Source organism: Ruegeria sp. HKCCD6157 (assembly GCF_013110685.1).
Taxonomy (GTDB): domain Bacteria; phylum Pseudomonadota; class Alphaproteobacteria; order Rhodobacterales; family Rhodobacteraceae; genus Ruegeria.
In genome coordinates this window covers 115,343-173,013 of the sequence record NZ_WVRB01000001.1, presented here as the reverse complement: position 1 = coordinate 173,013, position 57,671 = coordinate 115,343, and the positions used below count along the sequence as shown (strand labels likewise).

The window sequence follows — 57,671 nt, the reverse complement described above, 5'->3', positions numbered from 1 at the left end:
GATCTATTGCCTCGGCTGCCAGATGTGCTTCGATGGCAACGATATCTGCGGTGCCTTCCATCAGAGAGTGAAAGCAATCATCCGGTGACGTTGGGCGCAGAAGTTTGATGACCGGTTCGTACAGGCTTACCGCGTCCATGTGAGACAGGGACCAACCCTCCGGCCGGCAGATCGTTGCACCGGCAAAGTCGGCATAGGTTAATGTCTCTTCATAGCCGGAACCTTCCCGGGCGAAGAACGTATCCACAACCTCGTAGAACGGGTTTGAGAAATTGTAGGTCTCGCACCGGTTGCGATCATCTTCCGACAGCGCAACGGCCTCTTCGCAATTGGGGCGCGACCAGGGGAAGGTGGCGTCAAATGCAAGCGTCGGCATCAACAGGTCCAGATGGGATGACCAGTCATTGACGAACTGAATCTTGTAGGCCTGTTCGGGAGCGGCACGAAACATCGCTGTCTCAACCAGATGGGTATAGAGCCCCCGATTGGGCAGAGATTCATCGGTGAACGGAGCGTAGTTCCCACCGGTGATCAACAGCAATTGACGATCCCGAATCTCGGGCCGTTCACCCGTTCCGGCATTGCGGATCAAAGCAGCAGCTTCGGCGCGGGCGGCTTCGATTTCTTCCTTGGCAGCAGCCCGTGCTGCAACGACCGCGTCTTCACTCGCTTTCTTTGCCTCGGCTTCCGCCGCGGCAACACGTGCTTCTGCTTCGGCCACAGCTTTTTCAGCGCGTTCTTCTGCGGCTTTTACCAGCTCAGCCGCCATTTCCGCAGCCAGCCGCTCTGCCTCGGTATCAGCCAGCACCGGAGCGCGCCCAACATCTTCCAGACATGGCAGTTCCAGAACGTCGCCAACACGGATGATATTGGGGTTGGAACCGATAATATCCCGGTTCGCGTCGAAAATGATGCGAAAGTCTTCCGTCGCATACACTTCGATTGCCAATTCCCGTAAGCTATCGCCGCGTTGAATTTCATAACTTGAACACGCCTCTTGCGCGGATGCTGCACCCGTGGCGGCAGCAAGGGCAAGGCTTGATATGAGTAAGTGCTTTTTCATGGGTCCTGTTGCTTTGCCTGTTTAGGTTCTTGTAAGTTTCGCCACTGCGATAGAAAGATTGTCCTGATCCGGGTCACCCTTGGCCTGCACAGCCGTCAGCAATGCTTCGGCAATGTCTTGTGCCAGCCCCTGTTGATGATCCCGCAGAATGGCCTGAATTTCGGCGTCGCTGATGTACTGCAACCCATCACTTCCAAGGATCAGGACATCGGCGGGCGACACGATCAATGGATCTTCCGGGCAGTCCACTTTGGGAATGGCCCCGCCCGTAACCACGGACGTCAATTGATTGCAGTCTATTTCCCGGGCTTCTGCTTCAGTGATCTCTCCCGAAGCCACTTTCGACGCAATCACGGGTGCCATCGAGTGGTCTTCGTTGACCTGCGTCAACGCTCCATCTCGAAACAGGTAAAGAGGGCTGTCGCCGATCGAAATCCAGAACACACGCCGCCCCAGAAGAAGGACACCCAACATGGTCGATCCCATGTTGAACCCCTGGCCCCGGGCCTCGGTGTAATTGGCGATCGCGGCATTGGCTTGCATGGCGGCCAAAGGAAGCGCATCTATCGCGGATCCTTCGTTGAGGGTTTCTGCCTCAAGTTCTGCGTCCAGCGCGTCGCGCCATGCGGCCACTACCATTTCCGAAGCTATTTCACCCGCCTCATGGCCACCCATACCGTCCGCGATCACAACATAGCCCGCGTCCGACGCGTCAAACATGCGGGCCGCAATCGCGTCTTCCTGCGTTTCCCGCTGACCCTGGTTCAGGATCAGCGCAACATCATATGCCGGAGTTGCCAGCATCAATCAGGAATCCCGCCAATCAAAGCCGTCGTCACAGAAGGCCATGAACCGGATCGAGGTTTCGCTGATGCGGATCAGGTCTCCGCTGGACAGGGCCACGGTACTGAGAACAGGTTTGCCATTTAGACGTACAAGATTGGCCTTGCCGCCATGGCCCAAGTAACACTTCCGGTCTTCGGGGTCATAGGCGATGACTGCATGGTTCGAGCGCGAAATGCCGGTATCGCCAAAATCCAACTGAATGGCCTGGTCATCGTTGCGTCCGATTTGCATCAGGCCTTCGGTGAGCGTAATGCTTGAACCTCGTCCCGGGCCGGCTGTTACTACCAGCCAGCCCACCGGGAATGTCTCTTGCGCCGCTTCTGCTTTCGCTACGGGTTCGGAGGATTCGATCAAGTCCTGAACATGCGTATCGGCGCGCTCAAATCCCAGAAATGTCGTCTTGACCCGTGAACGGCGATCCTCGACCGGGGCGGGGGCTGGTGCAACCTGCTCAATCACCGGCTCAGGGGTCTCTTCGACCTGCTTCGTTTCTAGGGCCGGAGCTTCGGCAACCTCAACCTCGCCGACTTCTGGCTCGGTAGGTTCGGACACGACCTCGGCCGTTGCTTCCTCTGGCGAAGTCTCGGCGGGTGTTTCCGTCACATGCAGGGTGACAACCTGCTCGACCTCAACCAGTTCTTCGACATGCTCTTCCACCAGAACGTTTTTCGGAGCGTCGTCCTCTTCCAAGTTGTCTTCTTCCGAACTGTCTTCGGCGAAGATCGACTCCTCGGGTTCGGTCACTGCCTCCGGCTCGGCCTCGTCGAACTCGGGCATCTTTTCTTCGGGGATCAGTTCATCCGTTTCCTCATAGGATTCGGATGTCATGTTTCCACCGGCTAGGGCGGCGCGCAAAGCGTTGAAATCCGCAATGGGTTCCTGCTTTTCTTCTTCGCTTACGGCGCCGTCTACTGCGGCCGGTTTCTCGGCAACGTCTTCTTCTTTGGATTTGCCGGCACCTTCGAGAAGCCGGCTCAGAGGGCTTTTGTATTTGAACATGGTGTCGACACCTTCAAGTTAGTGACGCAGATAAGCCGCGTCGTAAGCTGCTACTGTTCCCTGCACGTCAGCGCAGAGCCACTCAATGGATACCCATGGGAACTGGTACATTCTGCGGCGGGCCGGTTCCCGCCAGGGTGGCAAAACTTGATACCACCCTCAGCAAACACACACTGGCAGATCACTTTTGAACCGGTCAGATTACTCCTGTGCAAGCTGCATGATTGCGGCCGTCTCGGCCCCATTGCGCAACACTGTCAGATTTGCCTCGGGCTGCTCGCTTGAAACGAGTGCGGCCAGCATCTCATCAAGGCTTTCCGAGCCGTCAAATGTGATGCCGGAATGGCTTTCATTCAGCAGGACATCGTCTTTTTGCAGGCTTCCTGCCGCGTCAGCCGGAACTGCGTTCACCGTGGTTTGCCATCCGCTATTGCCTTCGGCGCTAACGGTAAAGGTGTAACCATTTTCCAATCCAACGGATCGTATGGCGGGAAGGGCCAACAGACCATTTTGCGCCCGGGTCTGACCCAGCGGGCGATAGCGGGCAGCAACCCTTGTGTACCCATCGGCGTCAACCTTCAGGTTATCCAGAACCTGCGCCGCAAAAGGAACATCCTGACGGACTGGGCTGCCATTCAGGGTATAGATGACAGCGCCACGCTGTACCCAATCGCCGATCACGCTCATGTCCTGATTGGCGTCCACCCCCGTAACTGCAATGGTGGCTCCGGTCGAGCCGCGGCGGCGGGATGTCTGGAAGGGGATATCGACATCCCAATGCGCAAACGCCACCTGCTGTTCCGCCGGAACTCCGGCGTTGGCAATTGCATCAGTCGCAGGTGTCTCGATCTCAGACACTGCTGTAATATCAGTCGCTTCTTCCGACTGTGCCGGAACTTCGGAACGTTCAGTGTCTGCGGAGGCTGTTTCTGTGGCAGCTGGCTCCGCAGGTACTGGTTGTGCCTGCTCGACAGGCTCTTCCGGCTTGGGTTCGGGTGCGATGGCCACTTCGGGTTCGGGATCGGTGGCCTCTGTGACAGAAGGATCTGTAACGGGCGCCTCTGTCTCGGCGGATTGTAAGTCTGCCGCGGGCTGCGCGACCGGTGTTTCTGCCTGGTCTTCCGTCTTGTCGCCGGACATCGCAAAGAAACCACCCGCGGCCAACGCAACTGCAACAACAGCCGCGCCTGCAATCAGCTTGCCGCTGCCGCCGGACCCGCTCTGAACCACTGTATCGACAGCGACCGGGGTTTCCTCTTTCTTTGAGATTTTGGTAAGATCGACATCTTTTTTATCTTCGTTGCCAAGAACGATGTCCGAGTTTCCGGCCAGCAGGGCCGTAACTACGGCTTCGGCGTTCTCGCTTTCGGCCTTGATCCGGGCCTTTTCTTCCTCTTTGTCTTTGCGATCCATGCCCACAATCACGGACACGGGCCGATAGGCGAATGTGTCGAACATGACACCGGGGCCGCGGAACATGCGCAACCAATCCAATGCAGATTGAAGACGATCCGTGGCGTGAACTTCCATCGCCTTGTCAATCGCCTCAAGGAACCCGTCTGGGTATCCTTCGAAACGACCGGTCAATGGCGTGTAGGGGTCATCCTGCCCGTTGTTGAACGCGTTCAGGCGGCTCTGGCCGTCGATGGGGCGTTCACCGCTGATCGCGTGATAAAGCGTGGCAGCCAGAACATAAAGGTCGCTGCTGGGCCCTTGATCCGCGCCCCGGACATAGAATTCGTGCGGAGAGTATCCATCCTTGATCACGCGCAGGGTCAGCAATGCTGCCGATTTGTTCGCCGCTTGCTCACGTGCGGCGCCAAAATCGATCAGGACGGGGTCTCCGTTTTCATCAATCAGAATGTTGTCCGGCGAAATGTCCCGATGCAACATGCCGCTCTGGTGAATGAAAGACACCGCGGACAGCATTTTTTCGGTGACCTGAACGATGAAATCAGGGCCGCCGTCATTTTCCGGGTTTTCCACGTAATCCAGCAGGTCGCACCCACGGATGAGGTCCATTGCGATATATGCGGTGTCATTGTCTTCGAACACCTGATGCACATCTACGATATTGGGATGTACCAGACGCGCATGATTGCGCGCCTCCTGAATAAAGAGGTCAATGATCGAGCGCAGGTCGTCCTTGAAGGATGGGTCGTTTGGTTCGACCAGATCACCGTTGCGGCGGCACAGCGCTCCGGGGAAACACTCTTTGATCACGACGTCGCGCTCCAGGCTGTCGCGCGCCAGGTAAGTGATCCCAAATCCGCCGTTGCTGAGATAGCGGAGGATTTCATACTGCCCGCGCAACAGCTTTGCGCCTGGCTGCAATCCTTCAATTTTCGGTTCGTCGTGCGTCGCGCCGACAGCCTGGTTGTGGCTCATTTCAATCCGCCCGTTCTATTCATTTTGCGGCTTAGAAAAACCGGGCCGACAGCCCACGAACTCACAACCAAAAACAACCGCAGGACACTTAAGAACGGTTAGACGTTTCAAATTTGACTTTATTGGGGCCGCCTGATGGCTTCACTATGGATCGTTTTTCGCATGATGGCATATGTTGTGCCTAGTGGTGCCTATAAGGCAATATATAGACAATGAATATGGGCTGATTGAAAACTTAAACCCGAAATCAAGCGTGTTGGTCCACGAATTCGAAACAATAAAGGGCCGATTCCTCGGCCCTTCGAATCGCTGCAATGCAGCTCAATCTTGACGGGAAAGCGTCAGGTTCCGGTTTTCGGTTGCGCCGCTGCGACCGTGCTTCCAGCCCAGGCAAGGTTGTCGCCCAGCTGCGCCAGAATGCTGATTGCGTCCTTCAATGGTGCGTCCCCGCTTTCGAATTGCAGCAACAAAAGCAAATCTGTCGCCTTTTCAAATTCTGCGGGAATCCAATCAGCTTCGGGGTCGATTTCGCCACCTTGTTCCAGCCGCTCCGCAAAATCTTCGACGATCTCCTGACAGCTGTTCAGAAACGCGGCCGGTTCGATGTCAGAGGTTTCACGTAGATCTTCATAGATGCTTGCTATTGCGGCCAGCCAGTCCTCGAGAATGGGGTTGTTCAACGGGGGCAGGGCAGACCCAAGCGTTGAATGCATTGATGCGGTATCATTCGAAACAGGCTCTGGCTCTGCGCCTTTCAGCGCTTCAAGATAGGGCAGGAAGTCCTGCTGCAGATCTTTCCGCGCAGCCTCGAGATCGCCGCGGCGCCGGTCGGATGCCGCTTCCAGCACGTGTTCCGCAAGGTTCTGTCCGCCGCAGGTTTCCCAAAGCGCAAAGTCGGGCTCGGGCTCTTGCGCCATGGCACGCACGGCGACCGGCGTACCAATTGGGACAACGGCGCGGAACATTCCTTCTTTTTCTTTATTCAGGCGCGCAAGGACGCGGTCCAGGGCGCCCTGCACAGGTGGCAGATCAGCATGTGTTACGGCAAGCAGGCTGTTGGCCCGAAGTTCCGGGGGCACCTGAGACCACAAGTGACGCTCGGTCTCGCGCCAGGCATTGGTTCCATTTGTGCACCAGATGGCACAATCGACGAATTTCAGCAGATCCAAAGTCGGCTTGTAGGTATCATCCAGAGCACCCGAGCCCGGAAGATCAAACAGTGATATTTCCTTGAGGGCCGGAGTATTGATGCCGACCGATATGAAATCGGGCTCTTCCTCGGCCGCTTTTTCCAGCACTATGCCGGAATAGGTCTTTGGTTCTCTGTTCCACCAACCGACAGTCGTTTCAGGCGCATCCGCGTAGGCGACGATCACCAGCGGCAATTTCAGATGCTGCGGGCCGGTTGGCAGAATGTCCGCGCCAGCCAGCATGTTCGCCAGACTTGACTTGCCTGCGCCGAATTCCCCGGCGAAACCGATATTGACCGCGTTTGACAGACGTTCAGCGTGGGACAGAGCCCGCGCACGCAATTCCTCCAACGCCTCGTCAGGCGTCAGGTTTTCAGTTGCGGTCAGGAAGCGCTCCAGTTGGCGTACTTCCTTTTCAGTTCCGGGAAATTCAATCATTCCGCAGCCTCTGCTTGTCTTTCATCCGCATCGGGTGTTCCAAAAACCGTCTCCAACTCGGCTGAAATGCGACGCGCTTTGTCGAATGCACCTTGCGCTTCCGCTTGGGCGTTCAGTTCTCCTGAGTTGGACCGGTGTTCAAGATGACCGGCCAGAAGGGCCATATAGTGGTCCAGAACCGTATTCAGCCGTTCCAACAGATCGTCGCGGGTCGTGTCGATCAGGTCATCCCCGATCAGCTCGAATTCCTGCACGATCAGCCGTTCTGCACGCGCCACAACGCTGTTGCGCGAGATCAGACGCGACAGCCAGTTTACACGCAATTCAACGGTAATGCCACGGGTCAGGGCGGTGGTGTCAGGCCGGAACCAACGTACAGCACTGGTGTTCATGCGATTGTCGACCGGTTCTTGCCATCCCGGCAATGCCCGCAAGGCGGCATTGCAATGCATGTCGATCGCGTAAAGCTCGCTGAGCATGCGCTGCCGAACAACTTGCGATGCCCCCTGTACCAGTTCACGCATACGTTCGCGCAATGGTGTAAAATTGAGCTCGGTCTCTCCGCCCTTTGCCAGCAGAGGTGACTGGCCGTCCGCCCCGCGCACAACGATAGCCACCGATTCCGAGACGGTGTCATCCATGACCCCGCGCAGATTCGACAGGACATCATCCATGTCACGCGTGATCTCCTGCGTTTTTTCAGCAATCAGCTTGCGTAGGTCGCCAAGTGTCTTGTCGCTTTCATCGGAATTTCGAACATCCGAGCCGTCTTCATCTTGCAGCGCCCGCAAACGAACCTGAGAGCGCTCAAGCTCCCCGCGTGCGAAGCTGTCGAGATGTTGCCAGGCCATCCGCAACTGTTCGTTGATCGGTCCGTCCGTCAAAGCCTGAGTGACATGGCGGCGCAGATCGGGCAGGCCCGACGCGATCATTGCGGCAAAGCGCAGAACCGCTTCGCGGCTGATCGGTCCTGGGCCTTGTTTGATCTCGGCCACACCGTTGAGATATTGCTGCATCTGTTCCGGGTGGGCGCGCAGCCATGCCAGAACGTGGTCGTGGTTCACTCCGGTTTCATCACCGGTCAGAGCATAATGCGCCCATTGCGCGCTGCCCATCAGGACATCGATGTTCGAGTTGCCGAGCGCCTTTTCCAACCCGTCCAATACATCCAGACGAACCTTGGCCGCGTCTTCGGCGCCGCCGCCCAATTCGTCCACACGGTTGATGAAGACGACGATCTGCCCAAGTTCCAGCGCTTGCATCAACCGGAACAATTTCAGATCCGCGCGCGACAATGCCTGATGCGCGGACAGAACCACCACAAAGAAATCGGATTCCTTCAGATACTGTCGTGAAATTTCTTCGCGGATCAGCAGGGGGTCATTCACGCCGGGCGTGTCGGTGACCGTCAGCGGAAACGGAAAATGGCCCAGGTCAAAATAGACCTCGGCCTTGCGGGTGATGTCGCTGTAAAGCCCGCGATCACTGCCCGGATCCAAAGCCCCGTCTTCGGACGGATCATCCCCAGCACAGACATATCTGGCGAGGTCATCTGACGTCAGTTCGTCCAGATCGTGCTGTTGCCCCAGCAGTTGTTCATAGCTGTCACCCAGACGTCGACGCGCCCGGACCTTCATGGCCTCGACCTGTTCTTCGATCATCTCGCGCTTATAGCTGTCCTCGTCATCGGGAAACATGTTGCGCAGTTCTTCACCTTCGGCGATCAGCGATTGCCATTGGTAATTGTCGAAGAAATGGAATTCGGCACCTTGGGTCCTGCCGGACGGGTGCCCGAAATGCATATCGGTGATAACAGTTGTCCAGGGGTTTACATCCGAAGGCAGATACTCGGCCTGACCGGTGAAGCCGTTGATCAGACGCGATTTTCCAGCCTTGATTTGCCCGACAAACGCAATTGACGGTTTCAGATTGCTAAGATCACCAATGATGCGCGAAATGAACTGGCGCGTTTCATCATTGGTTGCCCCGTTCATTTCTTCTGCTATGCGAATAAGTTCGCGGCGATGTGTTTCACTCATTACTCATTACCCTGGTTACAATAAAAAACAGATTGAAGTAGTCGAAAATTTGAATTCAACGGAGGCAATCATTTTTCGACCTCCTGCAAAGAGGTCCACAGGTTGACGACCGCCCCCAGTTTGCGGGCTTCGTGGATGGCGACCGCGATCTGACCACCGTCACTCAAAACGGCCAGACCGGCCCCTTTCCCGCCCGATGGCCGCATGACAATCAGTTGCGGGTCTTCACTCTCTTGCTGAGAGTCGCCATCCCAGCCGGCAAGATCAGCCACAAAACGGGCCAGCGTGTCCTGGTCGGGATGCATCGGCTCAGATGGCTTGCAAACGCCTTCCAAAAGAGGTGCGGCTTCGTCCGAACTGTCCACGAACACACGACCCGAGGCGAAGCGGCTCGACGCTTCAAAAAAACGTTGGGCAAGTGTTTCCGCTGCATCGGGTGTTGCCTCGGCGGGCAGAGAGTCATCAACAGGTTTCTCAGCACTCGGGACGACGGAAACAATTGGCTCGGACGGAAGCTCGATGGCGGCGCAGGCTTTCTCGATTTCGCTGAAGGTGATACCTACCTCATCCACTTCAAGCGCTGTGTCCGGTCTGCCCGACGTCAACTCAAGCGGAGCAGGCGATGCGGAGATCTCCGACACCAATCCAGCCAGCTTCTTAATCAATTCGGCGCGTGATTCCGTTTCAAAGTCCGGAATCTCACCTGCCGGTACCTTGAAGACATCGGTGATCCGGGAGCTGTTCACCTCGACTGCCAGACAATCCCCGTTTGTGGCAGTAAATTCCAATCGGCGCGGCAATACAGTGCCGCGGATTGCCCGCAATACCGCAAAACGGCGCGCGGCCGCTGTTTCTCCTGCGATCCTCACGGTCGGAGACAGCCGTGCGACCGAGGTCCGCCTGATATCTTCAAGCAGGTCGAGAATGTCCGTATCCATCATGCCGTGACCCCCTCTGGTCCCGTTCAAACCGCAGCCGCAACCGGCCCCAGACTGAGATGTGATTTGGTAAGCGCCAGTCCGACATTCGCACTGTTGCGGCAGATATAGCAGACCACATGATCAGGATATTCCTTGGTCCGCAGAAAGATGTTTAGCCTGTCCTTGGAAAAAACGGCGACCTCCCCAAAGCCAGCGCTTTCTTCGTCTGCACTGCCAGCCTGACGCAAGAGCGCTTCAAAGGCTGCAACTCCGCGCCCCTGAAACAGATTGGCCACAGCCACCGCCAAAACATCCAACGAATCCGCGCAGTCGGGATCTGAAACAGAGCTGCCCAAAAGCATCCCTGTCTCCATGTCGATATACCCGGCTGCTATACAGTCGGGTATCGTTTCCATGGCGGAGTTCAGTGCGGTTTGAATAGACATCTAATCCATTGTTTTCATTTATGAGTTTCTCACTAGCTCGATTCGGATACCCTTACAACACATGCCATTCAGCGCCGCTATTTTCTTTGGCTTTCGGAATGGATCGAAGTGCCTCTCTGGTCTGCTTTTCGTTGTGCTCAATGGCGATCTGATCAAACTCGGCCAGAAAAGCCTTGAATACGTTCTTCAGCCCTTCTGCATCCTGCGGCAGGTCTTCATTTCTCGAAACCTCCTGCCACATATCCGACGCGCTGAGAGGCGATCCGACCGCAACTTCGGGCAGGCCACTCAGCGTGGCAACGTTTCTTTCAACTGCGTCAACCTGTTCGGTGGTGGCCGCTTCGATCAAACCGCTGGTTTCGGGTTCCGGCTCATACTCATCCGCAGTGTTGCCGTTTTGCGCGGCCATCAATGCCGTAATCGAGGAAACAGAAACTTCTATGCCGCGATCTTCAGCCAAATCGGCCTGCTCGGATTCCTCTTCTTCGCCATCCGGCACGATCGGGGTCTCTTGCATCGAAGTGTTCAGCGAGGCAAGCACGTCATCGGAATTGTCAACAGCCGCAAGAGGCGCGGGACTGATTTCAGCATCATCCAGAGCGCCCGTGTCGTCATCCAATGCGTCCTCCAGATCGGCGTCAACGGACAGCTCGAATTCGTCTTCGTCATCCTCAAGGCCCGCGACATTCGTCAATTCCAGCGGGTCGTTCGAGGTGTCTTTGAAAAAGGAACGCAGATCATCGCTTGTGTCGGGTTCTACGGGCAGCGGAACCGGCTCTGCCGTCATTTCTGCGCGCAGCCGTTCAGCCTCTTCCGCATCGATCCGAACCCGCTCGGCCTCATCCAGGCGCCGCTCGACCCGGGCAGGTCGCACCGGGAAGCTGGTTACAACTGTTTCGCCTACAGCGTTCGATTGCCCGGCGGCCTCCAACGGGTTCACCAACCTCAAGGGTGTGGCTTCGTCTTTGGCTGTCGGCTCGCTAGATGAACGGGCAGGGCGCAAAGGTTTGACTTTGGGTGCGTCGGCTTGGCTCTTGTCGATCTGGTATCGAGCCAACTGATCGGCGCGGTTGTCCATAATCTGTTCCGTGATCTCCAGGAAACTGTCGATCATCTTGCCTCCGCCGCTGCGCGACCACATCTCGGCATCACCTGTCTTGTCCCGGGCAGTGATTGCGTCGCGGGCCGAGAACAGAATGGACCGATTGAACAGGTGACCAGCTTCGCGGTTAACGCGACGCAGTACTTTTTGACGGTCTTTGAGGCTCAGGGCATCTGCCCGCGTCACCAAAAGCAAAGAGTTGTGTTGCAACCTCTCGGGTAGGGAAACCCATGTCGCGCGTTCGGTTTCGCGCCAGGCTTGTGTCGCGTGGGTACACCACAAAACGCCGTTTGCCTGACCCACCGCGCGTTGCCACACATCCGTCGAGATCTTGGGGTCCGAAATGCCGGGTGTGTCGATCAGGTCGACAGCCTCCAGAATATCGGCCTCAAGGAAGATGCGGATGAACTGTGCGTCATTGACGCCAACGGTTTCAAGCTGATCCAGCTCGATCAGTTCAGTGCTTCCGTCATGGCGTTTGATATAGGGCGCTTGATTGCCCCAGCTAAACCAGACCGGTGGCAACTGGGTTGCCGTCACCTGCGTCGGCAAGGTCTGCGTTCGCAGCAAAAAGTTCATCAACGTGGATTTACCGGCGCTGAACTCGCCCATCAGGGCGAAAACCGGTTTGCGACGGGACCACTGCTCGATGCGTTCCCATGCCTTCGGAGAAACAAAGCGTGTTTGTGTATCTTTTGCCATTTTTCTACTTATGCCGCTTCGTTGCTTAGATCTTTCAGTATGTCACCCAGAATCTCGTCCTTGGATTTCTGTGGCTGCAAGCCCGCCATCGCCGCCGCAGTCTGACCCGGGTTCTTGTCGGCAGAAGACGAGATGCTCAGCAGTGTTTCCTTCTGCTCACGCAGGAAATCCGTCAGGATCGCGCGGACGTTTTCCAGAACCGCCGCGATCTGGTTTTCCTCGATATCCTTGGTGATCGAATTTGCCTCGGACGCGATCAACCGCGTGTAATCCGCCGCATATGCCTCAAACCCCTTTCGGCGTTGCCACCAACGTCGCCACCAGGTGCTTTGCAAGTCCAGTGCGATCGTCCGGCCGATGCCGAGAGGCGGCGGAACACGGGGGACAATGGGCGCTTCGATGCTGAATTCGCCCAGATGGTTGCCGAGTATCTTGTGATAAAGCGCTTCGACGTCCGCAGCAGCGGTTGCGTACAACGCCCCGGCATCCTTTCGCATGGCGCGGGCGAAACTGAAATAGGCAGCCTTTTGCAGCGTCCGCAAGCCCGCGGGATCGTATTGCCACGTGCCTTGTTCGCCATTTTTTTCAAGATGCGCGATCAGAGAGTCCGTTGCGCGTTTGACGAAATTGTCCTCTGCTGACTTCAGACGCTCCAACACTTTGTCGCGCAGCGCATTTGTCAATTCGGCGGCTTTCTTTTCGTATTCGGCTGACACCGTGTTTATCGCCTCTTCGGGCGATACGCCGTCAAGATCCCGTGCAACGCCTTCGCCTTCGGACAGATTCTTGGCAACCGCAGTCGCGCGGATCTGACTGGCAATGTTACGCGCCCGATGGCGGACGCGGTCCATCAGGCGCGCTCCGGCACCGTCTGCAATGCGCTCATTCATGGCCAGCAGCAGATCGGGCAGACCGGACAGCGCCCAGATTTTGTCGAGCGAGGCCGCCTGATCACCGAAACCGGCGGCCAGGTAGAACGTATTCAAGGCCTGGCGCGACTCTTCTGTCAGAATATCCGGGTTCCCGGTCAACGCCGCTTCGGCCCACAGTGCGCTGCCAAAAACGACGCTGGTATTTGTGTCGATATTGTTCTGTTTCAGCGTGTCCTGAATGCGGTCACGGATCTCTGGAACCTGGTTCACAGGATCGGACAGCTCGTCGATCCGGTTGACGAACAGGATGATCTGCCGGTTCTCGAACTGCGCGATAATGCGCATCAGGGCCATGTCCATTGTCGTCAGGGCCTGGCTTGCCGCCAACACCACAACGCAGACTTCGGATCCGCGCAGGCTGCGCAGAGTGATTTGTTCACGCACCATGAACGTATCGTTCACACCCGGCGTGTCGCACAGTTTCAGCGCGATGGGGTATTGCGGAATGTCCATATACAGCTCGGCTGATTTGGTAACATCAGCAAACCGGCCCGTTTTGGGATCAATATCGGGATCGTCTTCATCGCCCAGGCAGACATAACGCTGAATCAGTTCCTCATCGAAATGATCATACTGATGGCTTTGACCTAGGATCAGGTCGAAATGTTTGCCAAGACGTTCCTCTGACTTGGCCTTCATCTCACCGATCTGGCGGCGGATGTCTTCCATCTCGTCATCAGCGCCGGCGCGATTGGCCAATTCGCCAAGACGACCGCCACCGACCATCAGGTTGTCCCATTCTTCCTGCTCGAAAAACGTGAACTTGGCCTTTGTATCACCGGGTGGGCGCGTGTTGATGTTCAAGGTCGTAACCACCGACGTCCACGGGTTGACGTCTGACGGAAGCAGGCCGGGGTGCCCGGCAAGAATATTGACGATCGAGGATTTTCCGGCCTTGACCTGGCCCACCATCGTGACACTGGCGGTAAAGTTCTCCATCCGGGTCTTGAGGGTCGCCAGCCGTGCCGAGGAGCGCGCATCAGCCACCTCAGTCAGTTGATCAATCTGAGCCGTCAGTGAAGCCATGGTTGCCGTCATCGGTGCCAGTGCTTCGTTGCCCACAGACAAAAGGTGATCGTTGCGCGCCATACTTAACCTCCGGTTCCCGTTGCAGCAATTTGCGGTTCGTGCGCAACACGCCCCGCCGGAACGCTTGTCAGAGTGTCGATCCGCGCGATCAGGTCCAATGCATTGCCTAGTATTTCGGCCTCGGCCCGAGGTGAAATGGTCTCGTACGATTTGGAATCGGCCAGAACTTCGATCGAGCTGAAGCGGTCGCCGTTCTCGAGGCAAGCAACGCGGCGCCCGGTTGGGAAACCTTCGGATTTTGCAGCTGGCAGCGGCATGCGTGCGTTCGCAAGCAGGTAATGTTCACCGGAATGCGTTCGAAGGGAAATACCAAAGCCAGTAGTCGGGTGGTCGCGATTCAGAGTCTTGAGCTCACCAAGGAAACTCTCACGAGCGAAGAAGACGGCTTCTTGCTCGGCGGCAGCGGAGGGATTCAAATCGGTCACAGCAGAAAGCCTTGTATTGGAGTTGAGCAAAAAACTCGTACCGGTGCCAAAGTGGCAAAAAGACTCATTAACTCCTGATAAACAACAAGTACCTTCAAGGCGGTGTTATTTTGGCGCGAATAAGATTTTTTAGCGGTTGAATTGTGGCGGCAATGTGGTCGATCTCTCATAAGAATGCCTCAACCGATGCGAGTATTTCGATGCGGCAGATCAGACCGAGAAACGTCCGGCAAGCTTGGATGCATGCATAATAGGCGCAGCCAAATGAGGCAAAGGTGACGCCTTTTCAGGTGCATTCGAATGATTTGGAGGTCGAAAACCTTTTGGCTTCATACTTCTGAATAAAAACAATTATTTATGTTCTTCTGCTTTACTGAAAACACCGGATTTGCAGGATGAAGCTATGTGCCTTGGCAGATCCAGCAACGCAGTCTGCGACCGTTTTCGGGATCAGACTGCACCAACTCTGGTCCGTTGTGCCTTGATTCTCCACCAAGTCTGGCGCCACAAGTTCCGACCTGTAGTTCTGGCGTCTATTCAACGTTAGCGCGTTTTTGAACGGCTTGATTGTGCCGGGAATCAGCCTGTGAATCAAAAGCCGAAAAGCAGCATCATATAGCTGCTTGAAAACCGGTTGGAGGCGGGAGTCAGATGCCTCTGGTTTCGCAGCCGTTGCGTTGCTTGCGGTATCAACCAGGCCGAAAACAGGTTGCAGTTTTCAACTAGGCAGCCCGGCAAGTCACAAACTTTGTATTCCTCGAATTTTCCCTCTCGCACTCCGATGCAAGCTTTGTTATTGACCGCTTCATTCCAGCGTAAACGCGCTTGGTTGCGGGTGTGGCGAAATTGGTAGACGCACCAGATTTAGGTTCTGGCGCCGCAAGGCGTGGGGGTTCAAGTCCCTCCACCCGCACCAAATGAATTTACCATAATCATCATTATGCGTACCATGAATGCGCCCGTCTTCAGAGATTGTGGGCACCTTCAAGCCCTTCGTTTTCCAAACATATCAGTGGACCCAATTGACTGGGGTACTGCATTGCCCAATGGAGCATACCTGCTTTGGCAGATCTCGGGTTCGTCAGATTGCAATGTTCCGCAGCCGCGATTGGCTTGTTTGGGGTTTGATTGAGTGGTCGGGATTATTGATGTTCTCGCCCCCGTGCCCCTGCCCTTCGCTGGTCACCGTCCCACATGTCAGTGACGTCAGAAAGCAAAGCTTCATACGCTTTGCGCGACCTTGTTCATGGCGAGTTAGCACCACGGTCAACCATTCAGGCAACCGGCCGCAATAATGCGGCCGGCCTTTTGATCTTGCTGATGTCTGCGCAGAATCTCAAATTGGCGCCGATCGAACCGGTGCGGGACATTCAGTCGGTCTCACCAAAACCTTTCGGTACCGGCAGATCAGGCAGAGTTGCCGCACGTTTTTGCAAGGCCCGCCCGATGACCATACGGCTGATTTCCGTCGTCCCGTCCACGATCCGCAGCATTTGCGCAAGGCGGGACAAGCGATCCAGGCCGTAGGGTTGCAACAGCCCCGCACCTCCCAGAACCTGCGTACAGGTGTTTGCAGCTTTCACGGCGGCATCGGGCACGAACCTTTTTGCATGGGCCGCCATCAAGGGACCTTCGGGCGTGCCAAGGGCTTCTGCCGCCTTTCGGTAGAGAAGCTTTGAGGCTTCAAGGTCGGTTGCAACCTCGCCCAGCATCCACTGAATCCCGTCCAGATCAAGGTTCCTGCCGCCAAACATCTTGCGGTTCTTGGAATAGGACAACGCCGTATCCAGCGCGGATTGCATCAATCCACAACATCCTGAGGCAATCGAAACACGGGCAATGTCGATGGCCATGAGCGCGCCCTGAAGACCCTGACCAATGGGCAGGATGATGTTGGTTTCATCGACCACGACCTTGTCCATGTACATTTCGGCCAAGGGCAGGAAGTTGTAGGATGGGGTATCATAAAGCGGCCCAAAGCTGAGGCCCGGTGCGTCGGCGGGAATGGCGATCATCGCCATGTCCTTGTGGCCGGGTGCGTCGCTGGTCTTGACCACAGTGAAATAGATATCCGCCTCGGACGCCAGGCTGACCCATGCCTTCGCGCCGCTGATCGTCCATGTGCCGTCGCCATTGACCACGGCGCGCGAATACATGTTTGTTGCGTCCGATCCGGATTGTGGTTCGGTCAGTGCAAAGTTCGCCAGCTTGCGTCCAGATGTCAGGTCCCGCGCCCACTTTTCCTTGAAGGCATCCGTGCCATAGCCGCAGCCCGCAAAGGTACAGATGTTGTGCATCGACAGCGCAAAGGCATATGCGCCATCGCCCCGTCCCAGTTGTTCATAAACCTGTATGCCTTCTGCCAGCGGCAAGGCCTGCCCGCCAAACTCTTCGGGGGCGTAGAGCCCCGTCAGACCAGCGGCCCCGGCCTTGTCCGAAGCATCGCGCGGCCACTTCTTCGCGGCGTTCCAGGCATCCACATTGGGCAGGATCACCTGCTCGGCGTGGTCGCGTGCGGCTTGGAGTATGGTGTCGAGTTTGTCTGACATTGGTGGATCCTTTCACGACGGTCATTCTCAGATGGCGCCACAACCGGGAAGCCATGGATGAGCGGGATGATGAGTTTTTGAGGGCAAAACTTCCGATAAGAACGTTTTTCTACAGAAAGGTATAGCGAGCCTGCCCGCTGGGGACCATCTCGTGCAATGACAGACCATTGTCCAAAAGTGACAAATCGGGCACCCTACATTTGCACCCTGCGGTATGAGCTGGGGGTGCTTCCGGTCCAGCGCTGAAAGGCCCGGTGGAAATTGGCCGCCGACGAAAATCCGACTTCATGTGCGATGGCTTCAACGCTTTTGCGCCCCGCCTGAAGATCACGGATAGCGATGTCGCGCCGCAGGGCATCCTTGATGGCCTGAAACGATGTACCATCCGCATGCAGCCTGCGGATCAGGGTGCGCGGGGTCATGTGCATCGCGGATGCCGTCTGGGACAGGGTTGCCGCGTCCCATCCCGATTGGACCAGATAGGTGCGCACCCGCAGCGATTGGGTGTGCTCTCGCGAACTGGTGAAAATCCAGTCTCGGGGCGCGTTTTGCAAAAACCTGTCAAGATCATTCGTGCTGCGCGCCTGCGCTGGACCCAGCGCATTCGGATCGAACGAAATCGCGGTGGCACCTTGGCCGAACCGCAGCGGTGCCGGAAAGATGACCGCGTAATCCTGATCAAAGTCGGGGCGCTCAAACACGAAATCGACAGCCTTGACCGGAGCTTCGTGCCCCGCCAGCCAAGACATGAGCCCGTGGGCAAGTTTGAGTATCAGCATGTGCCCGAACCGCTGAACCTGGGCCACGCCCCGTGGCTTCAGCGTAAGCACCAGCATGTTGTCGGCGTCATCCAGATCAAACTGGTAGTCATCCAGCAACAAGTTCCAGAAGGTCGAAAAGCGGTAAAGTGCCGATGAAAGAGACGTGGCTTCCCGGACTGTCGTCAAAAGATGTTGCAGGGCTCTCGGCCGGATCGGGCGGCTCCAAAGCCCCATCATCTCATCACCGGTCTCTACTGCGGCAAGTTGATAGAGACATACGATTTGATCCAGCGTGACGCGGCCATGAGTGTGACGCGTATCCGCGACCATACCCGACCGGCCGAGAAGCGACGCCATCTGAGCCTCGGGGCATAGCGTACGCAATGCCGCCAGCCAGTCATCGATAAACTGGCTGGAAACCGTGGACAGGATCGTTGGTGCGACATTGGTCATGACGTGCAAGGAGGTATCACCAATTCCGGTCGAGATGAAACACGGCGCATTCAGATGGCGGATCGTCAATGTCTTCACCAAACAACGTTCTGGTTGAGCTTTTTTCAGTGGGCTGGCGCCCTTGTTCGCCGCACCGGTCATCGCATATCGCTGTGCGGTGGCGGGCAGAGCTTTTGTTTGCATCGGCAAGCAATCTTGCGGCTGAAATGGGCGCTCTTTTGGCTCGGGCCGCCATTGCCCCAAATCCCGGGCTGTAGACGGCCAAAATTTAATCAATAGGGCTTTGATAATGAGCAGTTGAGAGGCTGGCACAGGCACCAATTCCAGAACACCGTAAAAATAAATAGCAATTTTTTTGAATACTTTTACCATGTGGTCAAATTAGGGGGCGGATGAATGTTTGACATCATCATCAGAAAGGCCAGTTTGCAGGATGGCCGCGAACCGTTGGATATTGCGATCAAGGGCGACCGTGTTGCGGAGATTGCCGCTGACATCATGGGTGAGGCGCGCGAAGAAATCGATGCAACGGGCCGCCTGGTTTCACCTCCGTTCGTCGACCCGCACTTCCATATGGACGCCACCCTGAGCCTCGGGTCGCCACGTATGAATGTTTCGGGCACGCTTTTGGAGGGCATCGCGCTTTGGGGAGAACTGAAGCCCCTTCTGACGCCCGAAGCGGTGATTGAGCGGGCCATGCGATATTGCGATCTGGCCGTTTCGCAGGGATTGCTGGCCATCCGTTCGCATGTGGATGTTTCGTCAACTCCGTTGGTGGGCGTCGAAGCTTTGCTGGAAGTGCGCAAGCTGGTTGCCCCCTATATTGACCTGCAATTGGTGGCATTCCCGCAAGATGGACTGTACCGCGCAGAAAATGCAGAGAAAAATCTGATCCAGGCGCTCGATATGGGGGTCGATGTGGTGGGCGGCATCCCGCATTTTGAACGCACGATGTCGGAAGGCGCCCGATCGGTCACCAGGCTGGCCGAGATTGCCGCGGATCGCGGCCTGATGCTGGACCTGCACTGTGATGAAAGCGACGATCCGATGTCGCGCCATGTGGAAACCCTCGCCTATGAGACCACGCGCCTCGGGCTCGGGGGTCGTGTGACTGCAAGCCACGTCACCGCGATGCATTCATACGATAATTACTATGCCTCGAAGCTTGTTCCGCTGATCGCGGAAAGCGGCATGAACGTCGTACCGAACCCGCTTATCAATATCACGCTGCAAGGCCGCTCGGACACTTATCCGCGTCGCCGTGGCCTGACCCGTGTACCAGAATTGCGTGCAGCAGGTGTGAACGTTTCCTTCGGGCAGGATTGCACCATGGATCCATGGTATTCTCTTGGGTCCGCCGACATGCTGGAAGTGGCCCATATGGGCGTACATGCGGTGCCGATGACATCCCGCGAAGCGATGGAATGGGCTTTCACATCCGTTACCCAGAACGGTGCCAAGACCATGGGTCTGCCCGACCCGACAATTCGCAAAGGCGGCCCAGCCAACATGGTTGTGCTGCAAGCGCGTGACCCGATTGAAGCGGTCCGCATGAAAGCCACACGTCTTGCCGTCATCAAACACGGCAAGGTGCTGGCGCGCACCGAACCAAGACTGGCCGCGCTTTCCCTGCCCGGCCGCCCCTCGACCCTGGATCCCGCGGATTACGCGCCCAGGCCCAATATTCAGGAAGACCAAGAACAAAAATAATTGCCACCAACAGAAGAGGATACTCCGATGAAACTCACCACTACACGTCGTCAACTGATGGTCGGCGCCGCGGCCACGCTGGCCCTGCCGGCTTTTATCCGCCGCGCCAATGCACAATCTGCGATCCGCGTCGCTGGCGTGCATATGTCTCCGGTCGAAAATGCGTGGAACAGCCGGATCCACGTGGCGATGCAGGAAGCCGCCGAGGCTGGTCTGATCGAATATGAGTTTTCAGAGGGTGTCGCTCCGACCGACTATCCCCGTGCGATGCGCGAATATGCCGAAGGCGACGCTCAAATCATTTGGGGCGAGTCCTACGCGGTGGAACGCGAGGCACGCGAAGTGGCTGGTGACTACCCCGATACCGCGTTTCTGATGGGGTCTTCCGGCGGACCGGAGGGCGACAATTTTGGTGTCTTCGGCACCCGCAACCACGAGGCGGCCTATCTCGCCGGAATGCTTGCCGGCCAAATGTCGGAAAGCAATGTTTTTGGTTCCGTCGGCGGTTATCCGATCCCCGAGGTGAACCTGCTGATCAATGCTTTCCGGATGGGCGTCAGTGAAGTGAACCCTGACGCCACTTTCCTTAACGGTTTCATCGGAGCATGGTTTGATCCGGCTCGCGCGCAGGAAGCCGCGATTGCCCAGATCGACGCGGGCGCGGACATCCTGTTTGGTGAACGCATTGGCACAGCAGATGCCGCTCAGGCGCGCGGCGTGAAGGCCATCGGTTCACTGATAGATTATACGCCGCGCTATCCCGGCACGGTCTTTGCCAACGCAATATGGAACTATGGGCCAACCATTGAAGCCATCGTGGCGGATGTTCAGGCCGGCAATCCCACCGGGCGCAACTATACCGAATATTCCTTCATGGCCCATGGCGGCAATGAGCTGATCTATGTCGCCGACGAAGTGCCTGCCGACGCCATCCCTGCGATGGAGGCCAAACAGGCCGCGATCCAATCCGGCGAATGGGACGTTCCGATCGACGAAAGCGAGCCCTCCTGATCCCGGCGGCTTTGACGTGACCGATGCCACGGCTCTTGCTGCTGCCGTTTCTGCGGGGCAGATCACTGCCAACGATGCGATGGAAGCAAGCCTTTCCGCCTGCCACGCGCAGGCGGATCTGGGCGCCGTGGTGTTTCTGGACGAAGACATGGCCCGCGCCGGCGCGAGGGCGGCAGATGCAGCGCCATCTGATCGACGCGGGCCCTTTCACGGGGTTCCGTTCCTGGTCAAAGACCTGGGCGGTTCCGCCAAGGGACTACCCGCTGCTGCCGGGTCTGCGGCAATCCGCGCGCAAGGGCGAAAATCCGAAACTGACAGCTGCCTGTTGCAGGATTTGCGCCAGACCGGCCTGATCCCTTTTGGCGTGTCGGCAACACCGCCATTCGGCCTTTCCCTGACATGCGAACCAGATGGCATGGCTGCGGCCCGCAATCCGTGGAATCCCGCGTTGACGCCCGGTGGCTCATCTGGCGGCGCCGCGGCCGCGGTTGCAGGCGGCATCGTCGCCATTGCTCATGCCACGGATGCGGCCGGATCTATAAGAGTACCTGCCGCGTGCTGCGGCTTGACCGGGCTCAAGCCGTCACGTGGTGCGGTGCCCGGAGGCCCTGATTTTACCAATCACCTGATGGGGATAGTGTCAGAACTGGTTCTGGCACGGTCCGTTCGCGATGTGGAAACCGCCTTTCAAGCCGTAGCCCAGCCCATGGCCCCGGTATATCCGGCGGACCGCCCCCGCATTACATTGGCACTGCCCGAGCGTTGCGGAACTGACCAGTGCAAAGCCGCCAAGGATGCGGCTGACACTCTGCGCGATGCAGGCTGCGAGGTGTATGACATTTGTACCCCGGACGAGATGGGGGCCGAGGCTCATGCAATTGCACGCACGATACTGGCTGTTTCGCTGGCCGAGTGGCTCATTGCACTCAGGATATCTGATGACCAGGTTCCACCGCTTGCCGCCGCCATGGCTGCAGAGGGCCGTGCCACATCTGTCACCGCGCTTTTTGCGACCTCAAGACAGCTTGCTCGTCTGACATATCGGGCTCGCAAGATTTTCAGTTCTGTCGATGCTGTCCTGATGCCGGTCCTATCGTCTGCACCGCCCGTTATTGGCAGTTTGGATCTGTCTGGCGGCTCCGCAGATGAACACATGGCGCGGCTGGAGGCCTTTGCCCCGAACGCAGCGCTTGCCAATGTTGCAGGCTTGCCGGCTTTGGCATTGCCTTTTGGCATGGCAAATGGCCTGCCAATCGGTGTGCAACTGATGGGAACACCCGGCTCGGATGTCGGGCTGCTGAAACTTGGCGCTCTGATCGAGGCGCGTGCGCCCGAACTTACCTTTCCGTCTCCAATCGCAGGCCTGCCCACATGAACAAGGTTCTGGAACTTCACGGCATAACAAAGCGTTTTGGAACGCTTACCGCCAATGATGATGTGACACTGTCATTGGCCCAGGGTGAAATCCTAGCATTGTTGGGTGAAAATGGCGCAGGTAAAACGACGCTGATGAACATCCTGTTCGGCCATTATGCAGCCGACGAAGGCTCTGCCAGGGTGTTTGGCAAAGCGTTGCCTCCGGGTCTGCCCCGCGCAGCGATCGAGGTGGGTGTGGGCATGGTACACCAGCACTTTACGCTTGCGGGCAACCTCACGGTTCTTGAAAACGTCATGCTGGGTTCAGAACCCCTGACACGCGCACGGTCCGCGCGTGGCGAGGCGCGCGCAAAGTTGTTGCAGATCGCGGATCGGTTTGGTCTGCCCGTGAACCCCGACGACAGGATCAAGTCCCTTTCCGTGGGTGAACGTCAACGCGTCGAAATTCTGAAAGCGCTGTACCGAGACGCGCGCATACTGATCCTGGATGAACCCACCGCCGTTCTGGCCCGGCCCGAGGCAATGCGCCTGTTCGAGACGCTGCGCGACATGACGAAAGAAGGTCTGTCGCTTATCTTCATCAGTCACAAACTGCATGAGGTCATGGCGGCCTCTGACCGTGTGGCCGTTCTTCGTGGCGGTAGGTTGGTCGCGGAACGCAGGACCTCTGAAACCACCCCCGGAGAGTTGGCGGAACTGATGGTTGGCCGCAAGGTGGAACGACCCGTTCGTCAAGACCACGAGATTGGCGCGCCGGTTCTGGTGGCAAACGAGGTGCGCGTGGAAGAAGACGGTGAATTGCGGCTGGATGACGTGTCATTCACCGTCCATGCAGGCGAGATCCTTGGTATCGTCGGCGTATCAGGCAATGGTCAGGCCTCGCTTGGCGGGCTGTTGTCTGGATTGATCCACCCCAGCGCCGGGCAGTTGACACTGCTGAACCAGGATATCGGCCATCTGGGCCCGCGAGGCATGATCCAGGCTGGCGCTGGCAGGGTACCGGAAGACCGCCATGCAGAAGGTGTCGTGGGTGAATTGAGCCTGTGGGAAAATGCAGTTCTTGAACGTCTGCGCACACCGGAGTTTTCGCGCCGAGGCTTTGTCCGACAACGCGCCGCCCGAGAATACACCGCAGGGCTTATCGAACGGTTTGATATCCGAGGGGCCAGTCCCGACACGCGCACACGGCTGCTGTCTGGCGGCAACATGCAAAAATTGATCCTGGGGCGGGTCCTGACCAACGGACCGCGTTTCGTGCTCGCCAACCAGCCGACGCGGGGCCTTGATGAAGGGGCAATTGCCGCAGTTCATGCCGAGCTTCTGGCCGCACGGGCCGAGGGTGCTGCGATCCTGCTTATTTCAGAAGAACTTGAAGAAGCCGTAGCTCTTTCAGACCGAATACAGGCGATCGTTAAGGGTCGATTGTCGAAACCGATATCCGCTGATGAGGCTGACCCGCAACGCCTTGGCCTGATGATGGCAGGTGTCTGGAAGGAAGATGATGATGCGGCTTGAACGACGCACATATGTACCGCTGTACCTTGTGGTCATTGCGCCGCTGGCCGCGATCTTTACCGCGTTGTTATTGGCTGCGGGTTTAATCGCAGCGGCAGGTGTGAACCCATTGACTGCCTATGGTGAAATGCTGACCGGCGCCCTTGGGTCACGCCTTTCGATCACCGAGATGCTGACCCGCGCCACGCCGCTGATATTTACCGGGCTTGCCGCGGCCGTCGCCTTTCGGGCCCGTCTTTGGAACATCGGCGGCGAGGGGCAGTTCTTTGTCGGCGCACTGATTACCGCCTGGATCGGGCATTCTCTCGGGGTTCCCGGGTGGATCGGTATACCGATTTTGATGCTGGCGGGCATGGCGGCGGGTGCGGCCCTGTTGGCGGGCCCCGCTTATTTGCGCCTGCGTTTCGGGGTGGATGAGGTGGTGACGACCCTGCTGCTCAACTTCATTGTGATCCTTTTCGTCGGCCTCATGATCGAGGGTCCGATGCGCGATCCGATGGCCTTTGGCTGGCCTTCCTCAGTGCCCGTGGGCGGAGAGTACCGCCTGCCGGATCTTATTCCCCGCACGCGCCTTCATATCGGGTTGCTTTTTGCCATCGCGGCAGCAGGTGTTGTTTGGCTGATCCTGGCCCGCACGGTTTTTGGGGCTGAAACACGCGCCGCAGGCTTGAACGCCGGTGCCGCCGCCTTTGCCGGAATTTCCCTTCCCAAAACGATCATGGGTGTGGCCCTGCTTTCAGGCGCTTTGGCAGGTCTGGCAGGTTCCATCGAAGTCATGGGCGTCACAGCCGGGGTCACCACGACCATGAGCCCCGGATTCGGCTATGCCGGCATCGTCGTCGCAATGCTGGCCGCATTGCATCCGGCGGGTGTGGTCGCCGCCGCGGTTTTCGTCGCCACCGTCTTTGTCGGGGCCGACGCCATGAGCCGCGCAACCGGCGTTCCCAGCTTCATTGCCGACGTGATCGTGGCGCTCTGCCTGCTCACCATGATCGTGGCCCTTCTTTTCACAACGTACCGGGTGCGCCGATGAGTGATGCAATTGATCTGCTGCTGAACACCAGCCTCTGGGCGTCCGTGCTGCGTATCGCAACGCCGCTTATTTTCGGAGTCCTCGGCGCGTTGCTGTGTGAACGTTCGGGGGTTCTCAATCTGGGGATCGAGGGGATCATGACCATGGGCGCGATGAGCGGTTGGCTTGCCGTCTACATGGGCGCGCCTTTGCTGGTTGGCCTGATGATCGCGGCACTTTGCGGCGCGATGTTGGGATTGCTGCACGCCATACTAACGGTCCCGCTTGGATTGTCGCAACATGTCTCGGGGCTTGGCATCACGCTGTTTGCATCCGCGCTGGCCTACTACCTTTACCGGTTGCTTGTCGAAGTGGGCGATCTGCCCCCGACGATAGAACCTTTCCAGCCACTCGATGTTCCGGGTGTTTCCGATATTCCCATTCTGGGTCCGATCCTGTTTTCCCAGGCTCTGCCGACCTACCTCGCGCTGTTTGCGGTGGCTGTGATGGCCTACGTTCTTGCCCGGACACCGCTGGGGCTGGCCATTCGCATGACTGGTGAAAACCCGCACGCGGTTGAGGCACAGGGGCTGAACCCCATTCGCATTCGCATTGGTGCAGTGGTTGTCGGATCAGCGTTGATGGCAGTGGGTGGCGCGTTCCTGACGACAACGGCGTTCAACAGTTTTTTCCCGGGCATGGTTCAAGGACGCGGCTGGATCTGCATCGCGCTGGTTGTGTTCGCAAGTTGGCGACCGGGCAAGGCGTTGATCGGTGCCGTGCTGTTTGCATTTTTCGATGCATACCAGCTGCGGCTGCAAACGTCGATCGAAGGCGTGCCATATCAACTCTTCCTGATGGCGCCCTATGTGCTTTCCATCGTCGCGCTCGTTCTCGTCGCCCGCAGGGCCGAGGTGCCTGCCGCGCTGATGGCACCCCATCGGCGCGGTGAACGTTAGGATCAGGGTTCACAACCAGTGGATGACTGGTCGTTGCAAGCGAGAAAGGGGCAGGACTTACATGACACATCGCTCATGCCGGTTTGCGGAGTTGGTGCCCGTCCCTTTCATGTTGGGGGGACTTTGAGCCAACACCTTGGGCAAGAAGCCATTGATCCCAATGCAGTACGCCAATAACCGCTGGCAATGACGTAAATGAAAGGCGGCCTCTGACGATGAGAAGCCGCCCTTTGTCTTTCGTTCTGACGCAGTTGCCTAGTTGCCTGCCGACTGCAATCTCCGACGGTCAGCGGCGGTTGCATTTCTCTCAACGACAGTCCGGTTGTATGGGTCTTTCAACTCATACCGGCCAAATTCGATCTCTTCTTTCCAGCCATTGGCATAGTTTACTTCGATGTTGTTGCCCTGGCGTTCGATTTTTGTGGGTCGACTTCCAGCAGTGCCGCCTTGCCCTGAAGAGCGCACGTTGTCGATGGAGATACCATTAGCCAATGACCGGAGCCTTGAGACATCGGCGCCTGTCGCCAGCCGTTCTTCCACAGTGCGGTTCTGAGCATTCTTTCTTTCATACCGACCGTTTTCGATTTCTTCCTTGGTTCCATCGGCATAGCGCACTTCGATGCCGTTGGCGTTCGTCTCAACCTTCGTTATGCCGGCAGAGCGTGATGATCCGCCGCCTGACCGGGATTGATCCTTTTTGCCGCTGCCTCGATTTGAACGCTTCGAGTCATCATCATCATCGTCGTCATCGTCGTCGCGACCACCTTTGCCGGATCCGGAATTGTCGTCCCGATCATCGTCACGGTCATCATCCCTGTCGTCGTCCCTATCATCGTCCCTGTCGTCGTCGCGATCACCACCGCGACCACTGTTGCCCGACCCCGAGTTGTCGTCCCGTTCGCCGCCACGATCATCCCCCCGGTCATCATCGCCACCATCTCCATCTTTTCCGCTGCCACTTTTGGCAAAGGCATAGGCTGGTTCAAGGGTCAAGCGACCTTCCGTGTCAAACTTCGGCACGTAAGGCGTCGCGGCAATCAACGAAGCCAGTGCTGCTGTGCTGAGAAGCTGGCCCAGTTTTCCTTGAAGTTTCATTTTTTCGCCTCCAGTTCTGTTCGACCCAATTCATGGTGTCGGTGACAGATTATCCGGGGCTTTGCGTCCCGACATCGGGCTTAAGTCTGATGAATTGCAGGCCGAACGTCCCATCCATGACCACGACTTGCGCCGCATTCAGTTGCACCGAGTGGCTTAAGAAACCTGGCTGGGTTTTGCTCCGTTGCCCTTCAATTCGTCATCGGGTTCGAGATGAATGAAAAAGACAGAACCCGGATAAAGACGTTCCAATGCGTGTTCGATTTCATTGCAGATGTCATGGGCCGCGCTGACCGACATTGCGCCGTCCACAACGAGGTGAAACTCGACGAAGATGACATTCGCGGATCTACGCCCCTTGAGGTCGTGATATTCCAGCGCAGCACCTAGGTTGCTTTCAATGGTGCTGGAAACAACCTGCAAGTCATGGTCAGAAAGGCTTACATCCATCAGCCCGTCAACGGACGCACGAATGACTTTCCAACCTTCCCACAGGATGTTCAGCGCGACCAGTATCGCAAGGATCGGGTCAAGGATCAGCCAGCCGGTGACAAGTGCAAGTATAAGCCCCGCGATGACACCCGCTGACGTCATGACGTCTGTAAAAATGTGCCGCGAGCTTGCCTCCAATGCAGGTGAACCCTCACGCCTGCCGATTTTGAGTAACAAGTAGGCCCATGCGCCATTCACGCCCGTTGCAATGACATTGACGGCGATTCCAAGAAAAGGCGCATCCTCAAGATGTGGGGTGGGAAGTGCCAGCACGGCCTCTCTGATGATCAAGAACGCCGCCAACACAATCAATGCGCCTTCGACGACAGCGGAAAGATACTCGGCTTTCTTGTGACCAAAGGGGTGGTTTTCATCAGGGGGCTTGTTTGCGACCCGAACCGCAAAATAAGCCAGCAGGGCCGCTGCGACGTTGACGGTGGATTCCATCGCGTCCGACAACAACGCCACCGAACCTGTCAGCCACCAGGCCAGCAGCTTCAGGGCCAGTACCGCCAGGGATATCGGAATGGACCAAAGAGCGATTTTTTGTGTCATTTGGCCACGACCCTCAATCAATCATGAACGGAAACGCGGGCGCGTGCTGCGTTCCGGTGCCCAGAACGTAAAACAGGAGTTTGGCGAAAAGGGAATAGGCCTTGCGGCTTCGTGCTGACGGCTGGCAAGGACATCTGGCATCGGCCGCATGGCGCCAAAGAGGGTTACTCTAACGGCGAGCCTGTCGGTGACGCGGGCACGGCCTTGAGATAGGCCGCAATCGCCAGACGGTCGTCATCCGTAAGGCGGGATGTGTTTTCGATGACTTCCACCATCTCACCACCCGCGCTGTCATAGTCCGGCGTGAAGCCGGATTTCAGATATTCGGCAATATCAGCCTCGGACCAATCCAGTTGGGCAGAAGTCAGCCCGGGGATGCGTCCCTTTCCGCTGGGGTTTGGTGCACCTGTCAGCCAGAGATCGCGTTTCAGGCCCCCTAGCGCGTTGCGCGGCGTGTGACATTCTGCGCAATGTCCCAACGCCTCTACCAGGTATCGGCCTTGAATTTGCTGGTCAGTCAGATCGCCTTGCACAACCCAGCCCGGTTTCAGATACAACAGCTTCCACCCGCCCAGCCCGCGTCGAATATTGAAGGGAAAGCCAACCTCGTGCGCTGCGCTTTGGGTTGGAACCGCCGGCAGAGTGCCGAGGAAGGCATGCAGCGAAACAACGTCCTCGGCTGACATGTTGGCGTAGGATGTATAGGGAAATGCGGGGAAATAATGCTGTCCTTCGGGCCCGGTCCCGTGAAGCAGAGCATTGGCCAGATCCAATGCGGACCACGATCCGATGCCGGCAACCGGATCACTGGATATGTTCGGGGCTATGAAGGTGCCGAAATCCGACGCAAACCGACGTCCGCCAGCGAGTACCAGCTTTTCCCCGCCCGTTGCGTTCGGTGCAGAATGGCAGGACGCGCATCCAGCCGCGTAAAACACTGCCTCACCTCGACTGAGATCAGGGACAATCCCGTTCAGTTGTGTCTGGTCAACTGTTTTCGGACGGGTCAGCACCAAACCGACCAGCCCGACCAGTACAGCGATACCTGCGGCGAAAATGAACAAACGCCGCATGGCCCGCGCTCCTTTAGTCTTTCGGCGCCCTGTAAGCTTTGTGACAGGCCGAGCACGATCCGCCCAGATCACCCATCGCCGCCTTCAGGGCATCGACATCCTGGCCTGCCGCCGCTTGCATCGCAACCGCGGCTTCAGCCATGGCCTGACCTTTTGCGCTTACATCTGGGAAGTTCTCCCAGATGGCTGGCAAGGCTCGGGTGGACGGGTCGGACGCATTGTCGGATCCGGCAGGCCACATCGCAGATTGATCGATCTGCGTCAGAACAACCAGGTTATTTGCGGCCCGTGTTGCTGCCTCGGCATCATATTCAACCTCTCCCTTGGCCATGCCGCCCAATGTGCCAAGATTGAAGGCATAGAGCTGCATGATTGAGGTCCGAGCCTTCACCGCAGGATTTTCGCTTTCATGGGCGATGGCTGATCCAATGATGGCTATCGACAACAAACCTGCCGCAACGGCCGGGATTTTCTTGATCATTGTGCGTCTCCCTGTTCAATGCGTCGAATACTAGCCTGAACAATTTTTCTTGTAATTGTTTGTTATTCGTCGTTCCTTGTTAATTTATGCACAACCAAAACTGGGATGATCTTCGATACGCGCTGGCCGTAAGGAAACACGGATCACTGAATGCGGCTGCCGGGGCGCTGGGTGTCACTCATGCGACGGTGCTGCGCAGAGTCGCCGCGCTTGAAGACCGTTTTGGATGCGTGATCTTTCAAAAACACCCGTCAGGGTACACCGCCCTGCCCGAGGCCAGAGCCATTCTTTCGGCGATGGAAAGCGTTGAAGAGGCCGTACTTTCCGTAGAGCGGGCAATTGTTGGTGCCAACCGGTCCCCTGCGGGTCAGGTCCGCATTGCGTCCACGGACAGCCTTTGTCAGCTTGTTTTGCCTCAAATTCTGACTGAGATATCGCGGCTCTACCCCGACTTGGAACTGACTTTGTTAAGCGGCAACAGCCATCATGATCTGTCGAGGCTGACCGCGGACATCGCCGTGCGACCCTCGATCAAACTTGAAGAAGGGCTTGTCAGCGAACGTGCAGGAACCCTGTCATTCGGCGTTTTTGACGACGGTTCCCCAAACCGAAAATGGATGAGGCTTGATGGGGCGTTGAGTCGCTCGCTTCCCGCCAAATGGCTGGCCGAACATGTCAGCGCCGATGAAATGGCCAACGGGGCAGACAGCTTTTTGGTGCTTCAGCAGATGGCGGCCTCCGGGGCGGGCAAAGCGTTTCTGCCCTCGTTTATTGGGAATGCGGATCCTCGGCTTCATCGGTCGTCAGAAATTGATCCCGGAATAGATGTTCCGCTCTGGGTGGCGACTCTGGACGAGATAGCGCGCACTCCCAGATTTGCCATTGTGCAAAGAGCTTTGGTTGAACGCCTGTCCATTGCTCTGCCGGGGTGACAAAAAAATACTCGCCCGTAGGTGTGGCTCCTCCGAGGACGGCTTTGGGCCGATGCGCTGGTCGTCTGGACGGAGTTTTGAGCGAACTCCGTGTACCTCCTGCAAGGCCACGCGTGCCTTCTGTCCGCCGCCTGCGCGATTGCGCGATCAAGGGGTCGACATGATCCAAATTCTGAAACCGAACGCTGATGAGTTCAGACCAAGGTCGGTGGTGCGGTCAGGGATTGTCGTTCATAGTTGAACACGAAATGAGACCCGAGATTTCCGATCTGTCAGTTCGCAATTGGTCATTGTCGCGAGTTTTCCTTGCGGCCTGCATTGTCGTGATGGGAACGGCCACCGCGATAGTTGGCGTATGGGTGTCAAATCGGATCGAGAATGCAGTTGTCCAAAATTCAGCCAATTCCGCGGCGCTGTATATGGAGAGCATCGTATCCCCTCTCAGTCAGGAACTTGCATACGGGGATCGTCTTTCCGATCAAGCAAGGCGGGCACTGGACGAAATTTTCATGACCCAGCCACTGCGGGACCGCATTGTGTCCTTCAAGTTTTGGAAGCAAGGCGGCGTGATCGCGCACGCGTCGGATCCGACCATCATTGGACGCCGTTTCGATCCGACTGACGATCTGAGCCGAGCCTGGAGTGGAGAGATTTCGGGTTCTTTCGAAGATCTCGACCATGCTGAAAGCGCCGCAGAAGCAGCACTTGGGATCCCGCTACTTGAAGTGTACAGCCCGATCCGAGAACTCTGGTCAGGAGATATCATTGCAGTTGCAGAGTTTTACGAGAAAGCTGAACAGCTGGAAGTTGATATGGCCAAAGCCCGCCGGACAAGCTGGCTGGTCGTCGGATCAGCGTTTACGGCAAGTACAATCGTGCTGTTTTCCATCGTGGCAATCGGTGACAACACCATTCGACGTCAGGGGCGCCTGTTGGAGCGGCGTCTGAAAGAGAGTGAGCAGATGGCAGAGCAGAACGCCAGGCTGCGGTCGCGCGTGGTCGAAGCGTCGGAACGATATGCCACGCAAACGGATCGCTTTCTGAAGAAGCTTGGTTCCGAGCTTCACGACGGTCCCGCTCAATATCTGTCCCTCGCGGCCCTCAGGTTGGAGGCGGCATTCTCGGACAGGCCTGAAAAGCCTGCGGAGGCCGAGGAGATTCAACAGTCTTTGCAGAAGTCCTTGGCCGAAATTCGAGCGTTGTCGCGGGGGTTGTCCGCTCCGGACATCGACAATCTGGCGCTGATTGATGTGGTGAAAAGAGCGATAGAAGATCACTCGGAACACAGCCCGTTGCGGCCGGATATTTCACTTCAGGGAAGCCAGACGATCGAGTTGTCCGTGTCCGACAAGCTGTGTGTTTTCCGGTTCCTTCAGGAAACGCTTTCCAATGCCGCCAGGTATGCTCCGAATTCTCGATGCACCGTCATTTGCGAGGCGCATAACGATCGGGTCGTCATTCATGTCAACGATGACGGGCCCGGATTTGACCCCTCGGACGGAAAAGTACTGCGTGACGATGGAGGCCAGGGGCTCTTGGGCTTGCGAGATCGGGTTGAGAGTATCGGCGGCAGGTTCGAAGTTTGGTCAAGCCCTGGCAAAGGCACCTCTGTCACAATGACACTATTTCCCAGAAAGATGAGTACGTCATGACAACATCTGTCGTAATCGCGGATGATCACCCGATTTTCAGGGACGGTTTGCACCGGACATTGGACGAAGCCGATGGGTTCGAAGTTCTCGCTGCCGGCTCGAGCGCGGATGAGGCAATTTCACTTGTCGGCATTCATCAACCTGACATCGCCATCCTTGATCTTTCGATGCCCGGGGGCGGCATTAATGCGACGCGAAAAATCGCGGCCATGGCAAACCCGCCATTCATCGCGATACTGACGGTCTCGGAAAACAACAGTGACGTTGCGGATGCTTTGGAAGCAGGGGCAATCGGCTACATCGTCAAAGGTGTGACGGCTAGCGAACTGACGGCTTCACTGCGCAGCATCGCCGCAGGTGAAGGGTTCGTGTCACCCGGGTTGGCCTCGCGCGTGCTGCTTCAGATCAACAGAGAGGCAGAAGCTTCCAAAGACGGTGATGTTCTGGATGATCTCACGCATCGCGAGGAAGAAATACTTCGACGTGTGGCGAAGGGGATGAGCAATCGGGAGATCGCAGATCAACTGGATCTTCAGGAAAAAACCGTAAAGCACTATATGACGGCAATCCTGTCCAAGCTCCACGCCCGAAACCGGGTCGAAGCCGCGCTGATCGCGCACGATGCTTGGGGCCAGACCGACTAAGCCATGGGTCAAACGTGATTGCATGCTCAATGCTGGCCCTATCGCTTCGAAAAGCGCGTGCACCCGGGATCTGAGATTTCAGTTTCGTGCCGGCAAATCTAGTTGGTGGCAAGCTTTGTTGCACATGTTCGCCCTTGCGCTGTACCACCTCAAAGCGCATGCCCAAAGTGATCTGTCGGTCAGGGCCCTGGCGACACTGGCCGCGACCGGATGGCGTGGTTCGGCGGATCTTTTGGCCTAACTCATAGGCCTGTGTTGGAATCCATCCAAATAGGGGTCGGATTTGAGACGCTTGGCCGCAAAATCGACAAAAGCGCGCACTTTTGCAGACACGGTGCGGCCCTCTTGATGCACAAGATGGATGGGGATCTCGGGTGGTTCATACGAATTCAGAACGGTCCTGAGCCGCCCGTCCGCAACGTAGGGTGCAACCTGATAGGATAAAAGCCGCCCGATGCCATGCCCTTGCAGGGCCAGCTCGATCACCGCGTCATTGGTGTTCATGCTGATGCGCGGGTTCACGCGCTTTGTCACGACCGTTTCGCTTTTTTGAAAATGCCATTGGGCCGAGGCGTGCAGGGCGGTCGAGTTTATGATCGCGTGATTGGCCAGGTCGTCGGGTGTGTCTGGTTCGCCGCGCGCATCAAGATATGCCGGAGCGGCAAACACGACCTGCCTCACCGCACCGCATCTCAAGGCCATCAGGCTTGAGTCTGCAAGATTTCCAATCCTGATGCCGACGTCGAGGCCCTCATCCACCAGATTGACCACGCGGTCCACATAGAGAGTGCGCGCAGAGATCTTTGGATACAGTTCCAGAAAGTCACCCAGAATCGGAGTGACGAACATACGGCCGAACAACACCGATGCGGTCACGCTGAGTTCCCCGGTCGGTTCTGCATAGGATCCGACGGCGGCACGCTCTGCCTCCTCGAGATCCATCAGAATGCGTCTGGCATCGTCAAAGAACCTTCGCCCGCTGTCCGTCAGCATGACTGATCGCGTGGTGCGCACAAAAAGACGGAGCCCCAGGCTGTCCTCCAACATGGAGACCAGTCGGGTTACCGTTGGTGGCGACATATTGAGGTGGCGCGCCGCGGCGGCGAAGCCTTTCAGCTCGGCCACCTTCACAAAAACGCTCAGTGCGTGAAATCTATCCAAACAACTATTCCATATTTTGGAATAATATATTGCCGAATAGGGATATTCTGCAACACCCAAGCTTTGACTAGCTTCACCTCAACCCCAGGGCTCTGCCCGGCTGAGATGGAGAATTCAATGTCACGTCCTTTTGCAGAAATCAGTTTTACGCCTTCGGTACGTGCAACACAGGCCAGGAACGGATCGGCTGAAGGCTATGCAAAGTTTCTGGCCGGCGCCGTTCAGGAAGACCTCATCAGCCCGGTCGAAGCCAGCTTCATCGCACAAAGGGACGGCTTCTATCAGGCGACCGTCTCTGAAACCGGCTGGCCTTATGTTCAATTCCGCGGCGGACCGGCAGGCTTTCTGAAAGTGCTGGATGAACGGACGCTTGCCTACGCGGATTTTCGCGGCAACCGGCAATATCTGAGTGCAGGTAACCTGCTGAACAACGACCGCATTTCTTTGATCCTGATGGACTATCCCAACCGGAGACGCCTCAAGATCTGGGGCCGAGCGAAACTTGTTGATGGCGCGGATGATCCGGCCCTGATGCAACGTTTGCATGACCCGAATTACAGGGGCCGCTCGGAGCGGGCCATTGTGATCAAGCTTGAAGCGATGGACTGGAACTGCCCGCAGCACATCCCCCAACGCCTGACCCTGGAAGAGTTTGAAGAGCACATGGCGCCGCTTCGCGATGAACTGGCGGAACTGAAAGCTCAAAACGCAGAGCACAACGAAAAGCCCGGCCATAAACGCTGACCGATGCTGAACCCTGCGCGTTCAGACGCGCGCCCAAAACGCCAAGAAAGGAAATACCCATGTCGCGCAATCTGAAATCCATCCTGAGCGCCAGTCTTCTCGCGCTTACTATCGCGGTGCCATTAACTCCGGCCCCCGCAATCGCCAATGAGACTGGCATTGAAGCCACCCAAGCGGTCAACTTCCGCGCCGAAAAAATCGGCGAGGTCAATATCGCCTATCGCGAGGCCGGAGACCCGAACAGGCCAACCGTTCTGTTGCTTCATGGCTTTCCGACCTCGTCACATATGTTCCGCAACCTTATCCCCGAGCTGGCCAAGCACTTTCACGTTATTGCGCCCGATTTCCCCGGATTTGGGGCGTCGGACATGCCGCAAGCTGAAGATTTCGAGTATTCCTTTGCGAATATCGCCGAAATCATGACCTCCCTGCTGGATCGGAAGGGTGTCGATCAATACGCGGTCTATCTGATGGACTATGGTGCCCCGGTTGGATTCCGGATGTTTGCCGAACAGCCCGAACGGGTCACCGGCTTAGTCATTCAGAACGGCAATGCGTATGAGGAAGGGCTGCGCGAATTCTGGAACCCGATCAAAGCCTATTGGGCCGATCCCTCGAAAGAGAATGGCGACCAGCTTCGTGGGTTTCTTACTCTGGATGCGACCAAGTGGCAGTTCACCCATGGTGTGCAAAGGCCGGAACTGATCAGCCCGGACAACTATTGGCACGTCCAATACCTGCTTGACCGCAAAGGCAATCAGGAGGTGCAACTTGAACTTTTCCTGGACTACGGCACCAACGTTGCCGAGTACCCGAAATGGCAGGCGTTGTTTCGTGAGCATCAACCACCTGCGCTGCTGATGTGGGGTAAGAATGATCACATCTTTCCGGCCGAAGGCGCCCTGCCCTATCAACGCGATCTGAATGATCTTGAGTTTCATCTGCTTGATACCGGACACTTCGCGCTGGAAGAATATGGGCCTGAAATTGCGGACCGCATGACTGCATTCCTGAATCGCATCACCGCCGCCGGCAACTGATGCGCAACTGGCCGCGCCTCGATCAAGGGCGCGGCCTCATGTTTGGAGACGATCAATGAATACGCAAGCGAACACTGCCAAGGAAGTCACGGTTGAAATCGTGCACGGGTTTGTCGACGGTGGCACCGGAGGAAATCCCGCAGGCGTCGTTCTGGACGCTGATGATCTGAGCGCGCAAGATATGCAAACCGTGGCGGCAAGAGTTGGATTGTCCGAGACGGCGTTTGTCTCGCGGTCCGAGACGGAAGGCTTCAAGCTGGATTTCTTCACACCGAACCGGCGCATCGCTCATTGCGGTCATGCAACAATCGCCGCCTTCTCTCACCTTGATGCGCTTGGCCGGATCCCCAAGCCCGACACGTCAAAGGAAACTATTGATGGCCCCAGGCGCATACTCATTAAAGACGGCGCCGCCTATATGGAACAATTGGCCCCACGCTACTCGGGTGCACAGGAATGGATCGAAAAGGGCGTCAAACTCGACGATGTGCTGAGCTCTCTCGAGGTCGACAAAACTGACCTGGATCAGAGGTTTGCTCCGGTTTTGGTCAATACCGGCAACAGCTTCATCGTCGTTGGTCTTTCGGATGCGGCGGGCCTTGCCAAAATCAGACCAGATTTGGCCAAAATCAAGCAAATCAGCGAGCAACTGGATCTGATTGGTTATTACGTATTCACGAAAGACCCTTCAATCACCAGCCGGGACGCCACAACCCGTATGTTCGCACCCAGATACGCGATAGATGAAGAAGCCGCCACGGGGATGGCGGCCGGGCCACTTGCATGCGTGTTGCATGAATTCGGCGGCACGTCTCAGCGGTCATTTGAAATCGAACAAGGGGTGTTTATGAACCCGGCAAGCCCAAGCTTGATTAAGGTCGATCTGGACATCGAGAATGGCGCAATCACGGGCCTCATGGCGGGTGGTTTCGGAAAAGCCATGACCTCGGCCCGGATTGCTTTGTGACGCAAAAAGGCCAGGTGTGTCCGCAGCATCAGCTTCGGATGCGCCCAGGTCCTTGAGCGTGAATACGTTTCGTCCAAGGGTCCAGCGACGGGACCTTAGTCAGCGCAGTGCGAGGCCCGGTCGCCCGCGGCCCAAATCGAAACCGGCCATTGAGGACAATGTAGAAGCTTGCGATTCTCAATCCATGTTGTCCGGATCAATGTGGCGATCCGGCATGGGGCTGGCTTGATGCTCCTTTTCGACGAGAGAATACAGCTCGATGGATCCGGCAAGCCCTCGAACTTCGTGAAACCCGCAAGCAGAGAACAGTTCAGGCGAAGCCGCGGCAACGGCTGACGTCGCCAGAACTCTTTGGCCCAGGGATTTCGTCAACCCCTCAATACGGCTTGCGAGGTTGACTGCCCTACCCAGAACAGTGAAATCCAGCCTGCCAGGGCTGCCGATATTGCCATAGCTGACCTGCCCGACATTGATCCCGATGCCTATGTCCAACGGCGGCTTCCGAGCCTCTTCGCGGTGATGGTTGAGTGCGGCCAAACCGGTCAATACGCTTTGAGCGGCCCGCGCTGCCCTTTTGCATTGGGCGTTCAAATCCTCCTGTGTCGCAACAGTGAATATCGACAGAATGCCGTCTCCCATAAACTTGAGAATGTCGCCGCCATTCTCTTCGACAGACTGCACGACTAGATCAAAATATCCACTCAGCATGTCGAAAACGTCCTCTTCGGATGCCCTGTCCGAAAGAGCGGTGAAACCGCGCAGGTCAGAGAACATGACAACTGCGTCAAGGGTCGTGCGTTCCCCTCGCTTGATCCTCCCGTTCCACACAGCATCAGAGGGCCCATCGCCAAGATAGGTTCTCAGAAGACCTTTGGACGACTTGCGCATCGTGACCGGTTCCAGAGCTGAGGACAAAGCGGGCAATGCATCCTCAATCATTTTCAGATGCCGGGGTGAGAACCCTTCTGGCGACCGGGTGACAAAAGTGCAGCCGTGCAGCGATCCGTCTCCGTAATATAGCAGCGTAGCATAGTAATCGGTGCCACCCAGCTCGGCGAAATCAAGATATGATGAGTGCTCGGTCTTGGGATCCAATTGCCGCAGACTTTTGTGAAGTGGCTTCCGGTGTTCAAGAATGTATTCGAATGAGCTGCCGACATACCCATCCGTCAGCATGGTCTCATGTGTTACGTCATAGCTTTCGGTGCCATCCGGTGTCCAAACGATCCCCCATGCGATGAGCAGCGGATTGGCGAAACGCTGACCGATATTGACCCGCCAGAGCGGCACACCCGCCTCGATCAGAGACGAACAGAAATATGACACCACTTTTTCCGGGTCATCCGAACGACGCCCCTCGGCAATCATCCAATTGGTCAGTTGGGCAATAGCATCCATAGTTTAAAACCAATCGCTTAGATAAGATCGTCAAGAATTTGGGTTCAGCGTTCGATCATATTATTCTAGACTTTTTCTTACCCCGTCCAAGCCTGCTGTTCGGTCCACAGTTATCGGCCGTAAGCGCCGGCCAAGCCACACCCAGACCTTCCTGGATACGTTTTGCCAGCCTTGTCATCAATTTGAATGAATCTTGCAAAAAGGCCGGCGTCACTCTCGAAATCCCTTTGGACGCCTTGTCGCGCGCTGGTTGCACGAGGCAGCTCTGGCTATTGATTTATTAGCGCGCGCAAAGAATATGTAAATCTATGATAAGTTCACGACGAACAAAACCAGCAGGCAGACTGGCATGACCAAGATAAAGAATATGGAAGAGTTTGCAGCGCTCAGCGGCATCTCGCGCCCGACGGTATCCAAGTACTTTCACGATCCCGACAGCGTTCGCCCCACGACGCGGGCCCGAATCGAAGAGGCGCTGGAACGGTTCGACTATCGCCCCAACATTTACGCGGTGAACCAGAACCGGAAGCTTACCAAGAATATCGGTATCGTCGTACCGTATCTGGCCGATCCGTTCTTTGCTGAAATCGCACGCTATCTGGAACAAAGCTGTATCGCGGCCGGATACCGTCCGTTCCTGTTCAGCTCTCATGGTGAACAAAAGCTGGAAAACGAAATTCTGGACGGTTTGCAATCCATGAAGCCGGCAGGTGTACTTTTGGCGCCTCTCGGACGCGTTTCGGACAGATCAGCAATAGAGAAATTCTGCGCCAATGTTCCGACGATCTTGTTTGACAGTAATCTCGATGGTTTGGGGGCTGCATTCGTTGGTTCTGATAACTTCAGCTTTGTTTCACAAACCGTCGAATACATGACCCGCACTGGTGAACCGCCTTCGTTCTTTGAAATGCGCACACCTGCGAACCCAAACGCCAACAAGCGAAGGAAAGCCTATATCAAAGTGATGGAACGTCTCGGACTCGAGCCGCATATTATCAAAGTTGAAGGCACAGGCTGGGCGTTTGAAGAAATCGGCCAAAGAGGGGCGCTGAAAGTTCTGGAAGAACGCGGTTTGCGAACCGACTCGGTACTATGCAGCAATGATCGACTGGCCATTGGCTTTCTTGCAGCTTGCTACAAACAGGGGATTCGCGTCGGTCGTGATGACAGTTGCGCGCTGCGCGTGGCCTCAAATGATGATCATCCCTTCGCGCAGTTTACTTGCCCATCCCTTACAACGGCGGCTCATGACTATGACAATGTTGCCGGTCGCAGCGTCGAAACCCTGTTTCAACTCATTGAAAGTGGAGGGAAATTCAAGGCGCGATCTGAGACGTTGTTTCCCGCAAGATTGGTTTTGAGGGATTCCGCGTAACCCACAATTTTTAACGCGCGTAAAGTTTTTATTGACGCCGCGACAATTTACACACTACTTTCTGTGTACGGCATCCAAGCTCAGGGAGGACAAGGATGTATTTGAAGAACGCACTTCGTGCGGCTACGGCATTAACCTTTGTCGCAACGGCCGCGGCCCATGCAGAAACGATCACGATCGCAACCGTCAATAATGGCGACATGATCCGGATGCAGGGCTATACCGACAACTTTACCGAGGCGACTGGTATCGACGTGGAATGGGTGACGCTGGAGGAGAACGTCTTGCGTCAGCGTGTTACCACCGACATCACCACCAAGGGCGGTCAGTTCGATATCATGACCATCGGCATGTACGAAACGCCGATCTGGGGCGCGAATGGCTGGTTGGTTCCTTTGGATGGACTGTCAGAGGAATATGATGTCGGCGATCTGCTTCCTGCGATGGCGGGTGGCCTGAGCCATGAGGGCACGCTGTATGCGGCACCGTTCTATGGCGAAAGCTCGATGATCATGTATCGCACCGATCTGATGGAAAAGGCCGGGATGGAGATGCCTGAGGCGCCGACATGGCAGTTTATCCGCGAGGCGGCGGCTGCGATGACGGACCGTGACAACGACATCAACGGCATCTGCCTGCGTGGCAAGGCGGGTTGGGGTGAAGGCGGTGCCTTTATCACTGTGACCGCGAATTCCTTTGGTGCGCGATGGTTTGATGAAGACTGGAAACCTCAGTTTGATCAGCCCGAATGGAAAGAGGCGCTGACCTTTTTTGTCGACATGATGAATGAATCCGGCCCTGCCGGTTACGCGACCAACGGCTTCAACGAAAACCTGTCGCTGTTCCAGCAGGGCAAGTGCGGAATGTGGATCGACGCCACTGTTGCGGCGTCCTTCGTGACAAATCCGGATGATTCAACTGTCGCGGACAAGGTCGGGTTTGCTCTGGCACCAAATTCGGAAGGCGTCGACAAGCGCGCCAACTGGCTGTGGGCCTGGGCACTGGCCATTCCGGCGGGAACCCAGAAAGAGGATGCAGCCAAGCAGTTCATCGAATGGGCTACTTCGAAGGACTACATCGAACTGGTGGCGGAAAACGAAGGTTGGGCCAATGTCCCTCCGGGCGCGCGTACCTCGCTTTATGAGAACGCGAACTACAAGGACATTCCGTTCGCCAAGATGACGCTCGAGTCGATCCTGTTGGCCGACCCGCAGAACTGCTGTGCCAAGCCAACACCCTATACTGGCATCCAGTTCGTTGCGATCCCGGAATTCGCGGGCATTGCCACACAGGTCAGTCAGGAATTCTCGGCGGTTTATGCCGGACAGCAGACTGTAGATGAAGCGCTTGAAAAGGCGCAGGCCTTTACGGCTGAAGAAATGGAAGCCGCAGGGTACTGAGGCATCCCTCCCAGTAGGGGACAGGTGATCTGTCCCCTGCTCTCTCCACTTCCACAACTCGCGTTTTTCTCGCAGGCTGAGTTACGCCTGAACAGAGAGGGTTTGCGTAATGGCTACTCAACACTCCCGATCCGTTGCTCGCCTGATGATGGCACCCGCAGTGGTCCTGCTGCTTGGCTGGATGCTCGTGCCATTGACGATGACGCTGTACTTTTCCTTCAAAAAATATCTGCCTCTGCGCGGGGGTGATCTGGGCTGGGTCGGGTTCGACAACTACGTCCGCTTTGTCTCGTCCAGTACATTCTGGCCCGCGGTGCAGGCAACACTGGTCATTGTTGGCGGTGTTCTTATCATAACCGTCATTCTCGGAATTCTGCTTGCCATGCTGCTGGATCAGCCGATGTGGGGGCAAGGCATTGTCCGAATCCTTGTCATCGCGCCGTTCTTCGTCATGCCCACTGTGTCTGCGCTGGTGTGGAAGAACATGTTTATGGACCCGGTCAATGGATTGCTGGCCCATCTGTGGCGTTTTTTCGGGGCCGAGCCGATCTCGTGGTTGTCCGAGGCGTCGATGACCTCGATCATCATGATCGTTTCGTGGCAATGGCTGCCCTTTGCAACGCTGATCCTGTTGACCGCCATTCAGTCGCTGGACAGCGAGCAACTGGAAGCAGCCGAGATGGATGGTGCACCGCCGTTGAAGCGCTTTTACCACATCATTCTGCCGCATCTGGGCCGTGCGATCACCATTGTGATCCTGATCCAAACAATCTTTCTTTTGTCGATTTTCGCCGAGATCTTCGTGACCACCGGCGGCGCTTTCGGCACCCGTACACTCACCTACCTGATCTTCCAGCGCGTGTTGGAAAGCCAGAATGTCGGCCTTGGATCAGCCGGAGGTGTCTACGCAATCATCCTTGCCAATATCGTTGCGATCTTCCTGATGCGCATCGTCGGCAAGAACCTGGACGCGTGAGGAGGAAAACCCATGGCCCGCGCTGTCACATCCCGACGCAAATCGCTGAACACCGCCCTTGCCTGGGCTGTTGGACTGCTGATTTTCTTCCCGATCCTTTGGACGATCCTGACCAGCTTCAAAACCGAAGCGCAGGCCATTGCCAGCCCGCCCCTGTTTTTGAACTTTGACTGGACGCTGGAAAACTACGCCATCGTGCAGGAACGCTCGGACTATATGCGTTTCCTGTGGAATTCGGTGATCATCGCCGGTGGATCGACCATGCTGGGCGTGATCATCGCCGTGCCCGCCGCCTGGGCGATGGCGTTTGTTCCGTCCAAACGAACCAAGGACATCCTGTTGTGGATGCTGTCCACCAAGATGCTGCCAGCCGTAGGTGTGTTGTACCCGATCTACTTGCTGTTCATCCAACTGGGCCTTCTGGATACGCGCGGAGGGTTGGTCGTGGTGCTGATGCTGATCAACCTGCCGATCATCGTCTGGATGCTTTACACTTATTTCCGCGAAATTCCGGGTGAAATTCTGGAAGCCGCACGGATGGATGGGGCGACGCTGAAAGAGGAAATTCTCTATGTCCTAACCCCTATGGCCATTCCCGGCATCGCTTCGACCGTGTTGCTGAACTTTATCCTTGCGTGGAACGAGGCGTTCTGGACCCTCAATCTGACCGCTGTTGACGCGGCACCGCTCACGGCCTTCATCGCCAGCTATTCCAGCCCCGAGGGCCTGTTCTTTGCCAAGCTCAGCGCGGCCTCGACCATGGCAATTGCACCCATCCTGATCCTTGGCTGGTTCAGCCAGAAACAACTTGTCCGCGGCCTGACCTTCGGCGCTGTGAAATAAGGAGCATTCCTCATGGGACGCATACAACTCAAGTCCGTGACCAAAAGCTTCGGCGACGTTCAGGTCATCCCTCCGCTGGACCTGACCATTGAAGATGGCGAATTCACCGTTTTCGTCGGCCCTTCGGGCTGCGGAAAATCCACGCTGCTGCGCCTGATCGCAGGGCTGGAAGACATCACCAGTGGCCACATAGAAATCGATGGAGCAGACGCAACAGACGTGCCGCCCGCCAAACGGGGGCTGGCAATGGTGTTCCAATCTTATGCGCTTTACCCGCATATGACCGTTCGCAAGAACATCGCCTTTCCGCTGCGCATGGCGAAACTGGATCAGGCTGAAATCGATAAGCGGGTTGAGGGCGCGGCCAGTGTCCTGAACCTGACTGATTACCTGGATCGCCGCCCGGGCCAGTTGTCCGGTGGTCAACGCCAGCGCGTCGCCATTGGTCGGGCTATCGTTCGTGAACCGGCCGCGTTCCTGTTCGATGAACCGCTTTCAAACCTCGACGCAGCGTTGCGGGTGGGCATGCGGTTGGAGATCAGCGAGCTGCATGAACGCCTCGCGACAACGATGATCTACGTCACCCACGATCAGGTCGAAGCCATGACGATGGCGGACAAGATCGTTGTGCTCCAAGCTGGCGTGATCGAACAGGTTGGCAGCCCGCTGGAACTGTACCGAACGCCACGCAACCTGTTTGTTGCAGGATTCATTGGCTCGCCAAAGATGAACTTTATCGAAGGGCCCGAAGCGGCAAAGCACGGCGCGCAAACGATCGGCATTCGACCGGAACACATCGCGGTGTCGGACTCCGAAGGAGAATGGTCCGGGCGCGTCAGCGTCTCTGAACATCTTGGTTCGGACACGTTTTTCCACGTCCACGACACCGGACTGGCCGAGACAATCACTGTTCGTGCCGATGGCGAGGTTGGTTTCCGCCATGGGGATCGCATTCATCTGACCCCACGCGCCGATGTGATCCACAGATTTGACGCAGACGGTCTGCGGATCGAATGAAACGTCTGACGGGCAAAACCGCCCTGATTACAGGGGCTGCGCGGGGAATTGGATTGGCATTTGCCAAGGCCTACGTGGCAGAGGGCGCGCGGGTCGCCGTCGCCGACATCGACATCCAGCGCGCGCAGGACGCGGCCGCTGGAATCGGCGCGGCAGCTTTCGCTGTCGAAATGGACGTGACCGACCAGCAGAGCATCGATCAGGCCATAGCCAAAACCGCGGCGCAATTCGGCCCAATCGACATTCTGATCAACAACGCGGCCATCTTCAGCGCCGCACCATTCGTCGAGATCGAGCGCGCCGACTACAATCGGGTGTTTGACATCAACGTCGCGGGCGCGCTGTTTACGATGCAGGCCGTCGCCAAACATATGATCGAGCACGGAACCAAAGGCCGAATTATCAATATGGCCTCGCAGGCCGGGCGAAGGGGTGAACCTTTGGTCGCTGTCTACTGCGCCAGCAAGGCGGCGATCATATCACTGACCCAATCGGCGGGGCTGAACCTGATTTCTCATGGGATCAATGTAAACGCGATTGCCCCCGGTGTCGTCGATGGCGAACACTGGGATGGCGTGGACGCCTTTTTTGCAAAACACGAAGGCAAACCCCTTGGCCAGAAGAAGCGCGAAGTGGCGGCAGCTGTTCCATATGGCCGCATGGGGCGCGCGGAAGACCTGACGGGCATGGCGGTTTTTCTAGCCTCTGACGAAGCCAGGTATGTCGTCGCGCAGACTTACAATGTCGACGGCGGAAATTGGATGAGCTGATGGACCCTGTGGCGAACGCAAAAACCCCTGCACGGCTGCGGCAAGAGAGCCTTTCCAAGCTGCCAACCACCGTGAAGACTCCGATGTATGAACGTACGGATTTGACGCCGGGCATCGTTCATATAGGATTGGGTAACTTCCATCGTGCGCATCAGGCCTGGTATATCCATCAGCTCATGCAGCAGGGGTTGGCCCATGACTGGGCAATCGTCGGAGCGGGTGTGCGAAGCTATGACGCCGTCATGCGAGAACGATTGCTGGCGCAGGATTGCCTCACAACTCTGATCGAGTTGGGACCAAACGGAATGTCCGCCGAGGTGATTGGCCCGATGATCGACTACCTGCCGATCCAAGACAACAACGCCGCCCTTATCCACGCGATGGCCGACCCGGCCACCCGGATCGTTTCGCTGACTGTTACCGAAGGGGGATATTTTCTGGATGCCAACAGCGGCGCATTCGATTTCGATCACGCAGATATCCGTCATGACGCAGAAAACCCCAATCAGCCGCGTACGGCCTTTGGCGCAATGGTTGCGGCACTCAGACGACGGCGCGCCGAGGGGTTGACCCCGTTCACGGCGCTCAGCTGCGACAATCTTCAGGGCAACGGAACGATTTTGCGAAACTGTGTTGTGGGATTGGCGCGCATGTTCGACCCGGAACTGGCCAACTGGATCGACAGGCATGGCGCGTTTCCGAACTCGATGGTCGATTGCATCGTACCAGCGACGACCGACCAATTGGTATCGCAATGCCGCGCCCTTGGCGTCGATGACAGAGCGCCCGTCTCGCATGAGAACTTTCGCCAATGGGTCATCGAGGATGCCTTCTGCGCCGGGCGCCCGCCCCTCGAAAACGTCGGCGCAATACTGACCAACAACGTCCATGGTTACGAGACCATGAAGTTGCGCATTCTGAACGGAGGCCATCAACTGTTGGCAAATGTCGGAGAAATACTGAGTGTTCCGACGATTGCCGACTGCATGAAGGACCCGGACATCGTGGCGTTTTTTCGAAAAGTGCAGGTCGAAGAAATCCTTCCGCATGTCGAAGCGGTTCCCGAAACCACTGCAAGTGAGTACCTTGAGTTGATCGAAAGCCGATTTGCAAACACGGCGATTCACGACACCACACGCAGGGTTGCATTCGACGGATCGGCAAGACATCCCGGATTTTTGCTGCCGTCGCTGCGTGATGCTCTCGCATCAGGGTCTTCCGCAAACGGGCTCGCTCTCGCCGAAGCGTTCTGGTGCCGGATGTGCGCGGGTATTCGTGAGGATGGCTCCGTGATCACCCCCAATGATCCCCAGTGGGAAAGCCTGAACAGCACTGCAAAAGCGTCCAAAGCTGATCCTGAGCTTTGGCTGGAACAGGGTTTCTACAGCGGTGATTTTGGAATCAGCACACAGTTTTCCAACGCCTTTGCCCGCTGGCTGACCCTGATATGGCAGCGTGGCAGCCGGGCCGCCATTGCTGAGTATGTTGCCAACGGTTCAACGTAGCAAATCAATCTCGGCGCTCGGTTCAATCGGGACCCATGCGGTGCGGTATCTGACCCTTGGAGCCTTGTCTGACGTTGACGCAAATAGGGCCTGCAATCTGCCGAAAATGGCATGGATGTCACCCTCGGCGGCTCTGACCGGTTCACCGCCTTGGGCAAATCCCCACTACAGAGTCCATGGAATAAGCGAAAGTTTGCCACCGGATCAAAAGCTCCGAGAACGGGTCCAAAAAAATAAAAAAATACTTGGCAGAATGCCTAAACCCTAAACGGCCGCAGATGCCTGGTTCAGCCAAGGAACACGGGTTTCTGTTGCACTTATGAGACGGTTCTGCCGTTGAAAGAAAGTGTCATTTGAAACATGGTGTCACCTGCTGTTTCAAAAGGGTTGGTGCATAGTAGTTTGTCATAAAAAGAACAATTTAAGCGTGCATCCGAGTGCAATCTAATCTTCCGAGGTACAGGGCTGAGCAATGGCTACTACGACTATAATACCAAGACCTTCCGCTTCTTCTCCGCTCAGTCCAATACAAGGTTATGTTGCCTACGGTGACGGCAATCCTGCGACCACCACCGTAATTTCTTATCACTTCGAACAATACGCGGGTACACAAGCGTGGACTGCGGAATACAAAGCAGAATTCCGAGCGGCTCTCTCTGCAATTGAAGCAGTCGCAAATGTGACTTTTGTCGAATCCGGCAGTGCCTCTGCCGACTTGGTGGAAGTTATTGCGCCCACAAGCTTTTTTTCAAATCCCAGAACGCTTGGCTACCACTACACGCCATCGCGCAACCCCTCCGAAGGCGCCTTCAACACCGCTTACTGGACTGCCGGAACAAATGGAAACGGCGATCCGGGCGGGTTTTTCTTTACTACGTTGCTCCACGAACTGGGTCACGCGCTAGGGTTGGGTCATCCCCACGACACCGGTTTGGGTACAACCGTGATGAATGGCGTTACATCGCCATTTGACTCTTTCGGGACCGGCAACCTGAATCAGGGTGTCTACACGGTGATGTCGTATAATGATGGCTGGACCCAACAGAACGGAATTCTCTCTGTCAACGCGACTTATGGTGGTTCAACTGGGCTCGGCGCTCTGGACATTGCTGCGTTGCAGGCGATGTATGGCGCCAATACCAACCACAACTCTGCCAATAATACCTACACGCTTCCTTGGGCAAACGTTGCGGGTACCGGCTATCAGTCTATTTGGGATACTGGTGGAAACGATACCATCCAGCATGTCGGCAGTTCGAAGGCGCGGATCGACCTGCGGGCCGCAACACTGGATTATTCCGAGACCGGCGGCGGCGTAGTGTCTTACGCAGAGGGCATAAAGGGCGGCTTTACAATCGCGCATGGCGTTGTGATTGAAAACGCGATCGGCGGGACCGGTGACGACGTGATCGTCGGGAATACCGCTCAGAACGTTCTGAATGGCAACCATGGTCACGACAAAATCTATTCAGTGTCCGACGGAACCAACAACAACACCGTTTATGGCGGCTTGGGGAACGACACCATTTATCTGGCGAACGGTTCCGGCGCAGACCAGGTTTTCGGCGGCCAGGGCGACGATTGGGCCATTGTGACCAACAATGCCGGCTCGTTTTCCGGAGGAAGCGGTACTGACACAGTCCGATTTGTCAGCGCCATCAGCAGCTATCTGTTCATCAAAAACGGCACGAAATACGAATTTATCGATGCCGTTTCGCGTATCACCTTCACGGTGGAAGATGATGTCGAAGCCATTCAGTTCCTGAATGGATCACAGGCGTATACTCGTTCGAATATCGAAGCTGCCATGCAGCTTTCGGATATCGAGACGACCGGCACTACACTGAAACATGCAAGTCAGGGCATTTACGTTCTGGATGCAGGCAGCTCGAACGTGACGCTGGTATTTAATGGTCAGGCTGTTGGTCAAAACACGATCGCCGGCTGGCAGGCCATTCAGGCCGAGGCTTCAGGCGGCGGTTACAAAGTGCTGTGGAAAAACGTGGATGGGACGTATGGGGAATGGACCGTCAATGCCAATGGTCAGTTCCTCAGCAGCAGCAGCATCGGCAACGTGGCTGATGTTGAAGCCTTCTATGGCGCTGATTTGAACAATGACGGGCTGACGGGTCATGGTACGGTCACGGTTGAAACCACTGGCTCCACGACACTCGTTTCGTCAAGCCTGGGTTCATACTTGATTAATGGCACCATTGAACTGACCCTAAACGGTGCCAAAGCCGGCTCGGGCAGTTTCCCTGGCTGGCAGGCCATTCACGCCGAGGCTTCGGGCGGCGGCTACAGGGTGCTTTGGAAGAATGCTAATGGCACGTTTGGGGAATGGGTGACGGATGCCAATGGTCGTTTTGTCAGCAGCAGCACCATAGACGACGTCAGGGATGTCGAGGTCTTTTATGGCGCAAATCTGAACAATGATGGGCAAATCGGCCATATCACGACCAGCATCGAATCCAACGGTTCCACGACGCTGGGATCGTCAACCAATGGCGCATATGTAATCGGCGGCAGCATCGACTTGAAGCTCAACCAGGCTAATGCCGGTCCTGGCAGCTTCCCGGGTTGGCAGGCACTTCAGGCCGAGGCTTCGGGTGGCGGCTATCGGGTGTTGTGGAAGAACTCGGATGGGTCCTACGGTGAATGGACGACGAATGCGGCCGGTGAGTTCCAAAGCAGTACAACAATCACCAATGTTGCGGATGTAGAGGTCTTCTATGGTGTAGACCTGAACAATGACGGGCTGACGGGTCATGGAACGATCAGCATTGAATCCAACGGCGCGACAACGCTGGGGGCGACAACCCAAGGTGAATATCTGATTGGCGGCACCACCAAGTTGACATTCAACAACGCCACTGTCGGACCGAACAGCTTCTCCGGATGGCAGGCCATTCACGCCGAGGCTTCAGGTGGCGGCTACCGGGTATTGTGGAAGAATTCGGACGGAACTTACGGTGAATGGGTCACGGATTCCAATGGTGTATATGTCAGTTCCAACACCGTCCCTGACGTGGTCGCGGTCGAAACTTTCTATGGCTTTGATATCGATGGCAGTGGGACAGTGGGATACGGATTGCCCAAACTCGCTCGGTTTACTGAAGGCGATCAGAAAACGCCGATGGGCGAAGAAGTTTTGGGTGTGTCCGATTGGGATGAAACGGTCGATATTCTAAAGTTCGTCCCTGACCTTGAGGCTCCCGAAGACGTAGAAGACGACTACACACTGGTGAGCTTGCATCAGGCTCAGGACGGGGCGCTTAACGTTTCCGAAGACTCATTGGCCGCCGTATTGGGTGGGAACTTGGAGGTCGAAGATGACGAGGCCAGTCCGACACTTACACCCCATTTGGACGAAGACAGCTTTTGGATTTAAAGATCCTTTGGCGCTGGAGGCGGCTCGTTCGGTTAAACTGACGGTGCCGTTTCTGGCGTAGTTCTCTGAGTACGTTTGTGATTTCAATCAGTGTCCCGGCCCGGCAGGCCCGCCTTGTCAGCTCTGTCAAACCAAACAGCAGAGTGAAAACAAATCGCCAAGGTTTGAGCGGAGCCGTAGCAACACATCCTGCCGCCAGCAAGCCACCACCGGTGTTTCCAGGCAGTTCTGGCAACATCTTAAACCCATAGTGTCCCGCGCGAAGTTCCGCGATCGATCACGGTGATACTCCAAACATCTTTGCGAGGAGGTATTATTCGTTTGTCCTATTGGCCCTGATAGTTTGTGCGGTCGCGCTGCTGAAATGCGCGAACACGCATCTTCTGTGCAGCCTGAGTAGGCGCTCTTATTTTGATCTCGGGCGCTGACGCAGGCTTTGCAATCAGTCATCACCTGACGCGGATTGTGCGGGCCATCATTGGCGTATCCGTCGCCGACAACCTGATCTTGCGTTGGCCCAGACCTCGGAACTGGTCAGGTGCTTTTGGCCGCGACCGCATAGTTACCGCATAGTTACTGCGCGTCGGAACCACCGAGTTCAAACGTTGAGACAGTCTTTGCGACGTTGGCCAAAAAGTGCTTCTTCCAGCCCGCAGTCTGCGGTTTCTTGCTCAAAAAAACATGTGCAAACTTGGCAATGCTGAACTAACTTTCTAAATGCGGCGATGCCTGTCCGAATGATGTGGATTTTAAACTGTGAAACCTCAACACCGCCTGTCAGCGGCCCCTCGCCATGAATTGCGCAACGTGCGCAATCAGGGCATTGCCTTTCTGGCCTTGGCGTTTTTGTTCAGCATCTTCGTCAACCTGCTCATGCTGACAGGTCCGCTGTTCATGCTGCAAGTATATGATCGGGTTCTTGGTTCACGGGCAGTTGAAACTCTGACCGCACTGTTTTTGCTTGTTGCGTTGCTTTATGCGCTGATGGCCATGCTGGACTATGCGCGCGGTCGCATCGTTGCCCGCTTTGGTGCGCGGTTCCAGTCGCAGCTGGATGAGCGCGTTTTCGAAGCCACAATGCGCCGATCTCTGGTGCCTCAGGTGCGATCGGCTCCGGCGACTGCATTGCGCGATCTCGAGACCATTCGCACCTTGTGCTCTTCGCCCGTGTTGCTTGCAGTTATGGATATTCCGTGGACACCTGTCTTCCTGGGGGCGATATTCATTTTTCATCCACTTCTTGGCTGGTTGGCCGTTGCAAGTGGCGTGCTGCTTGTGGTGATCGCATTACTCAACCAGGCCCTGACCAGCCGTAAGGTGGCCGAGGCACAATCCGCGGCGGCTCGGGCGAATGCCTTTTCCGAACACGCAAGGCAAGCAGCTGAGGTTGTGCGCTCTCAGGGAATGCAGGCGGACGTGACCAGGCGGTGGTTGAACCAGCGTTCCGAAGCTTTGCGTCAAAGCATTTCCGCCAGTGACTGGACTGGTAGCTTCACGTCGCTGACGAAATCGCTTCGGCTTTTCCTGCAATCTGCCATGCTGGCTTTGGGCGCGTGGTTGGTACTGCAAAACGAAATGACGCCCGGGGCGATGATTGCGGGCTCGATTCTCTTGGGACGGGCCTTGGCCCCGGTGGAACAGGCTGTCGGCCAATGGAGTTTGGTCGAACGGGCACGCACGGCGTGGAGTTCGTTGAACCGGTTTCTGGACCAGACGCCGCCAGAGGAACAGCGGATTCGTTTGCCGATCCCCAAATCCCAATTGGAAGCCAAATCCCTGACGGTAATCCCTCCGGGTGCTACTGCGCCAACGTTGCGGAATGTTAACCTGAAACTGGAACCGGGAAAGGCGCTTGGTGTGATCGGGAAAAGTGGGTCGGGCAAGACGACCCTGGCCAAGGCTCTGCTTGGGCTTTGGAGACCGGCGGCTGGCGAGATCCGGTTGGGCGGGGCCACGTTGGACCAATATGATCCCAACGATCTGGGCAGCCATATCGGATACTTGCCGCAGCAGGTGACCCTGTTCAACGGAACCGTTGCTGAAAATATTGCACGGATGTCGGAAAACCCGGATTCAGAAGCGGTGGTTGCGGCGGCCAAGAAGGCCAAGGCACACGAACTGATTCTGTCATTGGAAAAGGGTTACGGCACCTTTCTTGAAGGCAATGACAGTCAGTTGTCGGGCGGTCAGAAACAGCGCATTGCGCTGGCCCGTGCGCTGTATGGCGACCCGGTCCTTCTTATTTTGGACGAACCGAACTCGGCCCTCGACGCAGATGGCACCGAAGCTTTGAATGCAGCCGTGCGCGGCCTCAAGGAAGCGGGAAAGGCCGCCATCATCATGACGCACCGCCCGCAGGCCATTTCGGAATGTGACGATCTTGCTGTTGTGGAAAAAGGCCAGGTGGTGAGGTTTGGCAGCCGCGACGAGGTTCTGAACGCAATGGTCCAGAATGCGGGCGCGATTAAGCGCAAGCTTAGCCCCGTAGGTGAATAATGGCGAAAAAATCAACCAAGACACCCGTCCCCGTCTGGGGCATCAAAATACCTGCGCTAGTGGGATTTCTTGCCCTTGGCATTCTGGTCGGCGGGTTGGGCCTTTGGGCCGTGAAAACGCGGCTGGCCGGGGCGATTGTATCTTCGGGCGTCATTGAAGTTCAAAGCAACCGTCAGGTCGTTGAACATCCTGACGGCGGCGTGGTCGGCGAGATTTTCGTGCGCGACGGTGATACGGTTGCCTCGGGCGATTTGCTTTTGCGGTTGGATGACACATTTCTGTCTTCAGAACAGACGATTGTAGAATCTCAACTCTTTGATCTTCTGGCCCGCCGCGCCCGGCTGGAGGCCGAGCGGGATGGCCTGACATCCGAAGAATTGGCCACGCGCCTGGCTGAGGTTCAAAAAGAATACGATATCGATCCGGACCTGATTGCAGGGCAACAGAACCTGTTCGATGCCCGGCTGGAAACGCTGTCCAAGCAGGACGAACAACTGCGCAAACAGTTGGTTCAGATAGAAAGCGAGATCGCAGGCACGCAGGCTCAGTTGGTCTCGTTGCGCCGCCAGACAGAGTTGATCGAGGCGGAGTTGAAGGATCAGCAAAGCCTGTTGAGCAGGGGTCTGACACAAAACAGCCGCGTGCTGGCGCTGCAACGCGAAGAAGCCAGCCTGACAGGCGAAATCGGCAAACTTGAAGCCTCCGTTGCGCGCCTGAAGGGACAGATTGCATCAACCGAGATCAAGATTGTCGAACTGACCGCGACCCGGCGGGAAGAAGCGATCACTACTTTGCGGGACGTTCAGGCGCAGGTGGCAGAGCTGTGGGAACGACGTTTGTCCCTGGCGGAACGTCTGGCCAGGCTTGAAATTCGCGCACCTGTCAGCGGTACGGTTTACGGCAGTCAAGTTTTTGCCCTGCAATCGGTCATCCAGCCGGGCGAACCCATGATGTATGTGGTTCCGCAGGACACGCCGCTGTTGGTGGCAGCGCGGGTGGATGCGATCCATGTGGATCAGTTGCATGTCGGGCAATCCGTTGCCCTGCGCTTTCCGGCGTTCAATCAGCGCGAAACACCCGAACTCGAAGGACAGGTCAACAATGTCTCTGCGGACACGTTCACGGATGAACAGTCCGGTTTCACCTTTTACCGCGCCGAAGTGGTGCTGAACGACGGTGAGATCGACCGGCTCAACGGCCAGGAGCTTTTGCCGGGTATGCCGGTTGAGACACTGATCAAGACCGACGAACGCACGCCGTTGTCCTATCTTGTGAAACCGATGGCAGACTACTTCAACCGCGCGTTTCGCGAATGATGCGGACGCGGTTATCGCTGGATGACCGCGTTTTCCCATTCAGCCAGAAAACGGCGGCGTTTCAGCCTGTCCAGAAATGTCATGAGCCCCGGGTCCAGCCCAATCATTTCGCGATCGGTGCCAGTTTCGTGCGGGGCCAAGGGCGGCAAGGTAACGGGGTCGCCTACCCGTTTGGTTTGGTTGGAAATCAGGTGTTTGAGAAAAGACGTGGCGGCGTCCGGTTGCGGGGTGCCATTCAGCACCATGGCCGTGCGCATCATGGTCGTCTGAAAATCCGACGGCAGAATGATTTCCACCGTGTCCTTGCTTCCGGCGCGGGCTTCGGCGTAGCTGCCCAGAACGTTGTAAGCCACTGCAATCTCACCTTTGACGAGGTCATCGATCATATCCGCCGAACAACAGTACAGGCGTACGTCCAATCCACCCATCACCTCCATAAGCCGCCAATACGTCTCGGACGCGCGGGCATCCTGCGTTGCGAACAGATAACCCAGACCGGATTGACGGATGTCATAGGTGCCCACACGGCCCCTGAAATCATCGGGACGCAAACGAAGGATTTCGATTAGTTGTTGCCGGGTCTCGGGGATGGGGCCGCCGGCAAAGGCCGCGCGGTTAATCACGATTGTCGCCGGTTCCGATGTGAACGCGAACAGGCTTTGATGCCATTGGGCCCAGGATGGCAGCGATATGTCGTCGATGATACGCCCGAAACCGTCGTTTGCCAGCTTCAGTTGCAGATCCATCGCGCTGGATATGACAACATCGAAGTCTTCCGGCGCGGCGCGGACTATTCGGTCGATATCTGCGGTGCCGGTCACCAGGTATTCGACAGAGATACCAGGGTTTTGTTCGATGAAACCCGCAATCAAGGGTTCGAACAGAAAGGTGTCCGTGCTTGAGATCACGCGTAGATGCGCCTCATTTGCCGAGGCGTTGAAAACCTGCCTGTCCTCCCAGGTTTGGGCGGCAACAACGACAGGAAGGCTGAAGAAAATCAAAGCGATAAGATAACGCACGCGCCGCCCCCCTGCCGATTGGTCAATTCCAGTGAGCCACCATGCGCAGATGCCACGTCCTGAACGATTGTAAGGCCCAATCCGGATCCGATGGTTCCGCTTGCGTTCTTCCCGCGCTCAAAACGGCGCGTCAAAGTGCCGATCTCGTCAGGAGGAAACCCCGGCCCAAGGTCTTTGACAATTATCTGAATGCGTGGCTCCGAAACAACCTCGATGCGTACGACACTGTCCGCAGGGGCATATTTCAGAGCGTTGTCGATCATGTTGCGCACAGCGTTTTGAATAAGAATCGGATCACCCGAGTAGGAAACCTTTGGATCGCCACTCAGGGAAAGCGACAAGTCCTTCATCTCGGCGATTGGCGTGAGACGCTGCACCAGATCACGGACCAAAGCATTGAGATCAATGTCTTCGCGCTCCAGATGATCGGCGCGGAACGTGATCATCGCATGATCCAGCAATTGCCCCGCCGCGCGCGAGCTTTCATCAATCGCCCGCACCATTGAGCGCAATGCTTCGCGATTTTCTTCCTTTTCAACCCTCTGCAACGTGGCATCGGCATAAGATCGAACGGTTGCCAAAGGGGTGCGCACCCGGTGGGCCGCTTCGGCGATGAAATCTTCCGATTGGCTCAATGACTGATCCAGTCGCCCCATTAAAGAGTTCAACGACGCCACCAAAGGCGCCATTTCCCGGGGTACGGGCTTTTTGAACGGGCTCAGGTCCTGTGGGCCGCGCCGGGTGACAGAGGTCGTAAGCCTGTTCAATTGGCCAATCGTAGACGAGGTGGCCCAGAACGACAGCGCAGCGGCAAGGGCAAAGAACCCGACGCCCAAAATCGCCGCGTTGCGTGAAATCTGGTCCAGAGTTTCCGCAAGCGCGTCCTGCGTTTGGCCCAACGCGACCTCGATGACGGTTTGTTTGTTCAGGCCCACCAGGGTTCGCTGAGCACTGACCTGACGTATGGTTTCACCCCTTATCCGACTGGTTTGAAAGCTCCACTTGCCGTCGAATTTCCCTGTGGCCGGCTGCAGATCTTCATATCCTGAAAGAAACGCGCCATCCTGAAAAATTGCGTAAAAAACCCGGTCGTCGGACGGTGTGCTGAGCATGGCGAAGGCTGCATAGGGAATATCAACCTCCAACTGACCGTCGCGCAAGGCAGCCGCGTCCAGAATTGAGGTGACCGACGCCCCAAGGATGTTGTCCTGCCCTTGTTGCGCGACCTGTGCGGCATAGTTGCGAACCGCGATGAACAGAAGAAACGCCAATATCGCGGCACCACCGATCAAAGTCAGGACCAGCCTGTTCCGAAGCGATCCTGACACATAGGGATCAGGAGGGGGATCAGGAGGCATGATCCAGCCTGTATCCAAGACCGCGAAGCGTGGTGATCTTCAGGTCCGACGGTTCAAGATGTTTACGAAGGCGGCCAACGTAAACCTCGATTGCATTGTCCGAGACATCGTCATCATAAGAAAAAAGCCGGTCGGTCAGTTTCTGTTTCGAAAAAACCTGACCAGGCGCGCTGATGAACAGTTCCAGAAGGCGCAGTTCCCGGTTGCGCAACGAAACAGTCTCATCCCCTACGGTCAGATGACCTGCCAATGGATCAAAGACTATTCCGCCCACTTCTATCGTTGTCCGTGAATTCCCGGATTTGCGACGCAGAACGGCGCGGCAGCGGGCCTCGAGTTCGGCGTGGTCGAACGGTTTGGTGACATAGTCGTCGGCCCCCAGATCCAGCGAACCGATTCGATCCGAAACCTGGCTGCGTGCGGTCAAAACGATCACGGGGGTATCCAGATGACCTGCGCGATGCCGTTTGAGAAAGTCGCGCCCGTCCCCATCCGGCAACATGATATCCAACAGAATAAGGTCGTATTCCTGAGTTTCGGTAAAGGCAGTCGCCTCGTCCAATTTAGACGCATGATCAACCACATGGCCGTCTAACCTCATGCGCGAACAGATGGCGTTCGCCAGATCAAGATTGTCTTCCACAAGGAGGAATTTCATGGGATTTTTGCTATTTTTCGTGCGTGACAGGTTGATGTCAGGTTGATGTGTTTTTGTTCCACCCAATCTGAGCCGCCATGCGGCTGGTTGTCAAATGGGAGGACATCATGACGACATTCACACTGGGCCGTCGCGCCCTGATCGCGGCTGTGGCCGCAATTGGCCTGGCAGGGCCGGCTTTGGCTGATGGCCATCAGGTCGTGGACAGCATTCACTTTCTGATCCCCGGTGGCGCCGGTGGCGGCTGGGACGGAACCGCGCGCGGCACAGGCGAAGCGCTGACAAAAGCTGGCCTTGTTGGCACGGCGTCATACGAAAACATGTCGGGCGGCGGTGGTGGCAAAGCCATTGGATATCTGATTGAAAATGCCGACAGCAACCATGGCACTCTGATGGTGAATTCGACGCCGATCGTGATCCGCTCATTGACCGGTGTATTTCCTCACAACTTCCGCGATCTGACGCTGGTTTCGGGCACTATCGGCGACTATGCCGCGATCGTTGTAGGCAAAGACAGCCCGATCAACTCGATGGCGGATCTGCTTGCCGCTTTTGATGCGGACCCAGGCGGCACAGCGATCGGTGGCGGCTCGGTTCCCGGCGGCATGGACCATCTGGTGGCGGCGATGGTGATGGAAGCAGCGGGCAAGGATGCGCTTGGCGTGAAATACATCCCCTATGATGCGGGCGGCAAAGCCATGGCGGCCCTGCTGTCGGGTGAAATCGCCGCCTTGTCCACCGGTTTCTCGGAAGCGGTCGATCTGGCGAATGCGGGTGAAGTCAAGATTATCGGCGTGACATCCGAAGAGCGCGTTGATGCGGCTCCTGACGCGATGACGATGAAGGAACAGGGTATTGATACCACTTTCGTGAACTGGCGCGGCTTCTTCGCGGCCCCCGGCCTGCCCGAAGAAAAACTGGCCGCCTACCAGGAAGCGATTGCCAAGATGTACGACACCCAGGAATGGGAAGAGGTTCGTGCACGCAACGGTTGGGTCAACATCCACAACTCGGGCGCAGATTTCCAGACCTTCCTGGAGCAGCAGGAACAGCAGATCGGCGATCTGATGAAAAAGCTGGGCTTCCTCTAAGTCCGTTTTCGGCAGAGCGGATCCGCCGCTCTGCCTTCCCACGAACAGGAACAGGGAGGGGCTCTCATGGCGCTGGATCGCTGGATCGCGCTCATTCTTCTGGGTGTATGTTTGACATATGGCTACGCCGCATGGTTCACGATGGACGGCAGCCTGCCCCCTTTCATGCAGCGAAACCCGATCTGGCCCAGCACCTTCCCCAAAGTGCTGTCGGTTCTGGGTGTCGTCACCACCACGGTTATTTTGCTGGGCTTTGAAAAAGCGGAACCAAAGGAAGCCGACATCGATTACCGGCG

46 protein-coding genes and 1 tRNA gene (2 of these 47 running past the window's edge) are annotated in these 57,671 nt (G+C 56.7%); 25 read left to right on the top strand and 22 right to left on the bottom strand.

The window, feature by feature from the left end:
• The 11 genes from GS612_RS00740 to GS612_RS00690 form a co-directional block, all read right to left on the bottom strand.
• Positions 1–1,063: the 5' portion of a transporter substrate-binding domain-containing protein gene (locus tag GS612_RS00740; RefSeq protein ID WP_171638754.1), read on the bottom strand. It extends 200 nt beyond the left edge of the window; only the first 1,063 of its 1,263 coding nucleotides appear in the window; it begins with the start codon at positions 1,061–1,063; its stop codon lies beyond the left edge, outside the window.
• 21 nt (positions 1,064–1,084) lie between these two features.
• Positions 1,085–1,867, bottom strand: coding sequence for a PP2C family serine/threonine-protein phosphatase (locus GS612_RS00735; RefSeq protein ID WP_171638753.1), 783 nt, complete (start codon positions 1,865–1,867; stop codon positions 1,085–1,087).
• A gap of 3 nt (positions 1,868–1,870) precedes the next feature.
• Complete coding sequence (locus GS612_RS00730; protein ID WP_171119277.1) at positions 1,871–2,908, bottom strand: FHA domain-containing protein; 1,038 nt, start codon at positions 2,906–2,908, stop codon at positions 1,871–1,873.
• A gap of 201 nt (positions 2,909–3,109) precedes the next feature.
• Entirely contained in the window at positions 3,110–5,296 is a 2,187-nt protein-coding gene (locus GS612_RS00725) for a serine/threonine-protein kinase (RefSeq protein WP_171638752.1), read from the bottom strand.
• 341 nt (positions 5,297–5,637) lie between these two features.
• A complete protein-coding gene (locus GS612_RS00720) occupies positions 5,638–6,924 on the bottom strand; it encodes a dynamin family protein (protein WP_171638751.1) in 1,287 nt (428 codons plus the stop codon).
• Positions 6,921–8,963, bottom strand: coding sequence for a dynamin family protein (locus GS612_RS00715; protein WP_171638750.1), 2,043 nt, complete (start codon positions 8,961–8,963; stop codon positions 6,921–6,923). The genes GS612_RS00720 and GS612_RS00715 overlap by 4 nt, the downstream gene beginning before the upstream one ends.
• 68 nt (positions 8,964–9,031) lie before the next feature.
• On the bottom strand, positions 9,032–9,904 hold the full coding sequence (locus GS612_RS00710) for a hypothetical protein (protein WP_171638749.1): 873 nt from the start codon (positions 9,902–9,904) through the stop codon (positions 9,032–9,034).
• Positions 9,905–9,927: 23 nt separating this feature from the next.
• Positions 9,928–10,329 carry a hypothetical protein gene (locus GS612_RS00705; protein WP_152460278.1) on the bottom strand — a complete coding sequence of 134 codons (402 nt, stop codon included), beginning with the start codon at positions 10,327–10,329 and terminating at the stop codon, positions 9,928–9,930.
• Positions 10,330–10,381: 52 nt separating this feature from the next.
• On the bottom strand, positions 10,382–12,133 hold the full coding sequence (locus GS612_RS00700; protein WP_171638748.1) for a dynamin family protein: 1,752 nt from the start codon (positions 12,131–12,133) through the stop codon (positions 10,382–10,384).
• Between the two features lie 8 nt (positions 12,134–12,141).
• Complete coding sequence (locus tag GS612_RS00695; protein ID WP_152460280.1) at positions 12,142–14,154, bottom strand: dynamin family protein; 2,013 nt, start codon at positions 14,152–14,154, stop codon at positions 12,142–12,144.
• A 2-nt stretch (positions 14,155–14,156) separates the two neighbouring features.
• Positions 14,157–14,579, bottom strand: coding sequence for a hypothetical protein (locus GS612_RS00690; RefSeq protein ID WP_152460631.1), 423 nt, complete (start codon positions 14,577–14,579; stop codon positions 14,157–14,159).
• Positions 14,580–15,410: 831 nt separating this feature from the next.
• Here GS612_RS00690 and GS612_RS00685 point away from each other — a divergent pair.
• Positions 15,411–15,495 (top strand) — tRNA-Leu (locus GS612_RS00685).
• A 454-nt stretch (positions 15,496–15,949) separates the two neighbouring features.
• On the opposite strand, the gene GS612_RS00680 is transcribed toward GS612_RS00685, so the two are convergent.
• Both GS612_RS00680 and GS612_RS00675 read right to left on the bottom strand, forming a co-directional pair.
• On the bottom strand, positions 15,950–17,128 hold the full coding sequence (locus tag GS612_RS00680; protein ID WP_171638747.1) for an acyl-CoA dehydrogenase family protein: 1,179 nt from the start codon (positions 17,126–17,128) through the stop codon (positions 15,950–15,952).
• A gap of 194 nt (positions 17,129–17,322) precedes the next feature.
• The gene (locus tag GS612_RS00675; RefSeq protein WP_171639882.1) at positions 17,323–18,342 is read right to left on the bottom strand and encodes an AraC family transcriptional regulator; all 1,020 of its coding nucleotides are present in this window, start codon (positions 18,340–18,342) and stop codon (positions 17,323–17,325) included.
• Positions 18,343–18,738: 396 nt separating this feature from the next.
• On the opposite strand from GS612_RS00675, the gene GS612_RS00670 reads away from it, so the two are divergent.
• The 6 genes from GS612_RS00670 to GS612_RS00645 are packed head-to-tail and all read left to right on the top strand — an operon-like array spanning position 18,739 to position 25,926.
• On the top strand, positions 18,739–20,052 hold the full coding sequence (locus tag GS612_RS00670) for an amidohydrolase family protein (RefSeq protein ID WP_171638746.1): 1,314 nt from the start codon (positions 18,739–18,741) through the stop codon (positions 20,050–20,052).
• Between the two features lie 27 nt (positions 20,053–20,079).
• On the top strand, positions 20,080–21,063 hold the full coding sequence (locus tag GS612_RS00665) for a BMP family protein (protein ID WP_171638745.1): 984 nt from the start codon (positions 20,080–20,082) through the stop codon (positions 21,061–21,063).
• 16 nt (positions 21,064–21,079) lie between these two features.
• Positions 21,080–22,438: an amidase gene (locus GS612_RS00660; RefSeq protein ID WP_171638744.1), complete on the top strand. Its 1,359-nt coding sequence runs from the start codon at positions 21,080–21,082 to the stop codon at positions 22,436–22,438.
• Entirely contained in the window at positions 22,435–23,955 is a 1,521-nt protein-coding gene (locus tag GS612_RS00655) for an ABC transporter ATP-binding protein (protein WP_171638743.1), read from the top strand. The genes GS612_RS00660 and GS612_RS00655 overlap by 4 nt, the downstream gene beginning before the upstream one ends.
• Positions 23,945–24,988 carry an ABC transporter permease gene (locus tag GS612_RS00650; protein ID WP_171638742.1) on the top strand — a complete coding sequence of 348 codons (1,044 nt, stop codon included), beginning with the start codon at positions 23,945–23,947 and terminating at the stop codon, positions 24,986–24,988. Before GS612_RS00655 ends, GS612_RS00650 begins: the two co-directional genes overlap by 11 nt.
• Positions 24,985–25,926, top strand: coding sequence for an ABC transporter permease (locus GS612_RS00645; protein WP_171638741.1), 942 nt, complete (start codon positions 24,985–24,987; stop codon positions 25,924–25,926). The genes GS612_RS00650 and GS612_RS00645 overlap by 4 nt, the downstream gene beginning before the upstream one ends.
• A gap of 255 nt (positions 25,927–26,181) precedes the next feature.
• Here the strand turns inward: GS612_RS00645 and GS612_RS20435 are convergent, their stop codons facing one another.
• The 4 genes from GS612_RS20435 to GS612_RS00625 form a co-directional block, all read right to left on the bottom strand.
• A complete protein-coding gene (locus GS612_RS20435) occupies positions 26,182–27,021 on the bottom strand; it encodes a hypothetical protein (RefSeq protein ID WP_216603485.1) in 840 nt (279 codons plus the stop codon).
• 156 nt (positions 27,022–27,177) lie between these two features.
• Entirely contained in the window at positions 27,178–28,068 is an 891-nt protein-coding gene (locus GS612_RS00635) for a cation diffusion facilitator family transporter (protein ID WP_216603484.1), read from the bottom strand.
• Between the two features lie 164 nt (positions 28,069–28,232).
• On the bottom strand, positions 28,233–29,141 hold the full coding sequence (locus GS612_RS00630) for a cytochrome c (RefSeq protein WP_171638740.1): 909 nt from the start codon (positions 29,139–29,141) through the stop codon (positions 28,233–28,235).
• 13 nt (positions 29,142–29,154) lie between these two features.
• Complete coding sequence (locus GS612_RS00625) at positions 29,155–29,622, bottom strand: cytochrome c (RefSeq protein WP_171232138.1); 468 nt, start codon at positions 29,620–29,622, stop codon at positions 29,155–29,157.
• A gap of 86 nt (positions 29,623–29,708) precedes the next feature.
• On the opposite strand from GS612_RS00625, the gene GS612_RS00620 reads away from it, so the two are divergent.
• The 3 genes from GS612_RS00620 to GS612_RS00610 all read left to right on the top strand — a co-directional run bounded on the left by GS612_RS00620 (position 29,709) and on the right by GS612_RS00610 (position 32,850).
• Complete coding sequence (locus tag GS612_RS00620) at positions 29,709–30,554, top strand: LysR family transcriptional regulator (RefSeq protein ID WP_171638739.1); 846 nt, start codon at positions 29,709–29,711, stop codon at positions 30,552–30,554.
• 509 nt (positions 30,555–31,063) lie between these two features.
• Positions 31,064–32,206 carry a sensor histidine kinase gene (locus tag GS612_RS00615; protein ID WP_171638738.1) on the top strand — a complete coding sequence of 381 codons (1,143 nt, stop codon included), beginning with the start codon at positions 31,064–31,066 and terminating at the stop codon, positions 32,204–32,206.
• Positions 32,203–32,850 (top strand): response regulator transcription factor, encoded by a 648-nt coding sequence (locus tag GS612_RS00610; protein ID WP_171638737.1) that lies wholly within the window; start codon positions 32,203–32,205, stop codon positions 32,848–32,850. Before GS612_RS00615 ends, GS612_RS00610 begins: the two co-directional genes overlap by 4 nt.
• Before the next feature lie 237 nt (positions 32,851–33,087).
• On the opposite strand, the gene GS612_RS00605 is transcribed toward GS612_RS00610, so the two are convergent.
• Entirely contained in the window at positions 33,088–34,011 is a 924-nt protein-coding gene (locus GS612_RS00605) for a LysR family transcriptional regulator (RefSeq protein WP_171638736.1), read from the bottom strand.
• A gap of 117 nt (positions 34,012–34,128) precedes the next feature.
• On the opposite strand from GS612_RS00605, the gene GS612_RS00600 reads away from it, so the two are divergent.
• From GS612_RS00600 to GS612_RS00590, 3 genes are read left to right on the top strand one after another with little or no spacing between them, the layout of a single operon-like run.
• Entirely contained in the window at positions 34,129–34,755 is a 627-nt protein-coding gene (locus GS612_RS00600; protein WP_171638735.1) for a pyridoxamine 5'-phosphate oxidase family protein, read from the top strand.
• A gap of 59 nt (positions 34,756–34,814) precedes the next feature.
• Complete coding sequence (locus GS612_RS00595; RefSeq protein WP_171638734.1) at positions 34,815–35,795, top strand: alpha/beta fold hydrolase; 981 nt, start codon at positions 34,815–34,817, stop codon at positions 35,793–35,795.
• A 55-nt stretch (positions 35,796–35,850) separates the two neighbouring features.
• Positions 35,851–36,762, top strand: a complete 912-nt coding sequence (locus GS612_RS00590; RefSeq protein WP_171638733.1) for a PhzF family phenazine biosynthesis protein — start codon at positions 35,851–35,853, stop codon at positions 36,760–36,762.
• Between the two features lie 177 nt (positions 36,763–36,939).
• Here the strand turns inward: GS612_RS00590 and GS612_RS00585 are convergent, their stop codons facing one another.
• A complete protein-coding gene (locus GS612_RS00585; protein WP_171638732.1) occupies positions 36,940–38,160 on the bottom strand; it encodes an adenylate/guanylate cyclase domain-containing protein in 1,221 nt (406 codons plus the stop codon).
• A 349-nt stretch (positions 38,161–38,509) separates the two neighbouring features.
• Here GS612_RS00585 and GS612_RS00580 point away from each other — a divergent pair, with 349 nt between their 5' ends.
• From GS612_RS00580 to GS612_RS00535, 10 genes are all read left to right on the top strand, one after another.
• Positions 38,510–39,535, top strand: coding sequence for a LacI family DNA-binding transcriptional regulator (locus GS612_RS00580; protein WP_171638731.1), 1,026 nt, complete (start codon positions 38,510–38,512; stop codon positions 39,533–39,535).
• 95 nt (positions 39,536–39,630) lie between these two features.
• Positions 39,631–40,935, top strand: coding sequence for a sugar ABC transporter substrate-binding protein (locus GS612_RS00575; RefSeq protein ID WP_152460299.1), 1,305 nt, complete (start codon positions 39,631–39,633; stop codon positions 40,933–40,935).
• A gap of 109 nt (positions 40,936–41,044) precedes the next feature.
• Positions 41,045–41,911, top strand: coding sequence for a carbohydrate ABC transporter permease (locus GS612_RS00570; RefSeq protein ID WP_152460300.1), 867 nt, complete (start codon positions 41,045–41,047; stop codon positions 41,909–41,911).
• Positions 41,912–41,923: 12 nt separating this feature from the next.
• Positions 41,924–42,754 (top strand): carbohydrate ABC transporter permease, encoded by an 831-nt coding sequence (locus GS612_RS00565; protein ID WP_152460301.1) that lies wholly within the window; start codon positions 41,924–41,926, stop codon positions 42,752–42,754.
• Between the two features lie 12 nt (positions 42,755–42,766).
• Entirely contained in the window at positions 42,767–43,771 is a 1,005-nt protein-coding gene (locus GS612_RS00560; RefSeq protein ID WP_152460302.1) for an ABC transporter ATP-binding protein, read from the top strand.
• On the top strand, positions 43,768–44,541 hold the full coding sequence (locus tag GS612_RS00555; protein ID WP_152460303.1) for an L-iditol 2-dehydrogenase: 774 nt from the start codon (positions 43,768–43,770) through the stop codon (positions 44,539–44,541). The genes GS612_RS00560 and GS612_RS00555 overlap by 4 nt, the downstream gene beginning before the upstream one ends.
• Positions 44,541–46,046, top strand: a complete 1,506-nt coding sequence (locus GS612_RS00550; protein WP_171638730.1) for a mannitol dehydrogenase family protein — start codon at positions 44,541–44,543, stop codon at positions 46,044–46,046. Before GS612_RS00555 ends, GS612_RS00550 begins: the two co-directional genes overlap by 1 nt.
• Before the next feature lie 472 nt (positions 46,047–46,518).
• Complete coding sequence (locus GS612_RS00545; protein ID WP_171638729.1) at positions 46,519–49,437, top strand: M10 family metallopeptidase C-terminal domain-containing protein; 2,919 nt, start codon at positions 46,519–46,521, stop codon at positions 49,435–49,437.
• Between the two features lie 756 nt (positions 49,438–50,193).
• Entirely contained in the window at positions 50,194–51,933 is a 1,740-nt protein-coding gene (locus GS612_RS00540) for a type I secretion system permease/ATPase (protein WP_371809250.1), read from the top strand.
• Positions 51,933–53,249 carry an HlyD family type I secretion periplasmic adaptor subunit gene (locus GS612_RS00535; RefSeq protein ID WP_152460306.1) on the top strand — a complete coding sequence of 439 codons (1,317 nt, stop codon included), beginning with the start codon at positions 51,933–51,935 and terminating at the stop codon, positions 53,247–53,249. The genes GS612_RS00540 and GS612_RS00535 overlap by 1 nt, the downstream gene beginning before the upstream one ends.
• A gap of 11 nt (positions 53,250–53,260) precedes the next feature.
• Here the strand turns inward: GS612_RS00535 and GS612_RS00530 are convergent, their stop codons facing one another.
• Genes GS612_RS00530 through GS612_RS00520 form a run of 3 tightly spaced genes read right to left on the bottom strand, consistent with a single transcriptional unit; the run spans position 53,261 to position 56,284 of the window.
• Complete coding sequence (locus GS612_RS00530) at positions 53,261–54,268, bottom strand: extracellular solute-binding protein (protein ID WP_171638728.1); 1,008 nt, start codon at positions 54,266–54,268, stop codon at positions 53,261–53,263.
• Positions 54,247–55,626 (bottom strand): sensor histidine kinase, encoded by a 1,380-nt coding sequence (locus GS612_RS00525; RefSeq protein ID WP_171638727.1) that lies wholly within the window; start codon positions 55,624–55,626, stop codon positions 54,247–54,249. Before GS612_RS00525 ends, GS612_RS00530 begins: the two co-directional genes overlap by 22 nt.
• The gene (locus GS612_RS00520) at positions 55,616–56,284 is read right to left on the bottom strand and encodes a response regulator transcription factor (RefSeq protein WP_171228792.1); all 669 of its coding nucleotides are present in this window, start codon (positions 56,282–56,284) and stop codon (positions 55,616–55,618) included. The genes GS612_RS00525 and GS612_RS00520 overlap by 11 nt, the downstream gene beginning before the upstream one ends.
• 107 nt (positions 56,285–56,391) lie before the next feature.
• Here GS612_RS00520 and GS612_RS00515 point away from each other — a divergent pair, with 107 nt between their 5' ends.
• Together GS612_RS00515 and GS612_RS00510 are read left to right on the top strand one after the other, a co-directional pair.
• Positions 56,392–57,375: a tripartite tricarboxylate transporter substrate binding protein gene (locus GS612_RS00515; RefSeq protein WP_152460310.1), complete on the top strand. Its 984-nt coding sequence runs from the start codon at positions 56,392–56,394 to the stop codon at positions 57,373–57,375.
• Positions 57,376–57,441: 66 nt separating this feature from the next.
• Positions 57,442–57,671 carry the 5' end (the start) of a tripartite tricarboxylate transporter TctB family protein gene (locus GS612_RS00510; protein WP_171638726.1) on the top strand. 253 nt of this gene lie beyond the right edge of the window, so the window shows 230 of its 483 coding nt (coding positions 1–230); it begins with the start codon at positions 57,442–57,444; its stop codon lies beyond the right edge, outside the window.

What these genes read in the sequence shown, in the direction of transcription:
- GS612_RS00630 (WP_171638740.1), bottom strand. Translation starts at nt 29,141, where the DNA reads ATGCGGCGTTTGTTCATTTTCGCCGCAGGTATCGCTGTACTGGTCGGG.
- GS612_RS00565 (WP_152460301.1), top strand. Translation starts at nt 41,924, where the DNA reads ATGGCCCGCGCTGTCACATCCCGACGCAAATCGCTGAACACCGCCCTT.
- GS612_RS00590 (WP_171638733.1), top strand. Translation starts at nt 35,851, where the DNA reads ATGAATACGCAAGCGAACACTGCCAAGGAAGTCACGGTTGAAATCGTG.
- GS612_RS00550 (WP_171638730.1), top strand. Translation starts at nt 44,541, where the DNA reads ATGGACCCTGTGGCGAACGCAAAAACCCCTGCACGGCTGCGGCAAGAG.
- GS612_RS00695 (WP_152460280.1), bottom strand. Translation starts at nt 14,154, where the DNA reads ATGGCGCGCAACGATCACCTTTTGTCTGTGGGCAACGAAGCACTGGCA.
- GS612_RS00720 (WP_171638751.1), bottom strand. Translation starts at nt 6,924, where the DNA reads ATGATTGAATTTCCCGGAACTGAAAAGGAAGTACGCCAACTGGAGCGC.
- GS612_RS00645 (WP_171638741.1), top strand. Translation starts at nt 24,985, where the DNA reads ATGAGTGATGCAATTGATCTGCTGCTGAACACCAGCCTCTGGGCGTCC.
- GS612_RS00585 (WP_171638732.1), bottom strand. Translation starts at nt 38,160, where the DNA reads ATGGATGCTATTGCCCAACTGACCAATTGGATGATTGCCGAGGGGCGT.
- GS612_RS00705 (WP_152460278.1), bottom strand. Translation starts at nt 10,329, where the DNA reads ATGTCTATTCAAACCGCACTGAACTCCGCCATGGAAACGATACCCGAC.
- GS612_RS00600 (WP_171638735.1), top strand. Translation starts at nt 34,129, where the DNA reads ATGTCACGTCCTTTTGCAGAAATCAGTTTTACGCCTTCGGTACGTGCA.
- GS612_RS00560 (WP_152460302.1), top strand. Translation starts at nt 42,767, where the DNA reads ATGGGACGCATACAACTCAAGTCCGTGACCAAAAGCTTCGGCGACGTT.
- GS612_RS00545 (WP_171638729.1), top strand. Translation starts at nt 46,519, where the DNA reads ATGGCTACTACGACTATAATACCAAGACCTTCCGCTTCTTCTCCGCTC.
- GS612_RS00575 (WP_152460299.1), top strand. Translation starts at nt 39,631, where the DNA reads ATGTATTTGAAGAACGCACTTCGTGCGGCTACGGCATTAACCTTTGTC.
- GS612_RS20435 (WP_216603485.1), bottom strand. Translation starts at nt 27,021, where the DNA reads ATGAAACTTCAAGGAAAACTGGGCCAGCTTCTCAGCACAGCAGCACTG.
- GS612_RS00520 (WP_171228792.1), bottom strand. Translation starts at nt 56,284, where the DNA reads ATGAAATTCCTCCTTGTGGAAGACAATCTTGATCTGGCGAACGCCATC.
- GS612_RS00670 (WP_171638746.1), top strand. Translation starts at nt 18,739, where the DNA reads ATGTTTGACATCATCATCAGAAAGGCCAGTTTGCAGGATGGCCGCGAA.
- GS612_RS00680 (WP_171638747.1), bottom strand. Translation starts at nt 17,128, where the DNA reads ATGTCAGACAAACTCGACACCATACTCCAAGCCGCACGCGACCACGCC.
- GS612_RS00515 (WP_152460310.1), top strand. Translation starts at nt 56,392, where the DNA reads ATGACGACATTCACACTGGGCCGTCGCGCCCTGATCGCGGCTGTGGCC.
- GS612_RS00665 (WP_171638745.1), top strand. Translation starts at nt 20,080, where the DNA reads ATGAAACTCACCACTACACGTCGTCAACTGATGGTCGGCGCCGCGGCC.
- GS612_RS00615 (WP_171638738.1), top strand. Translation starts at nt 31,064, where the DNA reads ATGACCCAGCCACTGCGGGACCGCATTGTGTCCTTCAAGTTTTGGAAG.
- GS612_RS00595 (WP_171638734.1), top strand. Translation starts at nt 34,815, where the DNA reads ATGTCGCGCAATCTGAAATCCATCCTGAGCGCCAGTCTTCTCGCGCTT.
- GS612_RS00570 (WP_152460300.1), top strand. Translation starts at nt 41,045, where the DNA reads ATGGCTACTCAACACTCCCGATCCGTTGCTCGCCTGATGATGGCACCC.
- GS612_RS00715 (WP_171638750.1), bottom strand. Translation starts at nt 8,963, where the DNA reads ATGAGTGAAACACATCGCCGCGAACTTATTCGCATAGCAGAAGAAATG.
- GS612_RS00610 (WP_171638737.1), top strand. Translation starts at nt 32,203, where the DNA reads ATGACAACATCTGTCGTAATCGCGGATGATCACCCGATTTTCAGGGAC.
- GS612_RS00635 (WP_216603484.1), bottom strand. Translation starts at nt 28,068, where the DNA reads ATGACACAAAAAATCGCTCTTTGGTCCATTCCGATATCCCTGGCGGTA.
- GS612_RS00535 (WP_152460306.1), top strand. Translation starts at nt 51,933, where the DNA reads ATGGCGAAAAAATCAACCAAGACACCCGTCCCCGTCTGGGGCATCAAA.
- GS612_RS00620 (WP_171638739.1), top strand. Translation starts at nt 29,709, where the DNA reads ATGCACAACCAAAACTGGGATGATCTTCGATACGCGCTGGCCGTAAGG.
- GS612_RS00725 (WP_171638752.1), bottom strand. Translation starts at nt 5,296, where the DNA reads ATGAGCCACAACCAGGCTGTCGGCGCGACGCACGACGAACCGAAAATT.
- GS612_RS00555 (WP_152460303.1), top strand. Translation starts at nt 43,768, where the DNA reads ATGAAACGTCTGACGGGCAAAACCGCCCTGATTACAGGGGCTGCGCGG.
- GS612_RS00675 (WP_171639882.1), bottom strand. Translation starts at nt 18,342, where the DNA reads ATGACCAATGTCGCACCAACGATCCTGTCCACGGTTTCCAGCCAGTTT.
- GS612_RS00650 (WP_171638742.1), top strand. Translation starts at nt 23,945, where the DNA reads ATGCGGCTTGAACGACGCACATATGTACCGCTGTACCTTGTGGTCATT.
- GS612_RS00625 (WP_171232138.1), bottom strand. Translation starts at nt 29,622, where the DNA reads ATGATCAAGAAAATCCCGGCCGTTGCGGCAGGTTTGTTGTCGATAGCC.
- GS612_RS00525 (WP_171638727.1), bottom strand. Translation starts at nt 55,626, where the DNA reads ATGCCTCCTGATCCCCCTCCTGATCCCTATGTGTCAGGATCGCTTCGG.
- GS612_RS00710 (WP_171638749.1), bottom strand. Translation starts at nt 9,904, where the DNA reads ATGATGGATACGGACATTCTCGACCTGCTTGAAGATATCAGGCGGACC.
- GS612_RS00655 (WP_171638743.1), top strand. Translation starts at nt 22,435, where the DNA reads ATGAACAAGGTTCTGGAACTTCACGGCATAACAAAGCGTTTTGGAACG.
- GS612_RS00700 (WP_171638748.1), bottom strand. Translation starts at nt 12,133, where the DNA reads ATGGCAAAAGATACACAAACACGCTTTGTTTCTCCGAAGGCATGGGAA.
- GS612_RS00580 (WP_171638731.1), top strand. Translation starts at nt 38,510, where the DNA reads ATGACCAAGATAAAGAATATGGAAGAGTTTGCAGCGCTCAGCGGCATC.
- GS612_RS00730 (WP_171119277.1), bottom strand. Translation starts at nt 2,908, where the DNA reads ATGTTCAAATACAAAAGCCCTCTGAGCCGGCTTCTCGAAGGTGCCGGC.
- GS612_RS00735 (WP_171638753.1), bottom strand. Translation starts at nt 1,867, where the DNA reads ATGCTGGCAACTCCGGCATATGATGTTGCGCTGATCCTGAACCAGGGT.